At 62.3% G+C, this 54,691-nt stretch carries 56 protein-coding genes and 1 pseudogene; 20 read left to right on the forward strand and 37 right to left on the reverse strand.

Features of this window, described 5'->3' with window-relative positions; all coding sequences use genetic code 11:
* Positions 1-57: 57 nt before the first annotated feature.
* On the reverse strand, positions 58-978 hold the full coding sequence (gene hemH / locus P8X48_01205) for a ferrochelatase (protein MEJ2105931.1): 921 nt from the start codon (positions 976-978) through the stop codon (positions 58-60).
* Positions 979-1,102: 124 nt separating this feature from the next.
* Here hemH and P8X48_01210 point away from each other — a divergent pair, with 124 nt between their 5' ends.
* Positions 1,103-1,267 (forward strand): rubredoxin, encoded by a 165-nt coding sequence (locus P8X48_01210; GenBank protein MEJ2105932.1) that lies wholly within the window; start codon positions 1,103-1,105, stop codon positions 1,265-1,267.
* Positions 1,268-1,279: 12 nt separating this feature from the next.
* Here P8X48_01210 and P8X48_01215 read toward each other — a convergent pair whose 3' ends face one another.
* Positions 1,280-1,501 carry a helix-turn-helix domain-containing protein gene (locus tag P8X48_01215; protein MEJ2105933.1) on the reverse strand — a complete coding sequence of 74 codons (222 nt, stop codon included), beginning with the start codon at positions 1,499-1,501 and terminating at the stop codon, positions 1,280-1,282.
* 52 nt (positions 1,502-1,553) lie between these two features.
* A complete protein-coding gene (locus P8X48_01220; protein MEJ2105934.1) occupies positions 1,554-1,685 on the reverse strand; it encodes a hypothetical protein in 132 nt (43 codons plus the stop codon).
* A gap of 249 nt (positions 1,686-1,934) precedes the next feature.
* Here P8X48_01220 and P8X48_01225 point away from each other — a divergent pair, with 249 nt between their 5' ends.
* The 4 genes from P8X48_01225 to P8X48_01240 are packed head-to-tail and all read left to right on the forward strand — an operon-like array spanning position 1,935 to position 9,454.
* Positions 1,935-4,397, forward strand: a complete 2,463-nt coding sequence (locus P8X48_01225) for an acyl-CoA dehydrogenase (protein ID MEJ2105935.1) — start codon at positions 1,935-1,937, stop codon at positions 4,395-4,397.
* A gap of 11 nt (positions 4,398-4,408) precedes the next feature.
* Positions 4,409-5,698, forward strand: a complete 1,290-nt coding sequence (locus P8X48_01230; protein MEJ2105936.1) for an acetyl-CoA C-acetyltransferase — start codon at positions 4,409-4,411, stop codon at positions 5,696-5,698.
* Positions 5,691-7,751 carry a 3-hydroxyacyl-CoA dehydrogenase NAD-binding domain-containing protein gene (locus P8X48_01235; protein ID MEJ2105937.1) on the forward strand — a complete coding sequence of 687 codons (2,061 nt, stop codon included), beginning with the start codon at positions 5,691-5,693 and terminating at the stop codon, positions 7,749-7,751. The genes P8X48_01230 and P8X48_01235 overlap by 8 nt, the downstream gene beginning before the upstream one ends.
* A gap of 5 nt (positions 7,752-7,756) precedes the next feature.
* Positions 7,757-9,454: a long-chain fatty acid--CoA ligase gene (locus P8X48_01240; GenBank protein MEJ2105938.1), complete on the forward strand. Its 1,698-nt coding sequence runs from the start codon at positions 7,757-7,759 to the stop codon at positions 9,452-9,454.
* On the opposite strand, the gene prmB is transcribed toward P8X48_01240, so the two are convergent.
* The 6 genes from prmB to trxA form a co-directional block, all read right to left on the reverse strand.
* Positions 9,442-10,344, reverse strand: coding sequence for a 50S ribosomal protein L3 N(5)-glutamine methyltransferase (prmB, locus tag P8X48_01245; protein MEJ2105939.1), 903 nt, complete (start codon positions 10,342-10,344; stop codon positions 9,442-9,444). The two genes, P8X48_01240 and prmB, sit on opposite strands and share 13 nt — an antisense overlap.
* Before the next feature lie 8 nt (positions 10,345-10,352).
* Positions 10,353-11,597: a malic enzyme-like NAD(P)-binding protein gene (locus P8X48_01250; GenBank protein ID MEJ2105940.1), complete on the reverse strand. Its 1,245-nt coding sequence runs from the start codon at positions 11,595-11,597 to the stop codon at positions 10,353-10,355.
* Positions 11,598-11,694: 97 nt separating this feature from the next.
* Positions 11,695-12,450 (reverse strand): thermonuclease family protein, encoded by a 756-nt coding sequence (locus P8X48_01255; protein ID MEJ2105941.1) that lies wholly within the window; start codon positions 12,448-12,450, stop codon positions 11,695-11,697.
* A gap of 14 nt (positions 12,451-12,464) precedes the next feature.
* Positions 12,465-12,671 (reverse strand): 50S ribosomal protein L31, encoded by a 207-nt coding sequence (gene rpmE, locus P8X48_01260; GenBank protein ID MEJ2105942.1) that lies wholly within the window; start codon positions 12,669-12,671, stop codon positions 12,465-12,467.
* Positions 12,672-12,774: 103 nt separating this feature from the next.
* A complete protein-coding gene (gene rho, locus P8X48_01265; protein ID MEJ2105943.1) occupies positions 12,775-14,031 on the reverse strand; it encodes a transcription termination factor Rho in 1,257 nt (418 codons plus the stop codon).
* A 215-nt stretch (positions 14,032-14,246) separates the two neighbouring features.
* Positions 14,247-14,573, reverse strand: a complete 327-nt coding sequence (gene trxA, locus P8X48_01270; GenBank protein ID MEJ2105944.1) for a thioredoxin TrxA — start codon at positions 14,571-14,573, stop codon at positions 14,247-14,249.
* 205 nt (positions 14,574-14,778) lie between these two features.
* Between trxA and rhlB the strand changes: the two are divergent.
* Positions 14,779-16,017 (forward strand): annotated as a pseudogene (rhlB, locus tag P8X48_01275) (ATP-dependent RNA helicase RhlB).
* A gap of 194 nt (positions 16,018-16,211) precedes the next feature.
* Here the strand turns inward: rhlB and P8X48_01280 are convergent.
* Together P8X48_01280 and P8X48_01285 are read right to left on the reverse strand one after the other, a co-directional pair.
* Entirely contained in the window at positions 16,212-16,649 is a 438-nt protein-coding gene (locus tag P8X48_01280) for a GNAT family N-acetyltransferase (protein MEJ2105945.1), read from the reverse strand.
* A 10-nt stretch (positions 16,650-16,659) separates the two neighbouring features.
* On the reverse strand, positions 16,660-17,424 hold the full coding sequence (locus tag P8X48_01285; protein ID MEJ2105946.1) for a hypothetical protein: 765 nt from the start codon (positions 17,422-17,424) through the stop codon (positions 16,660-16,662).
* Between the two features lie 129 nt (positions 17,425-17,553).
* On the opposite strand from P8X48_01285, the gene P8X48_01290 reads away from it, so the two are divergent.
* Together P8X48_01290 and P8X48_01295 are read left to right on the forward strand one after the other, a co-directional pair.
* Positions 17,554-18,897 carry a nodulation protein NfeD gene (locus P8X48_01290; GenBank protein ID MEJ2105947.1) on the forward strand — a complete coding sequence of 448 codons (1,344 nt, stop codon included), beginning with the start codon at positions 17,554-17,556 and terminating at the stop codon, positions 18,895-18,897.
* A gap of 1 nt (position 18,898) precedes the next feature.
* A complete protein-coding gene (locus P8X48_01295) occupies positions 18,899-19,651 on the forward strand; it encodes a slipin family protein (GenBank protein MEJ2105948.1) in 753 nt (250 codons plus the stop codon).
* 5 nt (positions 19,652-19,656) lie between these two features.
* Here P8X48_01295 and P8X48_01300 read toward each other — a convergent pair whose 3' ends face one another.
* Positions 19,657-20,214: a hypothetical protein gene (locus P8X48_01300; protein ID MEJ2105949.1), complete on the reverse strand. Its 558-nt coding sequence runs from the start codon at positions 20,212-20,214 to the stop codon at positions 19,657-19,659.
* 97 nt (positions 20,215-20,311) lie between these two features.
* Here P8X48_01300 and P8X48_01305 point away from each other — a divergent pair, with 97 nt between their 5' ends.
* On the forward strand, positions 20,312-20,848 hold the full coding sequence (locus tag P8X48_01305; protein ID MEJ2105950.1) for a TlpA disulfide reductase family protein: 537 nt from the start codon (positions 20,312-20,314) through the stop codon (positions 20,846-20,848).
* 22 nt (positions 20,849-20,870) lie between these two features.
* Entirely contained in the window at positions 20,871-21,278 is a 408-nt protein-coding gene (locus tag P8X48_01310) for a CPCC family cysteine-rich protein (GenBank protein ID MEJ2105951.1), read from the forward strand.
* A gap of 17 nt (positions 21,279-21,295) precedes the next feature.
* Here P8X48_01310 and hemF read toward each other — a convergent pair whose 3' ends face one another.
* From hemF to purE, 4 genes are all read right to left on the reverse strand, one after another.
* Positions 21,296-22,213 carry an oxygen-dependent coproporphyrinogen oxidase gene (gene hemF / locus P8X48_01315; GenBank protein MEJ2105952.1) on the reverse strand — a complete coding sequence of 306 codons (918 nt, stop codon included), beginning with the start codon at positions 22,211-22,213 and terminating at the stop codon, positions 21,296-21,298.
* Between the two features lie 30 nt (positions 22,214-22,243).
* On the reverse strand, positions 22,244-22,798 hold the full coding sequence (locus P8X48_01320; protein MEJ2105953.1) for a Sua5/YciO/YrdC/YwlC family protein: 555 nt from the start codon (positions 22,796-22,798) through the stop codon (positions 22,244-22,246).
* Between the two features lie 105 nt (positions 22,799-22,903).
* Positions 22,904-23,266, reverse strand: a complete 363-nt coding sequence (locus P8X48_01325) for a hypothetical protein (protein ID MEJ2105954.1) — start codon at positions 23,264-23,266, stop codon at positions 22,904-22,906.
* A gap of 80 nt (positions 23,267-23,346) precedes the next feature.
* Positions 23,347-23,853: a 5-(carboxyamino)imidazole ribonucleotide mutase gene (gene purE, locus P8X48_01330; GenBank protein ID MEJ2105955.1), complete on the reverse strand. Its 507-nt coding sequence runs from the start codon at positions 23,851-23,853 to the stop codon at positions 23,347-23,349.
* Between the two features lie 130 nt (positions 23,854-23,983).
* On the opposite strand from purE, the gene P8X48_01335 reads away from it, so the two are divergent.
* Positions 23,984-24,475 carry a DUF302 domain-containing protein gene (locus tag P8X48_01335; protein MEJ2105956.1) on the forward strand — a complete coding sequence of 164 codons (492 nt, stop codon included), beginning with the start codon at positions 23,984-23,986 and terminating at the stop codon, positions 24,473-24,475.
* Here P8X48_01335 and purD read toward each other — a convergent pair whose 3' ends face one another.
* From purD to cutA, 13 genes are all read right to left on the reverse strand, one after another.
* The gene (purD, locus tag P8X48_01340; GenBank protein MEJ2105957.1) at positions 24,476-25,774 is read right to left on the reverse strand and encodes a phosphoribosylamine--glycine ligase; all 1,299 of its coding nucleotides are present in this window, start codon (positions 25,772-25,774) and stop codon (positions 24,476-24,478) included. It lies immediately after the preceding gene.
* Between the two features lie 5 nt (positions 25,775-25,779).
* The gene (locus P8X48_01345) at positions 25,780-26,202 is read right to left on the reverse strand and encodes a GNAT family N-acetyltransferase (protein MEJ2105958.1); all 423 of its coding nucleotides are present in this window, start codon (positions 26,200-26,202) and stop codon (positions 25,780-25,782) included.
* A gap of 13 nt (positions 26,203-26,215) precedes the next feature.
* Positions 26,216-27,799, reverse strand: coding sequence for a bifunctional phosphoribosylaminoimidazolecarboxamide formyltransferase/IMP cyclohydrolase (gene purH / locus P8X48_01350; protein MEJ2105959.1), 1,584 nt, complete (start codon positions 27,797-27,799; stop codon positions 26,216-26,218).
* Positions 27,800-27,876: 77 nt separating this feature from the next.
* Positions 27,877-28,128 (reverse strand): helix-turn-helix domain-containing protein, encoded by a 252-nt coding sequence (locus P8X48_01355; GenBank protein MEJ2105960.1) that lies wholly within the window; start codon positions 28,126-28,128, stop codon positions 27,877-27,879.
* Positions 28,125-29,111 carry a tRNA dihydrouridine synthase DusB gene (gene dusB / locus P8X48_01360; GenBank protein MEJ2105961.1) on the reverse strand — a complete coding sequence of 329 codons (987 nt, stop codon included), beginning with the start codon at positions 29,109-29,111 and terminating at the stop codon, positions 28,125-28,127. The genes P8X48_01355 and dusB overlap by 4 nt, the downstream gene beginning before the upstream one ends.
* 90 nt (positions 29,112-29,201) lie before the next feature.
* The gene (locus P8X48_01365) at positions 29,202-29,996 is read right to left on the reverse strand and encodes a DUF3426 domain-containing protein (protein ID MEJ2105962.1); all 795 of its coding nucleotides are present in this window, start codon (positions 29,994-29,996) and stop codon (positions 29,202-29,204) included.
* Between the two features lie 4 nt (positions 29,997-30,000).
* Positions 30,001-30,897 carry a 50S ribosomal protein L11 methyltransferase gene (gene prmA / locus P8X48_01370; protein ID MEJ2105963.1) on the reverse strand — a complete coding sequence of 299 codons (897 nt, stop codon included), beginning with the start codon at positions 30,895-30,897 and terminating at the stop codon, positions 30,001-30,003.
* A 36-nt stretch (positions 30,898-30,933) separates the two neighbouring features.
* Entirely contained in the window at positions 30,934-32,277 is a 1,344-nt protein-coding gene (accC, locus tag P8X48_01375; protein MEJ2105964.1) for an acetyl-CoA carboxylase biotin carboxylase subunit, read from the reverse strand.
* Positions 32,278-32,301: 24 nt separating this feature from the next.
* Positions 32,302-32,748: an acetyl-CoA carboxylase biotin carboxyl carrier protein gene (gene accB, locus P8X48_01380; GenBank protein ID MEJ2105965.1), complete on the reverse strand. Its 447-nt coding sequence runs from the start codon at positions 32,746-32,748 to the stop codon at positions 32,302-32,304.
* 10 nt (positions 32,749-32,758) lie between these two features.
* Positions 32,759-33,196: a type II 3-dehydroquinate dehydratase gene (aroQ, locus tag P8X48_01385; protein MEJ2105966.1), complete on the reverse strand. Its 438-nt coding sequence runs from the start codon at positions 33,194-33,196 to the stop codon at positions 32,759-32,761.
* 213 nt (positions 33,197-33,409) lie between these two features.
* Complete coding sequence (locus tag P8X48_01390; GenBank protein MEJ2105967.1) at positions 33,410-33,982, reverse strand: TlpA disulfide reductase family protein; 573 nt, start codon at positions 33,980-33,982, stop codon at positions 33,410-33,412.
* Positions 33,983-34,021: 39 nt separating this feature from the next.
* Positions 34,022-36,283, reverse strand: coding sequence for a protein-disulfide reductase DsbD (dsbD, locus tag P8X48_01395; GenBank protein ID MEJ2105968.1), 2,262 nt, complete (start codon positions 36,281-36,283; stop codon positions 34,022-34,024).
* Positions 36,280-36,606 carry a divalent-cation tolerance protein CutA gene (gene cutA, locus P8X48_01400; GenBank protein ID MEJ2105969.1) on the reverse strand — a complete coding sequence of 109 codons (327 nt, stop codon included), beginning with the start codon at positions 36,604-36,606 and terminating at the stop codon, positions 36,280-36,282. Before cutA ends, dsbD begins: the two co-directional genes overlap by 4 nt.
* Positions 36,607-36,764: 158 nt before the next feature.
* Here cutA and P8X48_01405 point away from each other — a divergent pair, with 158 nt between their 5' ends.
* The 7 genes from P8X48_01405 (at position 36,765) to P8X48_01435 (ending at position 46,076) form a co-directional block, all read left to right on the forward strand.
* Positions 36,765-37,214: an FxsA family protein gene (locus P8X48_01405; protein MEJ2105970.1), complete on the forward strand. Its 450-nt coding sequence runs from the start codon at positions 36,765-36,767 to the stop codon at positions 37,212-37,214.
* Positions 37,215-37,379: 165 nt separating this feature from the next.
* Entirely contained in the window at positions 37,380-37,670 is a 291-nt protein-coding gene (groES, locus tag P8X48_01410; GenBank protein MEJ2105971.1) for a co-chaperone GroES, read from the forward strand.
* Positions 37,671-37,700: 30 nt separating this feature from the next.
* Entirely contained in the window at positions 37,701-39,359 is a 1,659-nt protein-coding gene (gene groL / locus P8X48_01415) for a chaperonin GroEL (protein ID MEJ2105972.1), read from the forward strand.
* A gap of 128 nt (positions 39,360-39,487) precedes the next feature.
* On the forward strand, positions 39,488-43,315 hold the full coding sequence (glnE, locus tag P8X48_01420) for a bifunctional [glutamate--ammonia ligase]-adenylyl-L-tyrosine phosphorylase/[glutamate--ammonia-ligase] adenylyltransferase (protein MEJ2105973.1): 3,828 nt from the start codon (positions 39,488-39,490) through the stop codon (positions 43,313-43,315).
* Between the two features lie 16 nt (positions 43,316-43,331).
* Positions 43,332-43,547 carry a zinc-finger domain-containing protein gene (locus P8X48_01425; GenBank protein MEJ2105974.1) on the forward strand — a complete coding sequence of 72 codons (216 nt, stop codon included), beginning with the start codon at positions 43,332-43,334 and terminating at the stop codon, positions 43,545-43,547.
* Between the two features lie 69 nt (positions 43,548-43,616).
* A complete protein-coding gene (locus P8X48_01430) occupies positions 43,617-44,951 on the forward strand; it encodes a UDP-glucose/GDP-mannose dehydrogenase family protein (GenBank protein MEJ2105975.1) in 1,335 nt (444 codons plus the stop codon).
* Between the two features lie 150 nt (positions 44,952-45,101).
* Positions 45,102-46,076 (forward strand): sulfotransferase, encoded by a 975-nt coding sequence (locus P8X48_01435; protein MEJ2105976.1) that lies wholly within the window; start codon positions 45,102-45,104, stop codon positions 46,074-46,076.
* Between the two features lie 11 nt (positions 46,077-46,087).
* On the opposite strand, the gene P8X48_01440 is transcribed toward P8X48_01435, so the two are convergent.
* The 4 genes from P8X48_01440 to P8X48_01455 form a co-directional block, all read right to left on the reverse strand.
* A complete protein-coding gene (locus P8X48_01440) occupies positions 46,088-46,792 on the reverse strand; it encodes a sulfotransferase family 2 domain-containing protein (protein MEJ2105977.1) in 705 nt (234 codons plus the stop codon).
* A 25-nt stretch (positions 46,793-46,817) separates the two neighbouring features.
* Entirely contained in the window at positions 46,818-47,741 is a 924-nt protein-coding gene (locus tag P8X48_01445) for a glycosyltransferase family 2 protein (protein ID MEJ2105978.1), read from the reverse strand.
* A gap of 77 nt (positions 47,742-47,818) precedes the next feature.
* Positions 47,819-48,469: a sulfotransferase family 2 domain-containing protein gene (locus P8X48_01450; GenBank protein MEJ2105979.1), complete on the reverse strand. Its 651-nt coding sequence runs from the start codon at positions 48,467-48,469 to the stop codon at positions 47,819-47,821.
* 73 nt (positions 48,470-48,542) lie between these two features.
* Positions 48,543-49,367 (reverse strand): hypothetical protein, encoded by an 825-nt coding sequence (locus tag P8X48_01455; GenBank protein MEJ2105980.1) that lies wholly within the window; start codon positions 49,365-49,367, stop codon positions 48,543-48,545.
* A 122-nt stretch (positions 49,368-49,489) separates the two neighbouring features.
* Here P8X48_01455 and waaC point away from each other — a divergent pair, with 122 nt between their 5' ends.
* Together waaC and waaA are read left to right on the forward strand one after the other, a co-directional pair.
* Positions 49,490-50,461: a lipopolysaccharide heptosyltransferase I gene (waaC, locus tag P8X48_01460; GenBank protein MEJ2105981.1), complete on the forward strand. Its 972-nt coding sequence runs from the start codon at positions 49,490-49,492 to the stop codon at positions 50,459-50,461.
* Positions 50,462-50,471: 10 nt separating this feature from the next.
* A complete protein-coding gene (gene waaA / locus P8X48_01465; GenBank protein MEJ2105982.1) occupies positions 50,472-51,758 on the forward strand; it encodes a lipid IV(A) 3-deoxy-D-manno-octulosonic acid transferase in 1,287 nt (428 codons plus the stop codon).
* Here the strand turns inward: waaA and P8X48_01470 are convergent.
* The 4 genes from P8X48_01470 to P8X48_01485 are packed head-to-tail and all read right to left on the reverse strand — an operon-like array spanning position 51,745 to position 54,463.
* On the reverse strand, positions 51,745-52,167 hold the full coding sequence (locus tag P8X48_01470; GenBank protein ID MEJ2105983.1) for a nuclear transport factor 2 family protein: 423 nt from the start codon (positions 52,165-52,167) through the stop codon (positions 51,745-51,747). The genes waaA and P8X48_01470 overlap by 14 nt on opposite strands.
* Positions 52,164-53,504 carry a TolC family outer membrane protein gene (locus P8X48_01475; GenBank protein ID MEJ2105984.1) on the reverse strand — a complete coding sequence of 447 codons (1,341 nt, stop codon included), beginning with the start codon at positions 53,502-53,504 and terminating at the stop codon, positions 52,164-52,166. The genes P8X48_01470 and P8X48_01475 overlap by 4 nt, the downstream gene beginning before the upstream one ends.
* The gene (locus P8X48_01480) at positions 53,461-53,784 is read right to left on the reverse strand and encodes a rhodanese-like domain-containing protein (protein ID MEJ2105985.1); all 324 of its coding nucleotides are present in this window, start codon (positions 53,782-53,784) and stop codon (positions 53,461-53,463) included. Before P8X48_01480 ends, P8X48_01475 begins: the two co-directional genes overlap by 44 nt.
* Positions 53,785-53,809: 25 nt before the next feature.
* A complete protein-coding gene (locus P8X48_01485; protein ID MEJ2105986.1) occupies positions 53,810-54,463 on the reverse strand; it encodes a protein-L-isoaspartate O-methyltransferase in 654 nt (217 codons plus the stop codon).
* Positions 54,464-54,691 lie beyond the last annotated feature (228 nt).

Raw genomic sequence — 54,691 nt, forward strand, 5'->3', positions numbered from 1 at the left:
GCCTGTCATGACCGAGCACCAATTGTGTAAGGGCCTGAATCTGTTCCGGGTCGGCGTTCAGTGCTGCACGACGCGGTAGTGTTCCACACCGCACTCGCGGGCAACGACGGCATATTCCCGACCGAGCTCGTAAAGGGTTTCTATGTGATCGGACACAAAAGCGATGGGATAGACGAGGATCTGGTTCGCCCCGGCGCGGCCCTTCTCGCGGATGGTCTCCTCGGTATAGGGCTTGAGCCATGGCAAAGGCCCTACACGACTCTGGTAGCACAGCGTGGTATGCGGCCACTGCAAGATCTTGCGGACGCCTTCCACCGTGGCGCGGATGTGCTGTTCGTAAGGGTCGCCGGCATCGACGATCTTTTGTGGTAAACCATGGGCTGAAAACAGCAGCTCGATATTTGCCGGATCCGGGTCCGGCAGTTTCTGCGCGGCGGAGCGAATCGCTCCCGCGATCGCCTGTTGATACAGCGGGTGTTCGTACCAGCTCTCGATCAGGCTGATGCGCGGTGAGTAGTCAGCGCGGCGGCAGGCACGCATGAAATCGTTGTAGGAGCTGCCGGTGGTGGTGCGGGAGTATTGTGGATACAGCGGCAGGAGAATCACGTTTTCATAGCCCGCTTCCTTCAGCTCGGCCACCACCTGCGGCGCCATTGGATGCCAGTAGCGCATGCAGATATGAACATCGAAGGCGCCGTGTTTGCGCAGGGATTGCTCCAGGGCCAGGGCCTGGTCCCGGGTATGGTCCAGCAGCGGTGATTTTCCGCCCATGGCCTCGTAGCCCATGGAGGCCTCCGGTGCGCGCCGCTTCGACAGCATGCGGGCAAAGGGCTTCTGTGTGAGCCAGGGCAGCGGCAGGCGAAAAATATCCGGATCGGAAAAGAGGTTGAACAGGAACGGTTCCACCGCCGATAGTGAGTCGGGTCCGCCAAGATTGAACAGCACAACCGCGGTCGCTTTGGAAGAATGGTGATTCATGTTTGTTGCGTTGGGGGCAGGCGATCGATTGTAGCGCAAGAGCTTCCGGCGTTTCACTAGCGAGACAAATCTGCGAGAATTCGCGCGTGATATCGTCCGGGCTCGAAGCAGTGGTTCAGTTATGATGAAAAGCTATATGTGCGTGGTTTGTGGGTTCGTCTACGAAGAGGAGCAAGGGCTCCCGGATGAGGGCATCAATCCAGGCACCCGATGGGAAGACGTGCCGGAAAATTTCAAATGCCCGGAATGTGGTGCGAGCAAGGACGAATTTGAGATGATCGAGATCTGACGGCGGCTCTGGTCAGTCATCCAGCTTGCGCCGGTTGCCCGCAAGCCCGTGCCGGACCAACTTGTAGTGCAAGGTATTGGCGCGCAGGCCGAAAAGCCGCGCGTTCCTGGATCTGTTTCCCCCACACTGCTCCAGGGTGCGCCGGATGAGTCCCGCCTCGAAATCCGCGGCACATTCGTCCAGGGACTTGCTGGTTCCGTCCGGTTCCGCATAGGCGGTCCGACCCGCGCTCATCGAGCACTCCTCCCGTTGCTCAAAACACCCTGGGACGTAATCGCGGCGATCATCAGCGAGGCGAGAAGTGCCAGGTAGGTCCGGCTTGTGGATCGTTGCGCCCCTGGTGCCCTGTCTGGAGCGCCAGTCCGTCGGCGGTCACCAGGGTCAACAAAGGGGCCAGCACGAGCGATGAGATTTGCATCGCGTTCGGTTCTTCCCTGCCACCGCGGCACGATCGTTTTCGGGAATGCCCGGGAAAAGTATTGACGATCAATATAAGGGATTATTAATGGAGTAGCGTGCTTTTTCCGGATCCGGACCAACACAGATCAAAGAATCCACCAAAACTTTTGCCGCAAAATGTTTTCTATTATTAAGGTAGGTTCACTGAATCTGACAGGGCCGGTTTGCCGCGGTACGGCGAGCCGGGAACCGTCCCAAGGAGGGTGTCATGGTCGTCCTATACGTGATCGCAGGTCTCGCCCTGATCTGGGCCATGCTGTACTGGCGGGTTCCATTTGTCGTTTGGACCCTGGGCCTGGGAGCGGTCGGCGCGGGCGGTTTGTACACGCTGGGTGCGTCGGCGACCGTTTTCTGGGTGCTCGGGACCCTGTACCTGCTGTTGGCGGCGCCCCTGAATCTGCCCTGGCTTCGTCGACCCCTGATCAGTCGCTATCTGTTCGCTGCCTTTCGCGGCGCACTTCCCTCCATGTCCGCTACCGAGCGCGAGGCCCTGGAGGCGGGCACGGTCTGGTGGGACGCGGAGCTGTTTAGTGGGCGACCGGATTTCCGCAAGCTGCTCGCGGTACCGCCGCCGACGTTGTCGGAGGAGGAGAGACGCTTTCTCGACGGTCCGGTGAACGAGTTGTGCGAAATGCTGGACGATTGGCAGATCATCCATGAGTTGCGCGACCTGCCACCGGAGGCGTGGCGCTTCCTCAAGGAGAAGGGATTCTTCGGCATGATCATTCCCAAGGAGTACGGGGGCCTTGAGTTTTCCGCCCTGGGTCATTCCTCCGTGGTCACCAGGATTTCGACCCGCAGTCTGACGGCAGCGGTCACGGTGATGGTGCCCAATTCCCTGGGGCCGGCAGAGTTGCTGCTGCACTACGGCACCGAGGAGCAGAAGCAGCATTACCTGCCGCGTCTTGCCCGCGGTGAAGAGGTGCCGTGTTTTGCGTTGACCGGTCCCGAGGCCGGCAGTGACGCCGGCGCCATGCCGGACAACGGCGTCGTCTGCCGTGGCGAGTTTGAGGGCAAGAAGGATGTGCTGGGGATCCGCCTGAACTGGAACAAGCGCTACATCACCCTGGCGCCGGTGGCGACGGTACTGGGGCTGGCCTTCAAGCTTTACGATCCGGACAAACTGCTGGGCGACCGCGAGGACCTGGGGATCACCGTCGCATTGATTCCCACAAACACCCCGGGAATCACCATCGGTCGGCGTCACGACCCCCTGGGTGTTCCGTTCCAGAATGGGCCCACCCAGGGCGCGGACGTATTCATTCCCGTGGACTGGATCATCGGCGGGCCGCAACGGGCCGGTCAGGGATGGCGCATGCTGATGGAGAGCCTGGCGGCCGGGCGTTCGATCTCGCTGCCGGCCGTGAGCGCGGCTTCCGGCAAGTTCGCTTCCCGTACCGTTGGTGCCTACAGCCGGATCCGCCGGCAGTTCAACCTGCCTATCGGGCGCTTCGAGGGCATCGAAGAGGTTTTGGCGCGCATCGCCGGCTACACGTACATGATGGACGCCGGGCGCACCCTCACCCTGTCCGGGGTCGATGCCGGGGAAAAGCCGTCGGTAATCTCGGCCATCGTCAAATACCAGCTCACGGAACACATGCGCCGGGTGGTGAACGACGCCATGGACGTGCGTGGCGGGTCGGGCATCTGCATGGGGCCGCGCAACCAGATCGGTCGTGCCTACCAGATGCTGCCGGTCGGCATTACGGTGGAGGGTGCGAACATCCTGACGCGCTCGCTGATCATCTACGGGCAGGGAGCGATCCGGTGCCATCCTTATATATATAAGGAGATCAGCGCCACGCGCGACGAGGACCCGCGCCGGGCATTGCGCGAATTCGATCGCGCCATCTTTGGCCACATCGGCTTCGTGGTCACCAACGCTGCGCGTTCGCTTTTCCTGGCCCTGAGTGGCGGTCGCTTTGCCCGGGTTCCGCTGAACGGTCACGCTCGTCGTTACGCCCAGCACGTGGAACGGCTGAGCGCTGCCTTCGCCATCTGTTCCGATCTCGCCATGCTGACTCTGGCGGGCGACCTGAAGCGCAAGGAAAAAATTTCCGGCCGTTTCGCGGACGCTTTGAGCTATCTGTATCTGACTTCGGCCCTGATCAAACGCTTCGTCGATGACGGCCAGCCGAAGGACGACTTGCCGTTGTTCCAGTGGGCCGGGCGTTATTGCCTCAACAACGTGGAAGAAGCGCTGGATGGAATGATGCAGAACTTCCCGGTGCGGGTGGTGGCCTGGCTGATGCGCCGGCTGGCCCTGCCCCTGGGCCGCTACATCGGCGTCGCCAACGACCACCTCGGGCACAAGGTGGCCGGCATGTTGCTGGAGCCGTCCGCGACGCGGGACCGCCTGACCGCCGATACGTTCATTTCCACGGACCCGGCCGGCCCCCTGCACGTCCTGGAAGATGCCCTGGCCAAAGTCATCGCCGCCGAACCGGCGGAACGCAGGCTGCGCCAGGCCATCAAGGAAGGCCTGGCCACCGGTCGCGACCTGACCATGCAACTGGATTCGGCGCGCGCAGCCGGCGCCATCAACCGGGAGGACATGGAACTGATTCGCGCCGCCGAGGCCGCGCGCCTGGAGGTCATTCAGGTGGATGACTTTTCACTGAGTGAATTTGGCGCCGTAGTCGAGTCGGAGCGGCGCGCCGCGGCCAATTGAGGAGAGTCGCCATGGCGGAGCGAAAGGTATTTGTAGTCGATGGGGCGAGGACGCCGTTTCTGAAGGCCCGGGGAAAGCCTGGACCCTATGCCGCCGCCGATCTCGCTGTCAGCGCGGCCCGGCCGGTACTGGCACGCATGCCCTTCGAGCCGGAGGCAATCGACGAGGTGATCGTGGGCTGCGTGATTCCGGCACCGGACGAGGCCAACATCGCGCGCATCATCGCGCTGCGCCTGGGCTGCGGCAAGGCCGTGCCTGCGTATACCGTTCAACGAAACTGCGCCTCCGGAATGCAGGCCGTGGCCAGCGGCTATGAGCGCATTGCCCTGGGCTATTCGAATCTGGTCCTGGTCGGGGGCACCGAGGCCATGAGCCGTTCGCCCATCCAGTGGAATACCGCCATGGTGGGGTGGCTGGCGCAAGTCATGCGCGCGAAGACCTTTGCGTCCCGCATGGGGGCGATTGCGCGATTGCGCCCGTCCTACCTGAAGCCCGTCTTCACCCTCTTGCTTGGCCTGAGCGATCCGCTGGTGAAACTGTCCATGGGCCAAACGGCGGAAATCGTAGCCAAGAGATTCAGCATCACGCGGGAAGAGCAGGACGCCTACGCCCTGCGCAGCCATGAGCGATTGGCAAAGGCCTTCGACGAAGGGCGTATGCAGGATGAAGTCATACCCCTGTTCAGCCCCGGCGGAGCAGTCGCCAAGGAAGACGATGGCATGCGCCGCGATACGGACATGGAAAAACTGGCGAAGCTCAAACCCGTGTTCGACCGGCATTACGGTCTGGTTACCTCTGGCAACAGTTCCCAGGTCACGGATGGTGCCGCCATGCTTGTATTGGCAAGCGAGGCGGCGGTGCAAGAACATGGCTTGACGGTGTTGGGAGAGCTCATTGACCACGAATGGGCGGGCGTGGATCCACGGCAGATGGGCCTCGGCCCGGTACACGCCGTGGCCGGCCTGTTGAAGCGGCAGGGGCTGAACATGGAAGATCTGGACCTCATGGAGCTGAACGAGGCCTTTGCCGCCCAGGTGCTTGGATGCCAGGCGGCCTGGGACAGCGCCGATTACGCGCGCGACGAACTGGGCATGGACAAGCCCCTCGGTGCCATGGATCCGGAAAAGCTCAATGTCGACGGCGGCGCCGTAAGTTGCGGCCACCCGGTGGGCGCCAGCGGTGCACGCCTGGTCCTGCATTTGTTGCTCGCCCTGCGCGAGCGCGGGGGCGGCCAGGGGGTTGCAACGCTGTGCATCGGCGGCGGACAGGGTGGAGCCATGCTGGTACGGGCCCATGGATAAACCATTCGAAGGAGTGCGCGAACAGATGAAGCACTGGCGACAGGAAGTGCAGGACGACATATTGACTCTGACCCTGGATGTCGCCGGCCGGTCCGCCAACGTACTGTCCGCTGAAGTACCGGCGGAACTGGATACCCTTGTGGGCGAGGTGGAGCATCGTCTCGCCGGTGGAGACGGCCCCCGCGGCGTCGTGTTCCGTTCGGGCAAGCCGAAGGACTTCATACTGGGCGCCGACATAAAGGAGTTTCAGGACCTCGACGCGGCGACAGCGACAGCGATGGCGGCAAGGGTGCACGAACTCTATGGACGCATCGAGGCGTTCCGCGTTCCAACGATTGCCGTGGTGAATGGCAACTGCCTGGGTGGCGGCCTGGAGTTGGCGCTGGCCTGCGATTACCGCATCGCTACCGACGATCCGCGCACCCGGCTGGGTTTGCCGGAGGTTCAGCTGGGCATCGTTCCCGGGTTTGGCGGGACGATCCGGCTGCCGCTCCTGATCGGACCCCTGCCGGCCCTCGATATGATGCTCAGCGGCCGGCCGCTATCGGCACGCGCGGCGAAACACGTGGGTCTGGTCGATGTCGTGGTTCCAGTGCGACATCTCGAGCGTGCCGCCGTGGATCTTGTGCGGCGCAAGCCGCGCCGCGCTCGTCCGCCTCGCCTGCAACGTTGGTTGGCATCGGCGCCGCTGAGGCCGTGGGTAGCACGCCTGGTTGCGCGGCAGCTGCGCAAGCGCGCGCGTCGGGATCAGTATCCCGCGCCGTGGCGGGTGCTGGATCTGTGGCGTCGCCGGGGCGGGACCGACCAGGAGACGCGGGCGCTTGGTGAATTGCTGGCCGGGCCCGTCAGCCGCAACCTGGTGCACCTGTTTCTCGCCAGTGAGGCACTCAAGCGCCAGGGCCGCGAGGCTCCGCACGGCATTCGCCATGTGCATGTGATCGGTGCGGGGGTCATGGGTGGTGACATCGCCAGTTGGGCCGCGTCCAGGGGTTTCACGGTAAGCGTGCACGACCGCAGCGAGGAAAGCATTGCCCGCGCCATCAAGCGGGCCCATGGTCTGTTCCGGAAGAAGCTCAAGGCACCGGGCCCTGTTCAGGAGGCCATGGATCGCCTGATGCCCGATATCCGCGGCGACGGACTGCGCCATGCGGACCTCGTGATCGAGGCCGTGGCGGAAAACCTGGATGTGAAGCGCGCCGTCTTTTCCGAGGCAGAGAAGCACGCGCCGCCGACGGCAATCCTCGCCACCAATACCTCCAGCATCCCCCTGGAGGAGATCGCCACCGCGCTTCGGGAGCCGGCACGCCTGATCGGGCTGCACTTCTTCAACCCGGTAGCGAAGATGCAGTTGGTGGAGGTGGTACGGGGCGAGCACAGTGGCAATGACTTCGTGCGTCGGGGCGCGGCATTCACGGTTGCCCTCGCGCGCCTGCCCTTGCTGGTCAAGAGCAGCCCGGGCTTTCTGGTTAACCGGATTCTCATGCCCTACCTGATGGAGGCCATGGTGCTGGTGGGTGAAGGCGTGCCCCTGGCCGATATCGACCGTGCCGCAACCGACTTCGGCATGCCTATGGGCCCGATCCATCTCGCTGACACCGTCGGACTGGACATCTGCCTGTCCGTGGCGGAAGAACTGGCCGAGCCCCTGGGAATGAGCGTGCCGTCGCGCTTGCGCTCCATGGTGGAAAAGAAACATCTGGGCAAGAAGACCGGTCGAGGATTCTATCGCTATGACAAGAACGGCCAGCCCCGCCGCGCGCGTGGCCGGGTGCGGGAGGATATTCCGCTCACGGATCGCCTGATCCTGCGCCAGTTGAACGAGGCCGCTGCCTGCCTGCGGGAACAGGTCGTCGCTGACGGCGAGGCGGTGGATGTGGGTATGGTCTACGGCACGGGGTTTGCCCCGTTTCGCGGTGGTCCGGTACGCTATGCCCGGGTCGAGGGTATCGATTCCATCGAGCACCGGCTGCACATATTGGTGGAGGCCTTTGGCCCCCGGTTTCAGCCGGACGCGGGTTGGGAGGAGATGGCCGCCAGGCCGGCGCCAGAATAATTACTATGCGAATCCGTACGGACAAAGACAGCACCCTTTCGGATGCGTTTATCGCCCGCGTGCGCGCGAGCAGCGATCGCGTCGCTTACAGGCAGTACCGCGAAGGCGAGTGGGTTGACTACACCTGGAGCCAGGCCGCGGACGAGGTCTCGCGCTGGCAACAGGCCATGGTTGCCGAGGGACTGAAGCCCGGTGACCGGATCTCCGTCTGTATGCGTAACCGGATTGAGTGGGTGTTCTTCGACCAGGCCGCCCTGGGCCTGGGCCTGATTACCGTTCCCCTCTATTTCAACGACCGGCCAGACAACATGGCCTGGTGCATGAATGATGCCGAGGTTCGCCTGTTGGTCCTGGAGGACGACAAGCTGTGGTCGCAGCTTCGTGAGCACGTCAACGACGTCGAGAAGGTGGTTACCCTCGCGTCACCGGCCGTAGCTGATGACAAGGTGATGGCCCTCAACGACTGGCTCCCCGGCTCCCCCGGTGAACTGGCGAAGTCGCCGGCAACAGGACAGGAGATGGCAACGATCGTCTACACCTCCGGTACCACCGGCCGTCCCAAGGGGGTGATGCTGAGTCACTATAATATCCTGTTCGATCTCGAAGGTGGCCTCGATACCGTCGACATCAACGAATCCGATCGCATGGTTTCCTTTCTGCCTTTGTCCCATACGCTGGAGCGCACGGTCGGCTACTACATGGCCGTGGTCAGCGGCGCACAAACCGTCTTTGCCCGCGGCATAACCGAGTTGGCGGAGGATATCCATACCCACCAGCCTACCGTCCTGGTATCTGTACCGCGCATCTTCGAGCGCATCTATGTGCGCATGCAGGAGGGCCTACCGGCCGGATCCTTCAAGCGATTCCTGTTCGAAAAGGCGGTGGACGTAGGTTGGCGCCGTTTCTGCAAGCAGGCCACGCTAATGGACCGCATTCTGTGGCCGCTCCTGAAACTGCTCGTGGCGCGCAAGCTGTACAAGCGTCTCGGTGGGCGCCTGCGTATTGTCCTGGTTGGTGCCGCGGCCCTTTCGCCCACGCTGGCGCGGGTCTTCTGCGGTTTGGGGCTTCCCATCATCCAGGGCTACGGCCTGACTGAAACTTCTCCCATCGCCACGGTGCAGACCCTGGAAGACAACGATCCTGCTTCCGTTGGTTACGCCCTGCCCGACACCGAGGTGAAACTCGCGGAAGACGGCGAGATCCTGATCCGGGGTGACCACATCATGCTGGGCTACTGGGAAAATGAGGCAGCGACGCGGGCTGTGATCGACGACGACGGCTGGTTCCATTCAGGCGACCTGGGCGAGATCCGCGACGGGCGGGTCTATATCACCGGTCGCGCCAAGGAGATGATCGTCATGAGCAATGGCGAGAACGTATCCCCGACCGACGTCGAGCAGGCGATCCTCAGCGATCCGGTCTTCGAGCAGGTCATGGTGGTCGGAGAGGGACGCAGCCGCCTTGCCCTGCTGGTAGTCAGTGGCCTCGAAGATACGCGCGAACTGTGTCAGCGCGCCAACCGGCAACTGGGGAACCTGCCGGGCTGGGTGCGGATTCACTTTCTCAGCCGCGTGCCCGAGCCCTGGACCGTTGAAAACGGTTTTCTGACACCGACCTTGAAACTGAAGCGCGCCGAGGTCGAACAGCAGTTCGCGCAACAGATCGAGGCAATGTATCAGGGACCGGAGCTCTACAGCGGTTGAGCCTCGGCCGCCGCCAGCTCTTCGCGCGTCAGCACGAATACCGTTTCCTCGCCGCTCTCGTGGGCCAGCCAGGTGAACGGGATACGCGGCCAGCGTTGATCCACCGCTTCACGACTTTCCCCGGTCTCCACCATCAGGATGCCGCCCGGTTTCAGGTGGGCGGCCGCCCCGCGCAGGATGCGGGCGATGATCGCCAGGCCCTGTTCGGCGGCGCGCAGGGAGATGTCCGGCTCGTGGCCGTACTCCGCCGGCAGCTGCTCCATGCTCGCGTCGGGAACATAGGGAGGGTTGCTGACGATGACATCGTACTGTTTCCCCGGAATCCCGCTGAACAGGTCAGACTGAATCAGGTGGACGCGATCGACCAGATCGTGTTCCCGTACGTTCCGTTCCGCCACAGACAGCGCATCGGCTGAAATATCCACCGCGTCGACCTGCGCCTCAATGAACGCGTGGGCCACGGCAATGGCGATGCAACCGGAACCGGTACACAGGTCCAGGACGTCCCGCACCCGTTTGCGATCGATCCAGGGTTCAAAATCATCGAGGATGTATTCCCCGATCAGGGAGCGCGGAACAATGACGCGCTCATCGACGTAGAAGCGATGACCGGCGAACCAGGCCTCGTGCAGGAGGTAGGCCAGGGGTTTGCGCGTGCGAACGCGTTCGTCTACCAGGGATTTGATCGCTTCCCGCTGGTCCGGCGTCGGCGTGTCATCCAGCCTCTCGTCCAGGTGCTCCGGTTCAAATCGCAGCGCGGAACTGACCAGCCAGGCGGCCTCGTCCAGGGCGCTGTCGGTTCCGTGGCCGAAGAAAAGCCCCGCTCCTTCGAATTCGTGTTCGGCCCACAGCACGTAGTCGCGTACGGACTTGCAGGCGCTGGCGTCCACGGGCCCGGCTAGCCCTGCTTGTCTTCCGGGAGGGCCTGCCTCGCGACACCGCTGGCGATGGCCGCCCTTGCCACCGCGGGCGCAACGGCATCGATCAGCCGCGGGTCCAGAGGCTTGGGAATGATGTAGTCCGGGCCGAACTCCAGCGTGTCCACGCCATAGGCCTTCAACACATCGGCGGGCACGGGCTCGCGTGCCAGGTCGCGCAAGGCCGTGACCGCGGCCTTGAGCATGGGGACGGTGATGTGCGATGCGTGCACATCCAGGGCACCCCGAAAGATGAACGGAAAACCAAGAACGTTGTTGACCTGGTTCGGATAGTCCGATCGCCCGGTGGCCATGATCACGTCGTCGCGTACCTCGCGCGCGATCTCCGGTCGAATCTCCGGTTCCGGATTGGCGAGGGCAAACACGATCGGTCGCTCAGCCATGGACTTGACCATGTCCTTGGATATCTTCCCGCCCGAGGACACACCGATAAATACGTCGGCATCCCGCATGACTTCTTCCAGGGCGCGGAGTTCGGTCGCGCGCGCAAACTCGCGCTTGTATTCGTTGAGGTCATCCCGCTCAGCCCGGACGACCCCCTTGCTGTCGACCATGAACAGCTTGTCTTCATTGGCACCGAGGTCGCGCAACAGTCGCATGGAGCTGATCCCCGCCGCCCCGGCGCCGAGGCAGACGATGCGCGCATCGTCCAGTTTCTTGTCTGCCAGTTCCAGCGCGTTCAGGAGTCCGGCACAGATGATTACCGCGGTGCCATGCTGGTCGTCATGAAACACCGGGATGTCCAGTTCCTGTTCCAGGCGACGTTCGATCTCGAAGCAGGCCGGTGCGGCGATGTCTTCCAGGTTGATGCCGCCGAAGGTCGGTGCGATGCGGCGTACGGTATCAATGAACTCATCGATGCCGTCGGCATCCACCTCGATATCGAACACGTCGATGTTGGCGAAGCGCTTGAATAACACCGCCTTGCCTTCGAGCACGGGCTTGCTCGCCAGAGGCCCGGTGTTGCCCAGGCCCAATACGGCGGTTCCGTTGCTGATGACCGCCACCAGGTTTCCCTTGTCGGTGTAGCGATAGGCATTCTGCGGATCGCTGACGATGGCACGTACCGGTTCGGCCACGCCCGGCGTGTAGGCCAGTGCCAGCTCCTTCTGGGTCTCGCATGGCTTGGTCGGGGTGACGCTGATCTTCCCGGGAACCGGGTATTCGTGATATTCGAGCGCGTCTTGCTTGAGTTTGTCCGACATGTCGTCCTCGTTCCGGGAATGGGGTCGGTGTCCGCCTGGCCCTCCGGTGTGCGAAGGAGCGCAAAGCATACCGCAGTCGGGCCGCACGCGGCCCGCTTCATGGTTTCGTGGTAACCACCTCGACCATGGATGGGTGTCCGATTTTCATCCCCAGGCGCCCGCGCCCGCGGGGAAAGGCCCAGCCGCGGGCTATCACGGTCCGGCCTACCCAGCTGGATGGCTGGCCGGAGAAAAAGTGCCAATCCCGGCGCGGTACCATCAGCGCGAAGCGGCGGCTGAGATCCAGGTAGATGTACTTGCGGCTGCGGCCGGTGCGGTCGATGCGTCCGCGCACGAAATAGAAGCCGGTCTCGTCCCCATGGAGGTTCGCGGCGGTCCGCGGGCGGAAATAGGGACGGGACCAGATCCCGCGGCCGGCGCGGCGGGCCTCGGCCTCGGCCCGCTCATGCGCCCCCAGGCCCGCCAGGTTGGGCGGTATGGCAATGGCCACGGCCAGGCCTGCCCGCAGCAGTTCGGTCCCGGCGTCGCGGCCGTCCGCCAGGCGCACCCGCGCCAGTAGGCGGCCGTAGTGGTCGTGGGGCTCGCGTCCGGGGCTCAGGGTGATCGGCCGGCTCCCGATCAGCGCGGCGAGCCGTTTCTGTGCCTCGCGCGCCAGGGGCTCTTCCGGCCGGCCCTCGTGGGCCAGTTCCGGCGCGTTGATCCCGAGCAGGCGCACATGGCGGCCGTCGGCCAGCCAGACCGTGTCCCCGTCCACCACCCGGGCGACGGTCGCCGTTTCCCGGGCGACCACGGTTCCGGCCAGCAGCGCCAGAACGAAAAAAGCACCCCATAGGGGTGCTTTTCGTGCATCCAAAGTAAACACTTACCTTACTTCTTCATGCCGTATTTCTTGCGGAATTTCTCCACCCGGCCGGCGGTGTCGACGATCTTCTGCTTGCCGGTATAGAAGGGGTGGCAGGACGAGCACACCTCGACCGTCAGGTCGTGGCCCAGGGTGGAGCTCGTCTCGAAGGTGTTGCCGCAGGCGCAGGTCACCTTGATGGGTGCATATTCAGGATGGATTGCGGTTTTCATCTCATAGCCTCGTTGCTTTCCGTGCCGCGGATTTCCGACCCGCGGACTGCCAAGGGCGGCGTAGTCTAGGCGAATTGGGCTGCCGGGACAAGCCGGGGGCCTGTCAGCGCTTCATGGAACTGAAGAAATCCGCGTTGTTCTTGGTGGCCTTGAGCTTGTCCAGCAGAAATTCGGAGGCTTCCAGCTCGTCCATCTGGTGCAGCAGCTTGCGCAGGATCCATACCTTCTGCAGCTCGTCCGGATCCAGCAGCAGTTCCTCGCGCCGGGTGCTGGAACGGTTGATGTTGATGGCCGGGAATACGCGCTTTTCCGCCAGGCGCCGTTCCAGGTGGATTTCCAGGTTACCGGTGCCCTTGAATTCCTCGTAGATCACCTCGTCCATCTTGGAGCCGGTGTCGATCAGGGCCGTGGCGAGGATGGTCAGGGATCCGCCCTCCTCGATATTGCGCGCGGCGCCGAAGAAGCGCTTCGGCCGCTGCAGGGCATTGGCGTCGACACCACCGGTGAGCACCTTGCCCGAGGCCGGGACCACGGTGTTGTAGGCGCGGGCCAGACGGGTGATGGAATCCAGCAGGATGACCACGTCCTTCTTGTGTTCCACCAGGCGCTTGGCCTTTTCGATCACCATTTCCGCCACCTGTACGTGGCGCGTGGCCGGTTCGTCGAAGGTGGAGGAAATCACCTCGCCCCGGACCGAACGCTGCATCTCCGTAACCTCTTCCGGACGTTCGTCGATGAGCAAGACCATGATCTCGCTTTCCGGGTGGTTCGCGGTGATGGCGTGGGCGATGTTCTGCAACATGACGGTCTTGCCGGCCTTGGGCGGGGAGACGATGAGCCCGCGTTGTCCCTTGCCGATGGGGGCGATCAGGTCGATGATGCGCGCCGTCAGGTTCTCCGTGGATTCGTTTTCCCGTTCCAGCCGTAGCCGTTCCATGGGATGCAGCGGCGTCAGGTTCTCGAACAGGATCTTGTTCTTCGCCTCTTCCGGCGCCTGGCCGTTGATCTTTTCGACCTTGAGCAGGGCGAAGTAGCGTTCGGATTCCTTCGGTGGCCGGATGTTGCCCTTGACCGTATCTCCGGTGCGTAGATTGAAGCGACGGATCTGCGACGGCGAGACATAGATGTCGTCCGGTCCCGCAAGGTAGGAACTGTCGGCCGAACGCAGGAAGCCAAACCCGTCCTGCAGGATTTCAACCACGCCCTCGCCGGTGATGTTTTCACCTTTCTTCGCGTGGGCCTTGAGAATGGCGAAGATCAGGTCCTGGCGGCGCATGCGGCTGCCGCCTTCGAGGTCCAGTTGGGTCGCCATATCCACCAGTTCGGCGGCGGGCTTTTTCTTGAGTTCAGACAGGTTCATAGCCGGTAACATAGCGTGCTAACAGGTCGTGGGTTGGCGAGGAACAAATCCTCGGGAGTGAAAAGGGGAAAAAAGCTTATTCTGGATATTGCGCCAGCCTGTTACAGGTTCGCCCGGGACGCGGGCGGTGAGGACCAGGTGACGTTGGAACAGACATTAGCACCTGCCCCGGGTTTCGTCCATAGAAAAAAACCGGGGCGGCGTGAATGGAAAGCCTAGACGTTCTCCTCGATGAAGGCGGACAACTGCGACTTGGAAAGGGCGCCGACCTTGGTTGCCTCGACGCTGCCGTTCTTGAAAATCATCAGCGTGGGAATGCCGCGGATGCCGTATTTCGGCGGCGTGCCCGGGTTCTCGTCAATGTTCAGCTTGGCGATCTTCACCTTGCCATGATACTCGCCGGCAATCTCTTCCAGAACCGGGGCGATCATCTTGCACGGGCCACACCATTCGGCCCAGTAGTCCACCAGGACCGGGCCATCCGCCTTCAAGACTTCCTGCTCGAAGGTGTCGTCCGTCACGTGCGAGATCCCGTCACTCATGGTTGTTGTTCTCCAGTATGAATTCAGAAAAAAGGGTATGCGGTCGCCGGAATCGGGATTCAACCCCTAGGATGGCCTGCAAACAGGGTGTATATTTGAGCGAATTCGTCATGCCATTGCAAGCACACCGAAACTGCGGCAAAAACCCCTTCTTTAGCAAACCGTCCGGTTTTCCCCTTGCAAGGCAATGGGAAAACTCAGAGCCATGACCGACCATCATCTCAGCGAAAAACGATTTTCCGAACTCGATCTGCCCGAGACCCTGCAGGCCGGGGTCCAGGACGCCGGATTTGAATTCTGTACCCCGATCCAGGCCGAGACCCTGCCCCTGGCGCTGGCCGGCAAGGACGTCACCGGGCAGGCCCAGACCGGGACGGGGAAATCGGCCGCATTCCTGCTGGCCACCCTGAATCACCTGCTGCGCCACCCGGCAGATCCAGAGCGCAAGCCGACCCAGACGCGCGCCCTGATTCTGGCGCCGACGCGGGAACTTGCGATCCAGATCCACAAGGATGCAGCGGTCCTGGGTGCCCACACCGGCCTGCGCATGGTCCTGGTATACGGCGGCACCGGCTACGAGAGCCAGCGGCAGGAGCTGGAGCAGGGCGTCGATATCCTGATCGGCACGCCTGGGCGCGTAATCGACTATTTCAAGCAAGGCGTGTTTGACCTCAAGGCTGCCCAGGTCATGGTGCTGGACGAGGCCGACCGCATGTTCGATCTCGGTTTCATCAAGGACATTCGCTACCTGCTACGCCGCATGCCGCCACCGGATCAGCGCCTCAACATGTTGTTCTCCGCGACTCTCTCGCTGCGTGTGGCCGAGCTCGCGTACGAGCACATGAACAAGCCGACGGCCATCGATGTGATGCCGGAGAACGTTACCGCCGACAAGGTGGCGCAGACGGTCTACTACACCTCGAACGACGAAAAGATACCCCTGCTTATCGGTCTGTTGCGCCACATGGATCCACACCGCAGCCTGGTGTTCACCAATACCAAGCACGTGGCGGAAAAACTGTGTGGCTGGCTGGAGGGCAATGGCTTTCGCGCCGAGGTCCTGTCCGGGGACGTGCCGCAGAACAAGCGTCAGCGCCTGTTGCAGGAATTCAGCGAGGGCAAGCTGCCGGTACTGGTGGCGACGGACGTGGCGGCGCGCGGTCTGCACATCCCCGATGTCAGTCACGTGTTTAATTTTGATCTTCCCCAGGACCCGGAAGACTATGTACACCGCATCGGTCGTACGGCGCGTGCCGGGGCCAGCGGTGACGCCATCAGTTTCGCCTGCGAGGACTACTCCTTTTCCCTGCCCGATATCGAGGAATACATCGAGCACAAGATTCCGTCCCAGCCGGTGACGGCGGATCTGTTGCCGGAACTGGAGAGGCCGGTCCGGCGCGAGCGGCCGGCGCGGGATGATCGGCGTGGGCGCGGGGAAAGGCCAAAGCGCGGGCGCGGGGAAAGGCGCGGGAAACCCTCCGGCGAGAAGCCGGCGCAGCCGGACAAGGTGTATGGCGAGAAGGCCGAACCACAGTTGTCCCAGGTTGCCGAGCCGGCACCGGAGGAACACGAGGCTCCCCGGGAACAGAAGCCGGCACCGAAACGTCGCCGTGGGGCGCGGGAGGTCCCGGCGGTTGGTTAGGTCTTGAGATCGCGCACCATCTTCTGGTGAGGAATCCCGGCGGAGACGAAGGAATTGCCAACCTCGGCGAATCTTGCCTCGCGATAGAAGCCGACGACGCTCAATTGGGCGTGCAGCCACACCTCATCGATTCCGGCCTTGTCTGCTGCCTCGAGAATCGATTCCAGCATGGATTTGCCGATGCCCTTGCTGCGCCAGGGCGGCAGTACGGCCATACGGCCAATCTTGCCGTTGGGCAATAGCCGTCCGGTACCGATGGGCTGCCCGTCGGCATCGCGCGCCACGACGTGAACGCAATCGGAGTCCAATCCGTCCCATTCCAGTTCCGCCGGGATCTGCATCTCGCGAACGAACACGCTGTCGCGAACGAAGCGAATGTCATGCTCGGTTTCGGGCCAGGTTTCAATGCTCACGGTGAAAACGGGTTCGCTCATTTCGTTCAGCTCAGGCCTGCGAATAGATTTCACGAAGTTTGGGTACGGTCAGGTCGGCGGTGTCTGCCAGGGCGAGTGCACGTTCCAGCCGCGCCGGGGCGGAGCGACCCATGCACTTGTGTTCCGGGTCTCCTCCGATCGCCTCTTCCATCCCGGCGAGCAACTGGCCGCGATCGTTTTCCGTTCCGGTCAGCCAGTCCTGTATATCCATTACGTCGTCGGCGACGGCCTGGGCAAGCTTGCGGTGGCGGGACCACAGTTCCCTGACCGTGCCACCACATTCAAGGCCGGCGATATTGGTTGTCAGAATATAGACGTTTTTTCGCACCAGTTCGAACAGCATCTGTTCGCGACCCTTGACCTCGCGGGCGGGGATGTTCACTGCACCCAGCGCGGCGATGATGAGTTCCGCCTGCGCGCCGTGCACGGGCGAGGGCAGAAGGACCTTCGCATCCTGTCCCGGCTTCTTCTCAAACCAGATCGATATCACCGTGGGATCGAGATGGTGGTGTTCCCAGTCCCGCGGAAGCAACTCGTTTTGCAACAGGATCACGCGATCGCGCCACGCCTTCGGCAGGTCGGCCAGCACCGGCTGAAGGTCCGCTTCGGCAACGGCAATGATCACCGCCAGCGGGTCGCTGACCTCGCGGGCCGCATCGACCAGCGGTGTTGCGCGCGTTACCGGGTATACCGGGTGGCCAAGTCGAAGCAGGCCGCGCGCCAACACTCCGCCAATCTCGCCCATGCCAACGATGACCACGGGTTGCAGAATCATCCGCCTATTCTCCCAACTGGTTTCACTTCAGGCTGACTGATAGTATTTGTAATTCGTCCCCGGTCCAAGCCAGTGGATGTCGCTCCCGCAGGGCTTGGGCCGAAATCAGATTCTGTCGGAGTCCCGTCCGTGCGCAAGATCCGGCTCCTCATTTCCCTTTTGCTTCTCTCCGCGTCGGCGTTTCTGTGGGCCAGCGCCAGTACGCCCGGCGAGGTGGTCGTACTGGACGTAAAGGGGCCGATTGGACCGGCGACTGCCGACTATGTGCACCGCGGAATCGCCCGTGCGGTTGAGCACAAGGCAGAATTGATCGTTTTGCAGATGGATACCCCCGGGGGTCTGGACACCTCCATGCGCGAAATGATCCAGGACATGCTTGCGTCGCCCGTGCCGGTGGCCATATTCGTCGCCCCGAGTGGCGCACGTGCGGCAAGCGCGGGCACCTACCTGCTGTATGCCAGCCATATAGCGGCCATGGCGCCAGGCACAAACCTTGGCGCCGCCACGCCGGTGCGAATCGGCGGCTTTCCCGGCGCACCGGAATCGGGCAAGGAAGAGCCCAAGTCCCATGAACCCGAAGACGCCATGGGTCGCAAGATTCTGCACGACTCCATCGCCTATATTCGTTCCCTGGCGCAGATGCGTGGGCGCAATGTGGAATGGGCGGAGAAGGCGGTGCGTGATGCAGCGAGCCTGCCGGCAAAAGAGGCCCTGGAAAAACACGTGATCGACCTGATGGCGGAAGATCTGCCAGACCTGCTGCAAAAAATTGACGGGCGCAAGGTGAAAGTCCTGGGCAAGACCATTGTTCTCCACACACGCGACGCGACCGTGCGCTATGTCCACCCCGACTGGCGAAGCGAGTTGCTTGCGGTCATTACCAATCCCAATGTAATCCCGATTCTTATGATGTTGGGCGTGTTCGGGCTCTTCTACGAACTGCTCAATCCGGGTTTTGTCCTGCCGGGCGTCATTGGCGGAATCTGTCTCCTGCTCGGGCTGTATGCCTCCCATGTGTTGCCGGTGAACTACGCCGGCCTTGCCTTGATCATGCTCGGCATCGTCTTCATGGTGGCCGAGGCCTTTGTTCCGAGCTTTGGCGCGCTTGGCATTGGTGGCGTCATCGCCCTGGTGGCCGGTTCGGTAATGTTGATGGATACCGACGTTGAGGGTTTTCAGGTGTCATGGGTGATTATCAGCCTGACAGCGATCACGGGGGCAGTCGCATTCGGCGCTGTTGGTATTGTGGCAGCGCGTGCCCGGCGACGACGACCGGTCAGCGGGCGGGAAGAAATGATTGGCGGCACGGCAACGGCGCTGGAGGATTTCTCCGGTCGCGGGCGTGTACGTGCCCATAGTGAGGAATGGCAGGCGCGCTGCGCCGAGCCTGTTTCCGCGGGGCAGCAGCTGCGCATCGTGGGGATGGAAGGGTTGGTGTTGATCGTCGAACCACTACGTGAGGAGGGACACTGACATGAACGTAGTCGTATTGTTTTTCTTGGGATTGCTGGTTGTCCTGCTGGCCGTATCCATTCGCGTCCTGCGCGAATACGAGCGCGCCGTGGTGTTCATGCTGGGCAAATTCTGGAGCGTCAAGGGACCCGGCCTGATCATCCTCTGGCCCGTGATCCAGCAGATGGTGCGGGTGGAACTGCGTACGATCGTCATGGATGTCCCCTCACAGGACGTGATCACCAAGGACAACGTGTCGGTAAAGGTGAACGCCGTCGTGTATTTCCGCGTGGTCGATCCGCAGAACGCCATCATCCAGGTGGAAGACTACTACGCCGCGACCAGCCAGTTGGCACAAACGACCCTGCGTTCGGTACTGGGCAAGCATGAACTGGACGACATGTTGTCCGAGCGCGACAAGCTGAACTCGGACATCCAGGGCATTCTGGATGCGCAGACCGATATCTGGGGTATCAAGGTGACAAGTGTGGAAATCAAGCACGTGGATATCGATCCGACCATGGTCATGGCCATCGCCCGCCAGGCCGAGGCCGAGCGCGAGCGACGCGCCAAGATCATTCACGCCGAGGGTGAACTGCAGGCGGCGGAGAAGCTGGTTGCGGCGGCGACACTGATCGCCACGCAACCGGAGGCGCTTCAACTGCGCTATTTGCAGACCCTGACCGAGATCGCCGGAGACAAGAGTCACACCATCGTCTTTCCCGCACCCATCGACATCATTGCCCGGCTGACGGATTTGGCGGGCAAGAAATAGGACGGCTATTTCGTTCCGGTGACGGTCCAGGAATCGATCGTGACCGCTCCCGCGGCAGACTGGAGCGTCAGGTGTGAGTAGTACCCGTCGCCGTTGGGCAGGTCGGTGTTGGTGCGGTACAGGAGCGGTGGCGTGTCGAGCATCTTGTTGAAGGCCTTGAAGGTGTTGCCATACCAGATACCTTCGTTGTCGGAGTCGAGCTGGTACATGGGAATCGATTTCCCGTACCGGTTCCGGTAGTACCTTACGTTGATCGTGCACAGCAGACGACGCTTGGCACCGCGATCGTTGTAGAGCTTGACCTGCAGGGCGCCACGCCGAGGCAGCTGGTAGGGCTTGAGCACGGTTCCGGGCAGCACGAACCATTGCTGGTGTGCCGGCAAGGGTTCTTCCGGGATCACCTCGCCGGCCATCATGCGCACCCGGCGACCCGCGAAATCCGGCGCTGCGTCGGGGTAGCTCAGCACGAACAGGGCCGGCAGTCCGAATCCCTCCTGGTTGTAGCTCGGCTCTTGTGCCCGGACGCCATTGGCGAGGACGAGCGCGAACAGGATGACTACCATTGAAGACCGGAACGGCATCGCGGAACAACAGGTTTAGGCCAGCGGCAAAGATAACCGGCGCCCGGCACACTGTCCACATGGCAATGGAAAACATGAAATGTTCGTACAAATGAGTGAGCTCCGGGTTGCGGGAAAGGCAGCGGCGTTGCTTGCATCGCTTGTATGGTTCACGGCGGGCGCGGGCGAACTGAAGCCCTATGCCGGCGATCCCGTACCACCGCCTTTGCGCCTGCAGGATCTCCGGGGCGCAAGCCACGATCTCGACAGCCTGCGCGGCAAGGTAGTAATCGTGAATTTCTGGGCCAGCTGGTGTGCCCCGTGCCGCCAGGAGATGCCCTCGCTTTGGCGCATGCAGAAGGCACTTCGCAATCCGGCGCTGCTTGTGGTCGCGGTGAACGTCGGCGACCGCGAACCGGTCATCCGCGCCGTCCTGCCCGCCGCCATCCAGCGCGATTTTCTGGTGCTGATGGATCCGTCCCGTGTCGCCTTTCGCGAGTGGCGGATTCGCGCCTTTCCCGCGACCTATGTCATCGACACCCGGGGGCGCATTCGCTATGTGTGGTATGGTGCCAGGCAGTGGGACAACAGGGAGAGCCTGGGGGCAATGCGGCGACTGTTGCTGCACAAGCAGTGATCCGGGGTCTCCGGGAGCGAACATGGAAATCGGGGTTTCGACTTTGCGTGAATTGTTTCCCTGTCCCTGTTGTGGATTTCGCGTCTTTACCTTTCCCCCCGGCTATCACCAGGTGTGCCCGATCTGTTCCTGGGAAGACAACCTGGCACAACTGCGGTTTCCGTTGATGCCGGGAGGCGCCAACCGGGAATCGCTGGAGGTGTCGCAGAAAAATTTTCGCGAGTTTGGTGCCGCCGATCGTTACTCCCTGGACCGTGTGCGCGAACCCGACGAGTCCGATCACCAGGAACGGGACTGGCGACCGCTGGATACGCGCACCGACAATATCGAAGAGCCGCAGCGTGGTGTGAACTACGCAGACTCCTATCCGGAAGACACCACCGTGCTGTACTACTGGCGCAACAGTTACTGGCGGCGCGTGGTCGGATAGCGGGCAAATCCGGGGCTTCAGTTCTCTCCCAGCCAGTCCCGCGGGCGCAGGTAGTTGCGGTACAGCTCCTCTTCCGGCGAACCGGGTTCCGGCTTCCAGTCGTAGCGCCACTTCGCCAGCGGCGGTAGGGACATGAGGATGGATTCGGTGCGCCCGCCGCTCTGCAGACCGAACAGGGTCCCGCGGTCGTAGACCAGATTGAATTCCACGTAGCGCCCGCGGCGATACAGCTGGAAATCTCGCTCCCGCTCTCCCCAAGGCGTGTCCTTGCGCCGCTGGACGATGGGCAGATAGGCCTGCAGGTAGTGATCACCGACGCTGCGCAGGAAAGCAAAGCAGTGTTCAAACCCGCCATCATTCAGGTCATCGAAGAACAGGCCGCCGATACCGCGGGTCTCATTGCGATGCCTGAGATAGAAATATTCGTCGGCCCAGTGTTTGAAGTGTCGGTAGTAGTCGTCACCGAAACCCGCGCAGGCATCACGCGCGGTCTCGTGCCAGAAGATCACGTCTTCCCGGAACGGGTAGTACGGGGTCAGATCGAAGCCACCGCCGAACCACCACACGGGCTCGGCGCCCGGCTTCTCTGCGATGAACAAACGTACATTTGCGTGGGAGGTAGGGACATAGGGATTCACGGGGTGGATCACCAGAGACACACCCAGGGCCTGGAAAGAGCGACCTGCCAGTTCCGGGCGGTGCGACGTGGCGGAAGCCGGTAGTCCCGCCCCGTGCACGCGGGAGAAGTTCACGCCACCCTGTTCGAACACCGCGCCATTGGTCAGTACGCGGGTACGCCCACCGCCACCGCCGGGTCGGTCCCAAGTGTCTTCATGAAAGCGGGCCTTGCCGTCTTCCTGTTCCAGGCCCTGGCAGATGCGGTCCTGCAACTCGCACAGATAGGCGTCCACAGCTTCGATATCGGTTTTACTCATCGCGTTCCCTATTCTCTTGGTTCTGGCGGTTCAGGCGGCCCGTATCACTTCACCGCTGCGCGCGTCCCGGATCTCGGTTACCGGCGCACCACCGGCCTCGCCCGGCAGCACGTAGTCTATCGCGTTGCCGAAGGTTCGGCGTACCTCCAGTGCCGTGCGCGCCGGCCGGTGGCCGCCGACATTGGCGCTGGTGGACACCAGGGCAAAGCCACATTGTCGGCAAAGCGCTGCAGCAAGCGGGTGCGCGGTGACCCGGACGGCGATGGTGTCGTGGGCGCCACGCAGCAGAAATGGAACCTCCGGCCTTGCCGGCAACAGCCAGGTATGCGGCCCGGGCCAGGTGGCGTCGATCCTGTCACGCACGGCTGGATCCAGTTGTTCCACGTAAGGCAGGAGGGCCCGCAGTTCATGGGCGATGAGGATCAGCCCCTTGGCCGGAGAGCGCTGCTTCAGCTCGAGCAGTCGTTCGACGACATCCAGCCGCAGCGGATCGCAACCCAGGCCGAAGACGGATTCCGTTGGATAGGCGACAATGCCGCCGTGGCGGATGATGCGCGCCGCCTGTTTCAGGTGCCAGTGACTCACGGTTGTCGAAGGGATGGGTTTTGCACGCAGTATACGACAGGGGGCGACGTGCGAAAAAAAGGCGGCCCTGGGGGCCGCCTTTTCCGGGATTCATGGAGTCCGGTGCTACAGGTAGCCGAACTCCCCGACCCATTCTCCGCGGCGATAGTCGATGCGTAGCCAATGGGGCACATAGGCCTGAGGGCGCTTGATCGGAAAGTCCGCAACCGGTACCTCGTCGCCATCGTAGTTCACGGGGCAGTTCGCCGTCATGACGGGCCGGAATCGCACCGACAGGCCCTCGCCGACGGCGACCTCGTCATCGTGGCTTCCGACGGGGTGGAAGCGTACTTTCTTTCGAATCAGGCAGCTGAAGTACAGCTCCATCTCGGCAAGGATTCCGGTGCCGGATTCGCGCAGCACGCGGTCGGCGGCGGACGTGGTCTCCACGTCTACGCGACGGCCTTCAATCTCTACAGATGTATGCATTTCCCCTCCGCGGTACCGATTCAACCATACAATATATTAGTCTTTTTTATGGCACCCGGGTTCCCGGGCGCCTGAAGGGCCTATTTTCCCAGACTTTCCTGCAGGGCGCGATCCTTGGCCTGAACCGCTTCGGCGTTGGCGGTCCGTTCCGCCTTCAGGCGACCGGCCAGGGCGGAATCGGCCAGCCCAATCATCTGGGCCGCCAGATAGCCGGCGTTCTTTGCCCCTGCCTTGCCGATGGCCACACAGGCCACGGGGATACCGCCGGGCATCATCACCGTGGACAGCAGCGCATCCATGCCGTCCAGCGGGCCGGCGTCCATGGGAACACCGATGACGGGCTTGAGGGTCAGGCCGGCCACGGTACCGGCAAGATGGGCCGCGAGACCGGCCGCGGCAATGAATACCGCACAACCCCGCTGATCCGCATCCCGTACATAAGTGTGGGTAGCATCGGGTGTGCGATGGGCCGAGGTGATCTTGACCTCATAGGGAACGTCCAGGCTGGCCAGAACATCCAGGGTAGCCTGCATGGTCTTGAGATCGGAATCCGATCCCATCAATACGGCGACGAATGGTGTGCTCATGTCTCAACTCGCGGGGTTTTCGGGCAGGCGCAGAGCATACCTGCTTTGCTTGCGGCGCGGAATCCCGCGGCCGCGCCCGGCACGCCAGAAACCGGTACAATGCGCACGGGAACACATCCAAGGAGTAAAGATGAGATCCGTGCTGATAGCGTTTGTATTCGCGTTCCTGAGCTTTTCCGCCAGCGCCCAGGCGGCACACAAGCCAGTGAAGAATGAATATCGCGCCACCTACTCGGTCAAGGCGGAGTTCGGCGAGGTGCGGGAGCAGATCAAGGCCGCGATCGCGAACAAGGGCCTGAAGATCAACAACATCTCCTACATCGGCAACATGCTCAAGCGTACCGGCAAGGACCTGGGATACAAGAAGGTGGTGTACAAGGACGCACAGGCCTTTGAGTTCTGCAGTGCGACCGTTTCCCGTTTCATGATGGAGGCTGACCCGCATCACATCGTGTTCTGTCCCTACGTGATCAGCGTGTATGAACTGGCGGACAAACCGGGAACGGTGTACGTGTCCTATCGCCGGCCTTCGCTGGTGGGTGATGCAAAATCGCGCAAGACTCTGCAGGACGTCGAGAAGTTGCTCGACAGCATCATCCAGGACGCCCTCAGCTGGTTCTGATCAGGACCGCCCGCTTTCGCGGGCAATCGCGCGATACCCGATATCGCTGCGACACCAGGCCCCGTCCCAACGAATCGCGCCTACGGTCTCGTAGGCGCGCGCCTGCGCGGCGGTGACGGTCTCGCCCAGTGCCGTAACGCACAGCACGCGCCCGCCGCCGGTGACCACCGTATCATCGCGCAAGGCGGTGCCCGCGTGGAATACCTTGCAGTCCTCCGAGTCCGCGTTGGTCAGGCCAGCGATCGCATCGCCCTTGCGGTAACTCCCGGGATAGCCCTCGGCGGCCATTACCACGCCGACGGCTGCTCGCGGATCCCAGTCGGCCTCGACTTTGTCCAGACGTCCGTCCAGGGCAGCGTCAATCAGGGCCACCAGATCGGAGCGCAGGCGCATCATGATGGGTTGGGTCTCGGGATCGCCGAAGCGGCAATTGAATTCCAGGACCTTGATGGAACCGTCTTCGCCGATCATAAGGCCGGCATAAAGGAAACCGGTATACGGATGGCCATCAGCGGCCATGCCGCGTACGGTGGGCAGGATGACTTCATCCATGATGCGTTCATGAATTTCAGGTGTGACCACCGGCGCCGGTGAGTAGGCGCCCATGCCGCCGGTGTTCGGTCCGGTGTCGCCATCATGGGCTGCCTTGTGGTCCTGGGAGCTGGCCATGGGCAGTACGTGCTCATCGTCAGCAATGACGATGAAACTCGCCTCCTCGCCGCGCAGAAACTCCTCGATCACGACCCGGTGGCCGGCCTCGCCGAAGGCATTGCCGGCCAGCATGTCGCGCACGGCAGCTTCGGCTTCGTCCGTGGTCTGGGCCAGGATCACACCCTTGCCCGCGGCCAGGCCGTCGGCCTTGACGACAATTGGTGCACCCTTCTGCCGGATATAGGCCAGCGCTTCGTCGACCCTGCTGAAGCTGCCGTAGGCCGCCGTCGGGATGTTGTGTCGTGCGAGGAAATCCTTGGTGAAGGCCTTGGAGCCTTCCAGTTGCGCGGCCGCCTTGGTCGGTCCGAAGCAGCGCAGGTCTGCGGCCTGAAAGCGATCCACGATGCCCAGCACCAGGGGCGCCTCGGGCCCGACGATGGTGAGGTCGATTCCCTGTTTGCCGGCGAAGGCCAGCAGGGCGTCGATGTCGTCGACGGCAATGGGCACGTTTTCCAGTCCGGGTTCGCGAGCGGTGCCGGCATTCCCCGGTGCGACATACACCGCTTCCACGGTTGCCGACCGCGCCACCTTCCAGGCCAGGGCATGTTCGCGCCCGCCACCCCCTACGATAAGGATCTTGCTGCCCATGTCTGTTATTCGACCATCATGGCGAAGTGGTGCGCGTGGATGGCGAGCCCGCGATTCAGATAGAAGCGATGGGCGTCGAACCGTTGCACACCGGAATCCAGGTGCAACTGGTCACAGCCGTTTTCGCGTGCCTGGTTCAGCAGCCAGTCGAACAGGGCCGCGCCATAACCCCTGGAGCGGGCGACCTCCGCAGTCACGAGATCGTCCACATACAGGGCCTTGCCCCAGGCGAGATATTCCTGAATGCGATAGCCGGCGACGGACCGGATCTCGCCATCGTCCTCGAGAAACGCCAGGCGGTATCCGGCCTCCTGCTGGCGCTGTACCTGTTGCACGAACTGATCCGCATCCAGATGTGGTCGCAGTTCTCCCATGACCGGAAAACAGCGTTCCAGTTCGGCGGGAGTCTGTGCCATTGCGATCTTCATCGGCGGCCTGCTCCTAGTGGCGGAAGTGACGCATGCCGGTAAAGACCATGGCGATGCCGTGTTCATCCGCAGCGGCAATGACCTCTTCGTCACGCATGGAGCCGCCCGGCTGGATCACCGCGGTGATGCCGGCCTCCGCGGCCTGGTCCAAACCGTCGCGAAAGGGGAAAAAGGCATCGGAGGCCATGACGCTGCCCTTGACCTCCAGGCCCTCGTCGGCGGCCTTGATGCCGGCGATGCGCGCGCTGTACACGCGGCTCATCTGACCGGCGCCCACGCCAATGGTCTGGCCGTCGCGGCAATAGACGATGGCATTGGACTTCACGAACTTCACCACCTTCCAGGCGAACAGAAGGTCGTGCAACTCGGTTTCCGTTGGCGTGCGCCTGGTGACCATCTTCAGATCATCAGCCGTGATCACGCCCAGATCCCGGTCCTGTACCAGGAGTCCGCCCACCACACGTTTATAGTCGAGACCGGCGCTGCCGCCGTCCTGCCATTGGCCACAGGCGAGCACACGGACATTCGCCTTCGCGGCGAGGACCGGCTTTGCATCGTCCGCCACCGAGGGTGCGATGATGACCTCCACGAATTGCCGGTCGATGATTTCCCTGGCCGTGGTCGCGTCCAGCGGGCGGTTGAAGGCAATGATGCCGCCGAAGGCAGATGTGGGATCGGTTTGAAAGGCGCGATCGTAGGCAGTGCTGATATTCTCGCCGACCGCCACGCCGCAGGGGTTGGCGTGCTTGACGATGACGCAGGCCGGTTCGTCGAAAGACTTGACGCATTCCAGTGCGGCGTCTGTGTCGGCGATGTTGTTGTACGACAGTTCCTTGCCCTGCAGTTGCACGGCCGCCGAGATGGAGCCGGCCGGGGGATTGGTTTCGGCGTAGAAGGCGGCCCGTTGATGCGGGTTCTCACCGTAGCGCATGTCCTGGCGCTTGGTGAAGCTGGCGGAATAGTTGTTGCCAAAATCGTAGCGTACGGCGTTCTGGTGTTCGTCCAGTTGCCAGCTGCCAAGATAGTTGGCGATGGCGCCGTCGTAGCGCGCGGTGTGGGCGAAGACCTTGGATGCGAGACGAAAGCGCGTGGCATTGCCGACGGCACCCTGGTTTGCCTTCATTTCGTCCAGCACCGCGTCGTAGTCTGCCGCGTCCACCACCACGGTAACCGCGGCGTGGTTTTTCGCCGCCGCCCGCAGCATGGTTGGTCCACCGATGTCGATATTCTCGATGGCCAGTTCCAGGGTGCAGTCATCCCGGGCCACTGTCTGTTCGAAGGGATAGAGATTGACTACGACGAGGTCGATGGGCGGGATGTCGTGCTCGGCCATGGCTCGCACGTGGCTTTCCAGGTCGCGTCGCCCCAGCAGTCCACCGTGGATCTTCGGGTGCAAGGTCTTCAGGCGCCCGTCCAGCATCTCCGGAAAGCCGGTGTAGTCCGAAACCTCAGTGACCGGGATTGTGTTGTCTGCCAGGAGCTTCGCGGTCCCGCCGGTGGAAAGGATTTCCACGCCCGCTTCGTGCAGGGCGCGGGCGAAGTCGACGATTCCGGTTTTGTCGGAAACGCTGATCAGGGCTCGTTGGATAACGGTCATGATGCCTCACACCGGAGGGTTTCTGAAAAATGATTCAGTGACCGGACCTGACGATCCGGCAGCACTTCTTGTTCTTGTCAGCGATCGAGCTTGTGCAGTTTCAGTTTCTTGCGGAGCGTGTTGCGGTTGATTCCAAGAATCTCCGCTGCACGGCACTGGTTGAAACCGGCCTGCTTCATCACCGACTCCAGCAGGGGCTTTTCCACTTCGTTGACGACCATTGAATAGAGGTTTGCCGCCTTGTGACCGTTCAGGTCCTTGAAATAGCGTTCGACGGAACGCTTCACGCACTTGGCCAGTGCTCCCTGGTCGACCTCTTTCGTGCTCATGCCGCCATCTCCGCAAGCTCGAACTGCCGGTCGAAGAATTCCGCGATCATGCGCATCTGGTCGATGGCATTGTCGGCCCGGTTCACGGCATCGCGGAACAGGGCTCCTCCGCGCAGGCCCTTGCTGTACCAGGAGATGTGTTTGCGCGCGACGCGCACGCCGGTGTGTTCGCCGTAGAAGTCGTACAGGTTCGCCACATGCGCGACCAGGGTATCGCGCACTTCCGTCAGGGAGGGATCCGGGAGATGCGTACCGGTGGCCAGGTAATGGCTGATTTCACGAAAGATCCACGGCCGCCCCTGGGCCGCGCGGCCAATCATCAGGCCGTCGGCGCCGGTGTGTTCCAGCACGAGGCGCGCCTTTTCCGGTGTCGTGATGTCGCCGTTGGCAATCACGGGAATCGATACAGTCGATTTGATGGCGGCGATAGTGTCGTACTCGGCCTCGCCCTGGTATGCGCACGCGCGGGTGCGGCCGTGCACGGCTAAGGCCTGAATCCCGCTGTCTTCGGCGATGCGGGCGATGGTCGATCCGTTGCGGTGCTCGCGATCCCAGCCGGTACGGATCTTGAGCGTAACCGGGACATCGACGGCGCCCACCACCGACTCCAGGATCTTCGCAACCAGTGGCTCGTCCTGCAGCAGGGCCGAGCCGGCGGCGACCTTGCAGATCTTTTTCGCCGGGCATCCCATATTGATGTCGATGATCTGTGCGCCGCGATCCACGTTCACGCGCGCGGCTTCAGCCATCATGTGCGGATCGGCGCCGACGATCTGGACGGAGCGGGGCTCGGGTTCGCCGGCATGGTCGGCGCGACGCAGGGTCTTCTCGCTGCCCCACAGCAGGGAATTGCTGGAAACCATCTCCGAGATGGCCATGCCGGCGCCAAGTCTGCGACACAGCTGCCGAAACGGCCGGTCGGTGACACCGGCCATGGGCGCGAGAAACAGACTGTTGCGCAATTTATATGGCCCGATTTGCATGCTCGGTTTTTTTCGGTGGGCTCGGAGAAAAAGGGGGAGCGATAATACAGTAAAATCTCCGAATCGAAAACGAGCACTTTCGTTAAATGATTACCGGCCGTCCGTTGTCTTGTTCTTTTTTCGTTTGTCCGCCAGCAGACGAATCTCGTAGCCGTCGGCGCGTGCCCCCGGGCGCGTGAATTCCAGTTTCGCGCGCACAATCAGGTTGGGAATCATTGTCGTCGGCAGTTCGGACTCACCTGCGAGGTAGGCCTCGGGGCCGAAAACGCGGCGACCGATGGTCTGGCCGCGGTGATTGCTGATCGTCACTTCCATCAGCGGATAGGGCTGGGCGAAATTCGCGCGGTTGATCATGGTCGTGCGCAGAAGAAGTGCATTTGAATACTTGGGATGGGGCGCTACGCTGGAGGCCGTAATCTCGATCAATCCTACATCGACGCGCGGATGCAGATTGCAGCGCAGGATTTCACACGCCGGTTCCAGGTAGGGGCGGATTGCCGGCTGCCAGCTCACAAGGTTATTGCCATAAAAGTGCAGGATCTGCGCCAATAGCACCAGGATCATTACAGCATTTCCCGCGACCCAGACGGCCAGCGGTGTGCGCGTACGCGTACGACCAGTCAACAGTTCCTCGATCGTGGGGAGCCGGCGTTCGGTCGTCGGAGCGCGGCTGCCCGCACCTGCCGCAGCCACGGCCGCCTGCGGTTTTCGCCCGCGTTTGCGGCCGGATGGCGGGCGTGGTGTCGGCGGGTGCGTGCGAATCCGGTGGTGATCGGCCCGGAAGACCTGACCGCAGTGACCGCAGCGCACGACACCGCCGCGCGCCTGCAGCTGACTGTCGGAGACGGCGAATGTGGTACGACACTTTGGGCAGCGGGTGTTCATTTGCTTATGGTTTCAGTGCACCTTGTTTTCGCGGACCGGACAGGCACGCCCACCCGTCCCGCGATTCCACTTCGAGTGTAAACGCTGTGTCATAACTTTTCCGCACGACGTCCACCTGGTGTTCAAGAATTCCGGACAGTGCGATTTGCCCGTCGTGGGCGGTCAGTCGGGTCAGTTCCGTGGCCAGCTCTACAAGAGGCTCGGCCAGAATGTTGGCCACGGTGATGTTGGCCACGGTGCCAGTCGGCAGCGCTTCCGGCAGGAATGCGGAGAACCGGTCCGCCACGCCGTTGATGCGGGCGTTATCCAGGGCTACCTGCACGGCCGTCGGGTCATTGTCCACGCCCCAGGCCTGGCGCGCGCCCAGCTTGAGGGCCGCAATGGCGAGAATCCCGCTGCCACAACCATAGTCGAGGACCGTACACCCGGACAGATCCAGACCGGCCAGCCATTGTAGACACAGCAGGGTCGTGGGATGGGTGCCGGTGCCAAAGGCAAGGCCGGGATCGATAAATACGGTGATGGCGTCGGCGTCCGGCGGATTCATATTATGGGGGCTGATCCAGAGCCTTCCGGCCACGTGGACGGGGCGGAACCGCTCCAGCCACACGCGCTCCCACTGCTGGTCGGACAATCGTTCGGAATGCCAGGGCGGCAAGGCCGTGGGTGCCAGGTGTTTGCCGAGCGCGTCCATGACGGCGCTCAGGTCCGTGCCGTCCTCGAACAGGGCGACCACCGTGGTTCGCGACCACAAGGGTTTTTCCGCCTCCGCCTGGTCGAACAGGGGTTCGTCGCCGCTGTCCTGCAGCGACACCGAAATGGCACCCTGTTCGGCGAGCCAGTCATCCAGTTCCTGCGCGAGGTCACGCTCGGTGTCGATGATCAGGCGTTGCCAGGGCATAGGGCGAGGAGACCGCGCAGCTCCCGTGGGGGAGCTCTACTTCAGCGCCAGCTTCTTTTCCAGATAGTGGATGTTGACTCCGCCTTCGGCGAAGGCCTGGTCCGACATGATCTGCTGGTGCAGGGGAATATTGGTGCGAATCCCGTCGATCACCATTTCGCTCAGGGCGATCTTCATGCGTGCCATGGCGATCTCGCGAGTGTCGCCGTGGGCAATGAGCTTGGCGATCATGGAATCGTAGTAAGGCGGCACGATGTAGTTGTTGTAGATGTGTGAATCCACGCGAATGCCGGGCCCGCCGGGCTGGTGATATTGGGTGATGCGTCCCGGGGATGGCATGAAGGTATCCGGGTCCTCGGCGTTGATGCGGCACTCCATGGCGTGTCCACGGAGCTGGATATCCCTTTGCCGGTACGAGAGCTTCTCTCCGGACGCGATCAACAGCTGTTCCTTGACGATATCGACGCCGGTGATGAGTTCGGTGACCGGATGCTCCACCTGCACGCGCGTGTTCATCTCGATAAAATAGAATTCGCCGTCCTGATACAGGAACTCGAAGGTTCCGGCGCCGCGGTACCCGATCTTGCGGCAGGCCTCGGCGCAGCGTTCCCCGATCCGCGTACGCAGCTTCTCGGTGATACCGGGTGCCGGGGCTTCCTCAACCACCTTCTGGTGGCGGCGCTGCATGGAGCAGTCGCGCTCGCCGAGATGGATTGCATTTCCGTGTTCGTCGGCAAGGACCTGGAACTCCACGTGGCGTGGATTCTCCAGGAATTTTTCCATGTAAACGGTGCTGTTTCCGAAGGCGGCACCGGCCTCGGCGCGGGTGAGGGAGATGGCGTTGAGCAGTGCCGCCTCGGTGTGAACCACGCGCATACCCTTGCCACCGCCCCCACCGGCGGCCTTGATGATCACCGGGTAACCGATCTCATGGGCCAGGCGGAGCGTGCGCGTATCGTCCTCGTCCAGCGGACCGTCGGAGCCGGGTACGCAGGGTACGCCGGATTGTTTCATGGCCTCGATGGCGGAGATCTTGTCGCCCATAAGGCGGATGGTTTCCGGTCGCGGGCCGATGAAGATGAATCCGCTCTGTTCCACCCGCTCGGCGAAATCCGAGTTCTCCGACAGGAAGCCATAGCCTGGATGAATCGCGATGGCATCCGTGACCTCGGCGGCGCTGATCACGGCCGGGACATTGAGATAACTCTGGGCGGCCGCGGCAGGGCCGATACAGACGGACTCGTCCGCAAGCTTGACGTATTTCGCTTCGCGGTCGGCCTCCGAATGGATGGCCACGGTCTTGATGTCCAGGGCGCGGCAGGCGCGCTGGATGCGCAACGCGATCTCGCCGCGGTTCGCTATCAGCACTTTCTCGATCATGGGAGGACTTTCTGGCGCCTGGCGCTATTCGATGATGAAGAGGGGCTCGCCGTATTCCACCGGTTGCCCGTTCTCCTTGAGGACGGCCTTGACCACACCCGACTTGTCGGCCTCGATCTCGTTCAGCATCTTCATGGCCTCGATGATGCACAGGGTGTCGCCGGCCGAAACCGTCTGCCCAACCTCGACGAATGGGGTCGCACCCGGCGAGGGCGCGCGGTAGAAGGTGCCAACCATGGGTGAAGTGACGGCATGTCCACTGGGAATCGCGCTCTCCTCTTCGGCTGCCGGCGCGGCCGTCGGTGCCGGCGCGGCAGGCATGGCAACCGGGGCATAACTCACCGGTGCCTGCGGGGTGACCGAACTCGCGCGGCTGATGCGGATGGATTCCTCGCCTTCGTTGATCTCGATTTCAGCGAGGCTTGATTCCTCCAGCATCTCAATCAGTTTCTTTACCTTGCGGATGTCCATAGACGCTACCTTATGAAAGTCGTTGCAGTGCCGCACGCAAGGCCAGTTCGTACCCCTGGGCGCCCAGGCCGCTGACCACGCCTACGGCGATATCGGAAAAATAGGAACGATGGCGAAAGCTCTCGCGCGCATAGATATTGGAAAGGTGAATCTCGATAAACGGAATCCGGCTGGCCGCCAGGGCATCGCGCAGCGCCACGCTGGTATGGGTGAAGGCCGCCGGATTGATGAGCACGAAGCGCGTCCCTTCCTGCATGGCCTGTTGTACCCGGTCCACCAGTTCGTGCTCGGCATTACTTTGAAAGAAATCGATACTGCGGCCGGCTTCCGCCGCCAGCTTGCCCAGATCCGCGTTGATGGCGTCCAGGCCCGCGTCACCGTAGTACTCCGGCTCCCGCTCTCCGAGCAGGTTCAGGTTCGGGCCGTTAATGACGAGGATGTCTGCCATGCAATTAGTTGATTTTCCCGGGAATCGGTAGGCTCGGCTTGCGAACTGCAAAAATCGTTCGGCCAATTCCGCCGTACGTGCAGCGAACTGCATCGAACGTGTAAGTGCGGCCGATTGTGCAGGGACTGGCGGCCGTTGTCCAGTTTTTTCGTTTTTCGGTCGGAATTTCGCGATTTTTCGCGACGATCGGTGCAAAAAACCGATTCGGTGGCCTCAGGCCCCGGGAGGAAGCAGGGTATCGAGCAAGGCGCTCAGTTCTGCCTGGTGGTAGGCCCCCACCTTGCGTCCCAGCACATGCCCCTTGGCGTCGATGATCACGCTATAGGGCAGGGATGCAATGCGGTTTCCGTACTCGGCCATGATGTCCATGACATTTTGCTGGCCGGTGAGGATGGGGTAGTTGATGAAGCTGAAATCGCGGAAGTTTTTCACTGCTTCGGTCTTGTCCACGGCCACACCGATGATCTGCAGGCCGCGGTCACCGTATTTCTGCTGCATGTCGATGAACAGGGGGATCTCCTTGCGGCAGGGCGGGCACCAGGTGGCCCAGAAATTCACGATCAACAGTTTCCCTTTCCACGAAGAGAGATGGCGCGGTTTGCCATCAAGATCCGGCAGGGTGAAATCGATCATCTCCGACGGCAGGGCACCGCTGCGAAGGGTCTTGGCGACGGCGCCACCACGGCCCGAGGTCTTGACCATCTGCTGCGCCAAAAGGAAGCCACCGGCGACGGCCAGTATGGCCGCCGCGGAGATGACGAGGATGCGGGTGTTCTTCGCGGTCATGGGTTGAGTTTTCCTGGCTGGTCCCCCGGGGCGTCTGGATCAAACGCGGTTGAGGATATCGATGAAATCGCTGGCCGACTTGTAACCGTAGAAGTTCAGGTCCTTGCGTTCCTTGCCGTTGCCATCGAGGAACAGCAGCGCTGGCGGACCGAACACGCCAAAGCGCTTCTTGATGGCCTTGGTATCGGGGTTGTTGGGATCGGATACGTCGACCTGGATTGCGGAAAAGCGCTGACTCAGCAGCGATACCACCTTCGGGTCAGCAAAGGTCGTGCGCTCAAGGATGACGCAGTCGGTACACCAGGTGGCGAAGAAATCGAGCACCACCGGTTTCCCGGCTGTGCGCGCATCGGCCAGGGCCGAGTCCAGTTCGGCCTGCGTGGTTACGCGCTGGAACACATGGGCCTGCGCGGTGGTGCCGGCTGATTCGGCGCCGCCACCGGAGAGCGACGGAATAGCGCTGAAGGAAACCGGTCGCGTGATGTCGCGATTGCCGGAGAAGGCCCCGACGAGAGCGAGGAACCCCCAGATCAGCAGGACGACGCCGACGCCCTTGAACAGATAGCGCCAGCCGCTGCTGCCGGCAGGTACCGGTTCCAGGGCCCCGAGATAGATCGAGGTGATGATGAACAGTGCTGCCCACAGGTACAGCACGGGAATTTGTGGCATCAAACTGAGGAGATAGATTGCCACACCCAGCAGCAGTACCCCGAAGAAGTATTTCACCCGGTCCATCCACGCGCCGGCCCTGGGAAGGATCGTGCCCGCGCCCAGGCCCAGCGCCACGAGCACGATGCCCATGCCGATGGACATGGAGAACATGATCAGGGCGCCAAGGAGCGCATCCTTGCTGGCGATGGCAACGCCAAGCGCCGAGATCAGCAGCGGAGACACGCATGCGCCGACGATCAGCGCCGAGATCGCGCCCATGATGAATACGCCAATGAAGGAACCGCCCTTGATCTTCGATGAACGCTCCTGCAGCCGTGACTGGACGAAGGACGGCATCTGGATTTCATAGAAGCCGAACATGGACAGGGCGAGGAGGACGAGCAGCGCGCTGAAGATGCCGATGGCCCAGACGTTCTGGAAATAGGCCTGCAGTTGTTCACCCGTGGCCCCGGCCACGGCGCCGGCGATGGTGTAGGTGAACGAGGTGCCCAGCACATAGGTCAGCGCCAGGGTCCCGCCCCGCAGCTTCGTGATCTTTTCGCCTCCCTGGCCAACGATGATGCTGGACAGGATGGGGATCATGGGCAAGACGCAGGGCGTGAAGGTCAGGAGCAGGCCGGTGCCGAAGGCCAGCAGGATCGCCCACAGGTACTGGCTGGTCGATACGCTCTTGGCCGGCGCGGAGACGGGTCCGCCCTGCGCGCTTGCCGGACCTTCGCCACCCGCTATGGCCAGTTGGCCACCACCCGCGGTCAGCTGAATCTGTTTGTCCACCGGCGGGTAGCAGATGCCCTTGTCCGCGCAGCCCTGGTAGTGCACCTGCAGGATCGCCGGCATCGCCGTGGCTCCCGCCTGGACCGGTAGCACCACCTCAAAGGGGTGGTGGTAGACCACCGTCGGGCCAAAGGTGGGATCGTCCTTGGTTTCCCCCTTGGGCAGATCGATCTTGCCCAGTCCCAGTCCCGCAACGGTGTTGCCATCGGCGCCGACCAGGTTGAATTTCAGCTTGTCGCGATACAGGTAGTATCCCTTGGCGACGCGGAAGCTGGCGCGCAGACTGTCCTTGCCGGCGGCGCTGACACTGACCCCAAATGCCTGGTCCGGTGGCAGGAATTCATCCTGTCCGGACGAGGACTGGACCAGTTCCTTGAGCGAATCCAGGGACTTGACCTTGGCCGCCGTTGCGGCCGGCAGATTGAAGCTGACTTCCTTGGTGATGGGCGGGTAGCACACGCCCACGGGCTCATTGCAGCCCTGCCCGGTAATGCGCAGCTTCACGGTTTCGGCCGCTGAGCCTTCGCGTTTCAGTGGCAGCTGCACCGCCACGGAGTCGTGATAGACCTCGACCTTGCCGAAGCCGGGGTCGTCCTTGATGATGCCCTTCGGGTATTTCGGGTCCAGCAGCTGCGCCTTGCCGCTCAGCACCTGGAATTTGAACTTGTCGCGGTACATGTAGTACCCGTCGGCGATCTTCCACTTCGCCTCCAGGGTGTCGGGATTGACCACCCGGGTGCTCAGGCTGAACGCCTGATCCGGCTCCAGAAGCTCCTCCGTGCCACCCAGGGGCGATGCAGCCCAGGCCTGGGCGCTGGCCAAAACCAGGCCGACAATTAGCAAATATTTTTTCATGATTTCCTTTCCGGATTTTCCAGCCACGCGAGATAGGGCGCGAGGCCATTTGTAATTGGGACCGTTACAATTTCGGGAAGTTCGTAGGGGTGCAGGGCGATGATCCGTTGTTCCAGGTCGTGATAACGGCTCGCCGTGGTTTTGATCAACACCAGCACCTCGTCCGCACGCTCTGTCTTGCCCTTCCAGCGATAGATCGAGCGCAGTCCGGGCAGGATGTTCGCACAGGCAGCCAGGCCCTCCTCCACCAGGGACTGCGCCAGGGTCTCCGCCACGGTCGCGTCCGGGCAGGTAGTAAATACGAATTGATGAGCGGTTTCCATATATAGAGGTGAACAGCGGGCGCGAGGGGGCCTAGTGTAGCCAATCGGGCGATTTCCACCTACCGCCTCGGCAAGAGGGCCTGAAATCGGGCCCCGGGCAGCTTGAATTCAGGGCCCGCGGCCCCATGGTTAGGGCAGAACACCGGTTTCCGGAAAAAATGAACCTATTCACCCTGCTATTTGCGCTGTTTTTGATCGTTCCGATGGCCGAGATCTGGGTCATGCTCCAGGTTGGCCACGTGATCGGCGCCGGCTGGACCATTCTCCTGGTCCTTGCCACGGCGGTGGCGGGCTCGGCCCTGGTACGGGCCCAGGGCCTGTCCGTAATGACCAAGGTACGGTCCGAGCTCGATCGCGGCGTGGTCCCGGCGACGGAAATGGTGCGGGGCATGCTGCTGCTGGTCGCCGGCGCCCTGCTGCTGACCCCGGGCTTCATTACCGACACCATCGGCCTGGTGCTGCTGTTGCCGCCGGCCCAGTATTTCCTGATCAAGGCCTTTCTTCGCCGCGCCGTGGTATCGGCCCAGGCCGCGCCCGCGGGCGGGGCTCCCGGTCACGGCGGCCACGTCATTGACGGCAGTTTCCGCCGCGAATCCGACCGCGATTAGGGCCCGTCATGGTTGACAACATCCACGCTCACATTATGATTGGCACTCCTCCGGGTAGAGTGCCAATGATCTGCCGGACTGAAGCCGCCGGAAACGGCACCTCGGCCGGACGCCATACCCGAAAACGTTTTTGGTAATCCCAGTAGAACTTAAGGAGTACGAGCGATGAAAGTTCGCCCATTGCATGACCGTGTTGTAGTGCGTCGCCTCGAGCAGGAGCAGGTATCTGCCGGCGGGATCGTCATTCCGGATTCCGCCAAGGAAAAGCCGATCCAGGGCGAAGTAATCGCCGTGGGCAACGGCAAGATCCTGGAGAACGGCAATACCCAGCCCCTGGACGTGAAGGTGGGCGACAAGGTGTTGTTCGGTAAATACGCCGGCACCGAGGTGAAGGTCGGTGACGAAGAGGTGCTCGTGATGCGCGAAGAAGACATCATGGGCGTGATCGAAGCTTAATTCGACGGAACAGATCGAGAGGAAGTAGTTATGGCAGCGAAAGAAGTCCTATTTTCCGGTACCGCCCGCCAGCGCATGCTGGACGGCGTGAATACCCTGGCCAACGCGGTCAAGGTGACCCTGGGCCCCAAAGGCCGCAACGTCGTGCTGGACAAGTCCTTCGGCGCCCCGACCGTGACCAAGGACGGCGTGTCCGTGGCCAAGGAGATCGAGCTCGAAGACAAATTCATGAACATGGGTGCGCAGCTGGTGAAGGAGGTTTCGAGCAAGACTTCCGACATCGCCGGTGACGGCACCACGACTGCGACCGTGCTGGCCCAGGCCATGGTCCGTGAGGGCCTGAAGTCGGTGGCCGCCGGAATGAACCCCATGGATCTCAAGCGTGGCATCGACAAGGCCGTGACCTCAGCGGTGGAAGAGCTGAAGAAGCTGTCCAAGCCGTGCTCCGACCACAAGGAGATCGCCCAGGTGGGCACCATCTCCGCCAACTCCGACGAGTCCATCGGCAGCGTCATCGCCGAGGCCATGGAGAAGGTTGGCAAGGAAGGCGTCATTACCGTGGAAGAGGGCTCGGGCCTGGAGAACGAGCTGGAAGTGGTCGAAGGCATGCAGTTTGACCGCGGCTACCTGTCCCCCTACTTCGTCAACAATCAGGACACCATGAGTGCGGATCTCGAGAATCCGTACATCCTGATTCACGACAAGAAGATCTCCAACATCCGCGACCTGCTTCCGGTATTGGAAGCCGTCGCCAAGACCAGCCGTCCGCTGCTGCTGATCGCCGAGGACATCGAGGGCGAGGCCCTGGCGACCCTGGTGGTCAACACCATTCGCGGCATCCTCAAGGTATGTGCAGTCAAGGCGCCAGGCTTCGGCGATCGCCGCAAGGCCATGTTGCAGGACATTGCCATCCTGACCGGTGGCCAGGTGATCTCGGAAGAGGTCGGTATGAGCCTGGAGGCCACGACCCTGGAGCACCTGGGTGAAGCCAAGAAGATCCAGATCACCAAGGAGAACACCACGGTGATCGACGGCTCCGGTGCCAAGCAGGACATCGAGGGGCGCGTGAAGCAGATCCGCACCCAGATCGAGGAAGCGACCTCCGACTACGACAAGGAGAAGATGCAGGAACGCGTCGCCAAGCTCGCCGGCGGTGTGGCCGTGATCAAGGTCGGGGCCGCCACCGAAGTCGAGATGAAGGAAAAGAAGGCGCGCGTGGAAGATGCGCTGCATGCGACCCGTGCCGCGGTGGAAGAAGGCGTGGTGCCCGGCGGCGGTGTCGCCCTGGTGCGTGCGCTGATGGCCATTAAGGGCATGACCGGCGCCAACCATGAGCAGGACGTCGGCATCAGCATCGCCTGCCGTGCCATGGAAGAACCCCTGCGCCAGATCGTGTCCAATGCCGGTGGCGAGCCGTCGGTCGTGTTCAAGGCCGTGGCCGACAACAAGGGCAGCTACGGCTACAACGCGGGCAGCGATGAATACGGCGACATGCTGAAGATGGGCATCCTGGATCCGACCAAGGTGACCCGTACCGCATTGCAGAACGCCGCGTCCATCGCCGGACTCATGATCACCACCGAGTGCATGGTGGCCGACGCGCCGCAGGAAGAAGCGGCCGGTGGCGCCCCGGGCATGGGTGACATGGGTGGAATGGGCGGTATGGGTGGAATGGGCGGTATGATGTAAGCCGTTCGCTTCATCCAAGCTGTACGCGAAAGCCCCGCTTCGGCGGGGCTTTCTTTTTTGTTGTATCCTGCGAAAGCGCACGGAGCTCTCCGTTCCTGCCCTTGTCCGCGAACTGCTACCATATTTGGATGGATTCGCCCGATTCCGTATTTATCCAGGCCCTGGGAGACGTACCCGCTCCCCTGCGTGAGAGGGTCGAGCGGGAGTGGCAGCAGTTTCTTTCTGCCGACGTCCTTCCCATGACCTTGCCGACCCAGAACAAGGGCGGTCCCGGATGCCTGAGCACCCTTCCTCGTGTGTGGGCCTGCAGCGAATTCGTCGCCCAAACCACCGTCCGCCATCCCGACCTGTTCGCGGAGATCGTCAACAGTGGCGATCTGCAAAGGCGCTACGAAGAGGGGGAGATGGCCGCGCGCGCCAAGGAAATCATTGGCGATTGCGCGGACAAGGCCGAGCTGAAGCGACGACTGCGCCAGTTCCGGCGTGGGGAGATGCTGCGCATTGCGTTTCGGGACCTGGCCGGGTGGGCCACCCTGGCCGAGGTCATGGACACCATGTCCGACTTGGCCGATTGCTGCATGCAAGAGGCCTTGGCCTGGCTGCACCGGGAGGCGGTGGCGCGCCATGGAAAACCCGTCGGCGCGGACAGCGGACAGCCGCAGCAACTGGTAGCAATCGGTATGGGCAAGCTCGGTGGACACGAGCTCAACTTTTCCTCGGACATCGATCTGGTGTTTGCCTATCCGGAGGATGGCGAGACCCGGCCGAAGCAGGGAGAGCCGATCGGTAACCACGAGTTCTTTACCCGGCTGGGCCGCGGGCTCATCGACGTCATCGGCGACAAGACGGAAGACGGTTTCGTGTTCCGCGTGGACATGAGACTTCGTCCCAATGGTGACAGCGGACCCCTGGTCCTGAGTTTCGCGGCCATGGAACACTACTTCCAGGCCCACGGGCGTGAATGGGAACGCTACGCGTGGATCAAGGCCCGGCCGGTCGCCGGCGACCTCAACGCAGGCGAGGAACTGCTAAACATGTTGCGGCCATTCATCTATCGGCGTTACCTGGATTTCGGCGCGATCGAGTCCATACGCGACATGAAGGAAATGATCGAGCTGGAACTTCAGCGTAAGGGGATCGAAAACAACGTCAAGCTGGGCCCCGGCGGCATTCGCGAGATCGAATTCACGGGACAGGCGTTCCAGTTGATTCGCGGGGGACGCGAGCGGGAATTGCAACAGCGTGGCATTCTGGAAGTATTGAAAACCATCGCCCGGCACGGCTGGATTACATCCCAGGCGCTGACCGACCTCACGCTCGCCTACGATTTCCTGCGCCGCACGGAACACCGGCTGCAGATGCGTGCCGATCGCCAGACCCATGTGTTGCCCGAGACTGACACCGAACGCCAGCGACTTGCGTATTCCATGGGCTTTGACACCTGGGACGAGTTCAGCAAGGCGCTGCGCAAACACATGGCCAAGGTCCATGGTCATTTCGAGCTGGTATTCGCGGCGCCGCAGCGCGCCGATGGCGAGCACGAGGAAAAGGGACTGCTGGCACTGTGGCGTGGCGCGCTGGACGAGGAAACCGCGCGTGAGCGGCTGGAAGAAGCGGGTTACGAGGATCCCGACCGGGTGTTGGGCTTGTTGCGGGGCCTGCGCGAAGGTGGCGCCTATACCGGGTTCTCCGCCGAAGGGCGCGAACGCATGGACCGGCTGGTTCCGCTGCTGCTGGCCGCTGCGGGTCTGGCGCTGACTCCCACGGAAACCCTGGCGCGACTGATTCGTTTGCTCGAGGCCGTTGGCCGCCGTTCCGCCTATCTCGCATTGCTGGTGGAAAATCCCCTGGCCTTGTCGCAACTGGTGAAGCTTTGTTCCGCCAGTCCCTGGATCGCGAACTGGATCGGCCGGCATCCGGTGGTGCTTGACGATTTGTTGCGTCCCCGGCTGGGCACGGGTGAGTCGGTGCGGGAGGATATGGATCGCGAACTTGCGCTTCGGCTGGCACGATTGGCGCCCGATGATCTGGAACAGCAGATGGAGGTGTTGCGGGAATTCCGCAACGGGCACATGTTGCGCATCGCCGCCGCCGATGTGAGTGGAAATGTTTCCTCGGAAGATGTGAGCGCCGCGTTGTGCGCCCTCGCCGAGGCCCTTCTGTCCCACTGCCTGAAGCTCGCGAGTGAGCAGATGATTGCCCGCCATGGGAGGCCGGACTGTGGTGCCGGGGGGGCGGAGCCGGAATTCGCGGTCATCGCCTATGGCAAGCTGGGAGGCGGCGAGCTGGGTTATACATCGGACCTGGATATTGTTTTCCTCTATGGCGATTGCGACCCGGCCGGGATTACGGACGGACCGCGGTCGGTGCAGAACGAAACCTTTTTTGCCCGCCTCGGCCAGCGCCTGATTCATCTGCTCACGACCCGCACACCGGCCGGCATCCTGTTCGAGGTCGATATGCGCCTGCGGCCCAGTGGACAGTCCGGTCCGCTGGTGACCTCGGTCGAGTCCTTCCGGCGGTACCAGCGGGAAAGCGCCTGGGTGTGGGAGCACCAGGCCCTGGTGCGCGCCCGCTGTGTCGCCGGGCCGGCGGATCTGTGCGAGCGGTTCGAGGCGGTGAGAACCGAGGCGCTGTGCCGCCAGCGGGACGACTACGCCCTGCGGAAAGAGGTAACGGACATGCGCCGGCGCATGCTCGAGGGCCGCAAGACCCACGAGCCGGGCCTGTTCGACATCAAGCAGGATCCCGGCGGTATATCCTGGCCTGGCCACAACTACGGGCAACCTCCGGCTGTTGCAGCTTCTGGAAGAAGCCCGTCTCCTGGAAGCAGAACGTGCACGCACGCTCACCGACGCTTTTCGTCACTATCAGTCCATGGAGCATCGCCTGAAGCTCCTGGACCGCGGTCCGCTGTTGGACCCGGCGGAGCTCAAGGGGTATCCCGAGGCGGTGCGTTCCATCTGGGACGAGCTATTTGCGCACGACAATGCGCGCTGATCGGCAACAATACGAACGAGGAACTGATTATGTCGATGGCTGACCGAGACGGGGTCATCTGGTACGACGGCAAGCTGGTGCCGTGGCGCGAGGCCACGACCCATGTGCTGACCCACACCCTGCATTACGGGATGGGCGTGTTCGAGGGCGAGCGCGCATACAAAGCCGACAAGGGTACGGCGATCTTCCGCCTGCAGGAACACACCGATCGCTTTTTCCGCTCGGCCCACGTTCTGAACATCAAGATCCCCTTTGACCGGGACACGATCAACGAGGCGACGCGTCAGACGGTGCGGGAAAACGGCCTTGAGACTGCATACATCCGTCCCATGTGTTTCTACGGATCCGAAGGAATGGGCCTGCGCGCCGACAACCTGAATGCACACGTCATCATCGCCGCCTGGGACTGGGGAACCTACCTGGGTGAAGCCGCGCTGGAACACGGTATCCGCGTGAAGACGTCATCGTACAATCGTCATCACGTCAACGTGGCCATGTGCAAGGCCAAGGCCAACGGCTATTACATCAATTCGATGCTCGCATTGCAGGAGGCACAGTCCAGCGGTTGTGATGAGGCATTGCTCCTCGACACCGAGGGTTTTGTTGCCGAGGGCTCGGGCGAGAACATCTTCATCGTGCGCAATGGCATGTTATATACGCCGGACCTGACGGCGGCGCTGGAAGGCATCACGCGGGACACGATTATCCGCCTGGCGAAACACGAGGGCCTGGAGGTACACGAAAAGCGCATCACGCGCGACGAGGTGTACATCGCCGATGAGGCCTTCTTCACCGGCTCCGCCGCCGAGGTCGCACCGATCCGCGAACTGGACGGCCGCATGATTGGCGCCGGCAAGCGCGGTCCGATCACGGAGAAACTGCAGTCCCTGTACTTCGATCAGGTGCACGGGCGCCGTAGCCAGTATGCCGAGTGGCTGGCCTACGTAAACGAATGAACGGGAGGACGAACAGGTGAACCAGGTACATACCCACAAGCCCGGAACCGGCGACAAGCCGTCCAACGCGCAACAGCGCTACGTGGTCACGCGCAAGGACCTGCCGCTGCACTGTCCCATGGACGGCATGACCCTGTGGAACTCGCACCCGCGCGTATTCCTGCCCATCGAGGACAGCGGCGAAGAACGCTGCCCCTACTGCGGCGCGATATACGTGCTGAAAGACGACTGATCTCTTCCGGGTTCGCCCCGGTCCCGTCCCATCGCCCGCCACCTGGCACTCCGCACCAGGAGATAGACAGTGAACGTTACGGTATTCGGAATCGGCTACGTAGGTCTGGTTACCGGGGCCTGCCTGGCCGAGACCGGAAACGACGTCGTATGCGTCGATATCGATCCGGCCCGGGTCAAGCGCCTGGAGGCGGGCCATCTCCCGATCTACGAGCCGGGGCTCGAGGACATCGTACGGAAAAACATTGCTGCCGGGCGATTGCATTTCACCACGGACGAGCGCGTTGGCGTCGATCACGGCCTGTACCAGTTCATTGCCGTCAACACACCACCCGCCGAGGATGGTTCCGCCGACTTGCGCAATGTCCTGACGGTCGCCGGGCAGATCGGCACCCACATGAATGCTTATCGTGTCGTGATCAACAAATCCACGGTGCCGGTCGGAACCGCGGAAAAAGTGGAACAAAAGATTCGCGAGATCCTTTCATCCAGGAACAAGGAAGTCTCCTTCGACGTCGTGTCCAATCCGGAGTTTCTGAAGGAGGGAGCCGCAGTCGCGGACTTCATGCGCCCCAATCGCATCGTCGTCGGCGCCAGCGATCATCAGGCCTTCGAGCACATGCGTAGGCTCTACCGGCCATTCAACTGGAATCATGAGAAACTGATCGAGATGGATCCGCCATCGGCGGAACTGACCAAGTACGCCGCCAACGCAATGCTCGCGACCAAGATCAGCTTCATGAACGAGATGGCCAACATCGCCAGTCGCCTGGGTGCGGATATCGAGCAGGTCCGCCTCGGAATCGGCGCGGATCCCCGCATCGGGTTCCATTTTATCTACCCGGGATGCGGCTATGGCGGATCGTGTTTTCCCAAGGACATCCGGGCACTGAGCAAGACCGCCCAGGGTGCGGGCTATGACGCCACGCTGTTGGCCGCCGTGGAAGAAGTGAACGCCGCGCAGAAGAAGATTCTGGCGGAGAAGATCCTCAGGCATTTCGGTGGCGACATCGCGGGCCGGCAGTTCGCCCTGTGGGGCCTGGCCTTCAAACCCAACACCGATGATATGCGCGAGGCACCCAGCCGAACGGTGATCGACGCGTTGACGGAACGCGGGGCGACCGTTGTTGCCTATGATCCGGTTGCCAGGGAGGACGCGCAGCGACTATACGGCGACAACAGCAGCTTCCGCATCGTCGATGCCCGGGATGACGTGCTGGCGGGTAGCGATGCCCTGATCATCGTTACGGAGTGGAAGGAATTCCGCAGCCCCGACTACGGCGCCATCAAGAATAAGCTGAAATCCCCGGTCATTTTTGATGGACGAAATATCTTCGATCCACGGGAGATGGAAACCCTCGGAATCCGATATTATGCTATCGGGCGTGGTCTGAGTCAGAGCTAGTGCTGGCGGGCCAGCTGGAACCGGGCAAAAAGACCCGTAGTACAGCCCATTTGACGTAGTGCCCGGATAGCTGGTTGATTCGGTGGACCCATGGTCTGCCCGTGCCGGCGTTTGTTTTGTGCTACAGCCCAAACCGGATAGCCAAAGACAATGACCGAAGCGATATTTCTGCTTTCCCTGCCGAGATCCGGATCGACCCTGTTGCAGAGGATTCTGTCCAGTTCCCGCTATGTGGAAACGGCGCCGGAACCCTGGATTCTCCTTCCCCTGTTGACCGCGGATACCGACGAATACTCGTTTTCCATCTACGGCGAGACCATCAAGAAGAACGCCATCAACGATGTGAAGGAAAAAATCGGACCGGACACCTACCGGGAATCCATCAGCCTGTCGGCACACAAGATCTACTCCGCGCTGGCCAACGGGAACCGGTACTTTCTCGACAAGACGCCGCGCTATCACTTTCTGGCAAAGAAGTTGTACCGGTACTTTCCCGACGCGAAGTACATCGTGCTCTGGCGCAATCCGCTCGCCGTCGCCAGTTCCATCGTCAACACCTGGGGGAAGGGAAAGTGGAAGCTGCACGGTCGCGAGGTGGACCTGTATCTGGGGCTTGAGTCCCTGATTGAATTCACCGAGGAATACGGGGACCGGGAAAATGTCCATACGATTCGATACGAGGACCTGGTAACGAATCCGCACGGCTGTGTCCAGGAGCTCACCCGCTTTCTGGGGATCGAAGACGAGAATATCGACGAGATGCTCAAGATGGGGGACACGGGCTACGCGGGTGGAATGGGCGACAAGGAAGGCGTGAAGAAATTCGGTGACCGGATCGCGCGCAATACCGATGCATGGAAGGAGTGTTTCAACAACCCGGTACGGAGGATGTGGGCCAGACGATATCTAGGCTATCTCGGTCCCCGCAGACTGGGGCTCATGGGCTACGATATGGATGAGCTGCTTTCCGGGCTTCGCAAAGGCCCCCATCGCTGGATAAACGTCCTGCCGGATCTGTTTCGCATCGGTCGGGGAATGATCTGGCGGTTCACCGAACCCGCGATCCGCAAGGACAAGATCAGAAAGCTGATGGGGCACGGCAAGGGCCCGTATATCCACCGCTAGGGCAGCGGCGGTCAGTCCGGGCCCGGAAAGGTGTAGCCGTGCAGCGCGATCTCGGTCGCGAACACCCGCGCCACGAAACCCCGTTGTTCAGTGGAGTAGAAATCCTGGCAGGGCCTGCGGTCGCGCCGCCAGCCACCCTTCGCGCGCACGCCCAGTGAACCGGAAAAAGGGATTCCGAGCCGGTCGAAGACCTCCCCCAGGCCCTCCGTCAGGTTCTCGTAGCGCACCACGGTATCGACAAGAAGCCGCGGTTCCTCGGTTCCGCTGGTGTAGATCGGGTAGTTCAGCGGGAATTTCCCCCGGGCCAGGTATTCCTCGAACGTGAGGCCGCCTTCGTTCCGCGCCGCCCGGTCGTAGTAGTGCGATACGATCTTGTCCCACGGATTCCGTTCGACGGTGAACTTGTAGTAGTTGTCCCAGATGTCGGCGGGAATGCGGCTTCGCAGGACCTCGCCGCGCATGTGGTTGTAGAACCGCTTGCGCTTGAGGAGCCGACGGGTGGTGGCCATGTATTCACCGGCACCGAGGATCCGGTATTCCGGCAAAGGATTGAAATATCCGCGCCAGTTCCGCGCCTTGTGCGGGGCAACGTAGGGACGGATGGGAGTGACGATGTCCTCGGGACCGCAGTGCTGCGACAGGAAGACCTCGATGCTGGTGCCGGCGGTCTTGAACGTCTTCAGGAAGATGAACTTGTACTTGTGCGAAACAATCATGTGATTCCGTGCGCGGGCGGTCCGGCTAGCGGCCGAGGATGCGGGCAATGGTGTCCCGGCCAAAGGTGTCTTCCTCCAGGATCCCGTATTTCTTCAGGAACGCGATGTCCTCGTCCGGCAGCAGAAACTTGTTGAATTCGTTTTCCAGGGTTCCGTTTTCCAGCATCTCGACCCACTTGTAGTTGCGCGGGCGCAGCACCCGTTTCAGTCCGGGCGTTTGCAGCACCGCGCGCCGGTCCTCGACCTTCTTCAGGAAGCGGTCGTAGCTTCGCAGCGGGTAATGATACACGACCACGTTTTCCGACCATCTGCGGTTGATCGGCCGCATGATGTGAAGCGCCGAGTGGTTCCCGCTCAGCACCCGGATCAGCCCGTGGGGATTGACCATCACATTGCGCGCGACCTTGCGAATGTAGAGCGACATCGTGTCTTCAAACTCGTTCAGGTCCTTCCCCCAGGCGATGGGGTTTCGCACCTTCAGGATGCTGTCGTAGAACGGATGGCCCGACTCGACCAGGCTCTTGCTGAGCAACATGTTCTGCCGCGGGCACCGGATCACCGAGCCTTTGCGGTCCAGGCCGGTCTTGAGGCTCCCGCTGCGCGGGACCCAGAACTCGTCGGCATCATTGCTTGCGACCCAGTCCGCGCCGAGCTTCGTTCGCGCGATTTTGGCCAGCTTCGTCACCCATTGACGTTGCTGGTACATATTGGAGGGCTCGTGCAGGACAATCATCTCAAACTCCTTCGCGAGTTCGTCGACGATCTCCGGCGTGCGGTCATCGGATGCATTGTCCATGATGACGAAGGCGTCCACGCCCATCCTGGCATGAAACCGGATGTTGTCCTCGATGATGTCCTCTTCGTTCCGTACCAGAAGAGTCATGACCAGGCGCAGGTCGGACTTGTTGAAAAGGAGGTTCTTCGTATATTGGTACAGGGGTCCTGGCATGTTTTGCTACCGTCGGGTGTTTCTCTTCGAGCCTTGTTTGATCTGATTCGTGCCTTGCGTTTGCCTGCTTGCCGGAACTACTCGAAGCGGTAGCCAAAGGCTTCGATATCGCGATTGTAGTGTTGCGCGACAAGATCTACCAGATCGCTGGAATAGTACTCGCGGTAGTCCTTGCGCGTTTTATCCATGCGTCGGCGCGGCAGATCAATCGAGATGCCGATCTTGTCCGCGATGTGCTGATAGTCTTCCGCCAGGTTCTCGAACCGCCCGATGAAGTCCGCCAGGATGGTCCCGTCCAGGTCGATCAGGTAATCGATCTGCGGCTGGCTGAGACCGTCGATGTAGTAGTTCCATGGTCGCTCCGGATCGAGTCGGTACTTCAGGTACTCGGCGAAGCCGTCGCGCCCCGCCAGCAGCTGCGGGTGGTCGCGCAGCAGGTGGTGATACGCGCTGACCTGCACGTCCCACGGGTTGCGCACGAAGGCGAATTTGAACAGTTTCGCGAACACGTCATGGGGAAGCATCTCCTTGGCGGCGATGATCCGGGCATGGCGCGGAAACTTCGTGCCCAGGCGGTGCCCGGTCATGTGGCTGAAGCGGCTGCAGATGAACTGGAACGGGTACAGCGGGTCACGCCAGCGAATCCGGTTCAGGGCCGAGCGCATGCTGCTGCCACCGGTCTTGGCGATATGGACGAAAAGAAAGTTGTACCGGTTGGAGAGGATCATCTTTGTTCAGTGTGTTCCCGTTCGGGCCGTGGGCTCCGGGGTGCCCCTATTGTAACCGGCTTGCGGCCATCGCCTACTTTTTCAGGACCTCGATGGGGATTCCGCCGATTTCCGACGCAGTTTCGCCGAAGGTGCTCCAGTACGAGCCGTAGATCTTGCCGGTGGCGGACAGGGTATACAGGTCGACCAGTGCATCCTGGATCCCGCCCGGATCGTTGCGGCTCAGGCGCTTGTGCTCGTGGACCACGATCCGGTCGCCGAAGATCTTGCGCAGCTTCGCCTCCTCCTCCGGCGAATCGGTTGCCAGGAACACCTTGCGCCCTTCGTTGGCGTCGAGTTCCCGGGTGATGGCCTCGACAAACAATTCCGTCGGGCTGTTGGCGATCGACAGCCTGTGATCCGTCCGGCGGATGTGGACGCCGATGGAATCGTCACCGAGCTGTTTGCGAAGATCCGCGATGCGTTTCTGCAGGTCGGCGACCGGCGTCAGTTCGCGATAGGGTTTTTCCGGAAAGTACAGGCGCGCGCCGGCAGTGATCTTGACGGTATCGTTCTGTGCGACAATCTGTTCGAAGTCGATCTGTTCGATGTCGATCCCCCGCCGCTGCCGAACCTTTACCCTGAGATCGAGAACGGCGTCGTAGCGATAGCGGTCGAGCCGCAGGTTCAGCCTGCGCACCATCTCCCCGCCAAAGCGGAAGTAATTGGGCTGCTTGAGAGTGGTAACCCGATCGGGAAGGGCGAACAGGCTTTCGAACGGGCAGTTGAACTTCTTGATGATGGGCCAGATCAGGATCAGGGGCTTGTCGAATTTCTCGGCCAGGCCGAATGCCGAATCCAGGGCGCGCATCCGGTTCGCCAGACCCGCAAGGGTCTCAATTGTCAGGGTACCGCTCATCGTGGATTCTCTTTCGCCGCGGTCAGGGAGACACTCCGCGCAATCCATAATACACTCTCGCGAAAGCTGAGTCTTTCACCCCTGCCCGGGCATACCCCATTCCGCGACCGCAAAGAGACTCGATGTCGAAAGAAATTCTTCTGGTAAAAACCTCGTCGCTTGGCGATGTGATTCACTTCCTGCCTGCGGTCAGCGACATCAAGGCATTCGTTCCCGACTCCGACATCGACTGGCTGGTCGAGGAACCGTTCGCCGGGATCCCGCGGCTTCACCCCGGCATACGCGACGTCATTCCGGTCTCGCTTCGACGCTGGCGCAGGGGCCTGTTCAAAAAACAGGCACGGATGGAAGTCGGTCAATTCATCCGCGGTCTGCGCCAGTTGCGCCATGACTACGTGATCGACTCCCAGGGTCTGATGAAGAGTGCCTTGCTCGCGGTGCTCGCGCGCGGACCGGTCTACGGCGCCGATCGCGTGTCCGCGCGCGAGCCGCTGGCGTCCGCATTCTATAAATACAGGTATCCCGTGCCGCGGGAGCGGCATGCCGTCGAGCGTGGCCGCATTCTCGCCGCCGGCATCTTCGGATACGGGATCGAACAGATGCCGCTGAACTACGGCATTGCCTGCGATGAACCCAGGGCCGAGTGGTTGCCGCCCGGGCGCTACGTGGCCTGCCTGCACGGAACCAGCCGCGCTTCCAAGTTTTGGGCCGAGGACCGCTGGATCGGCTTGCTGCGCGAGCTGATCGCGGCCGGGGTCGCGCCGGTGCTCCCCTGGGGCAATGCCGCCGAGCGCGAACGTTCGGATCGCCTTGCGAAAGAGGTCGCCGGGGCGGTCGTTGCTCCGCACCAGACCCTGGCCCAGCTGGCGGCCATGCTGGCGCAGGCGGACGCGGTGGTCGGCGTCGACACCGGACCGGTACATCTCGCCGTCGCCCTGGGTCGGCCCACCGTTGCCCTGTACACCGATACCGATCCCGCGCAGACCGGTGTCTACCCCATGCCGGGAAAGACTGGTATTAATCTCGGAGGGATCGGCGCATCGCCCGCGGTGGCGGACGTTGCTGACGCGCTGAAGGACATCGGCCTGTTCTGAGTATTCACCTATGTATACGATCTACAACCTGGTGCTGGCCCTGTTCTTCCCCGTGATCATTTTTCATCTTGTGATTCGGGGGTTCCGCAATCGCGACTACTGGAAGCGCTGGCGCGAGCGCTTCGGATTCATCAACCGCGTATCAGCGGAAAAGCGCATCTGGATTCACGCCGTGTCCGTGGGCGAGACCCGGGCCGCGGCCTTGCTCGTGCCCCGTTTGCAGGAGACGTACCCGGACTATCGCCTGTTGATCACCACCATGACCCCCACGGGTTCCGCCCAGGTCCATTCCCTGTTCGGCGGCGACGTGGACCATTGCTATCTCCCCTACGACTATCCGGGCGCGGTCACCCGTTTCCTCGATCGCAGCCGGCCGAGCCTGGGCATCGTCATGGAGACCGAGCTGTGGCCCAACCTGTTCCGCGCCTGCGGCCGGCGCGAGATCCCGTTGCTGGTTTCCAATGTGCGCATGTCCGAGAAATCCATGAACGGCTACCTGCGCTTCGCCCGCCTCGCCCGCAGCACCCTGGAGTGCGTGCAGAGTTTCGCCGTGCAGACACCCGCCGACGGCGAGCGCATGATGAAGCTGGGCGCGCCCGCATCACGCGTGCATGTCAGCGGCAGCATCAAGTTCGAACTTGCCATCCCCGCCAGCCTGACCGAATCGGCCGAGGTCCTGCGCCGCAGCTGGGGCAACAATCGCGCGGTGTGGATCGCCGCCAGCACCCACGAGGGCGAAGACGAATCCATGCTCATCGCCTATCGGCAGCTCAAGCTCGAGCATCCCGAACTGCTGCTGGTGCTGGTCCCGCGCCATCCCGAACGCGCCGCGGCCATCGCCCGCCTGGTACGCCGCCGCGGCCTGTCCCATGTCCTGCGCAGCGAGCACCCGGGCGACATCACCTCCGAGACCGACGTGCTTGTCGGCGATACCCTGGGCGAGCTGCTGCTGTTCTTCGGTGCCTCGGACGTGGTGTTCCTCGGCGGCAGTCTGGTGCCCACGGGCGGACACAACCTGCTGGAGCCCGCGGCCCTGGGCAAGCCGGTCATCGTCGGACCGCACACCTTCAACTTCCTCGACATCACGGCCATGGCCGTGTCCCGCGGTGCCGCCACCCGCATCCGCAGCAGCGACAGCCTGGCGCCCGCGGTGGACGAACTGCTGCGCGATGCGGAGCTGCGTTTCCGCATGGGCGAGGCCGGCCGGAAGATGGTGGAGGAAAACCGCGGCGCCCTGGAGCGCAACCTGGAACTGATCGGGGAACTGCTGCCGCCGACCGCGGCTAGTGCAGGGTGACTTCGGGCGTGGATTGTTCGCCGCTGGGTCCGGGCGAGGCATGGTGCAGGACCATGTGCCAGCCATCTTCGCCGCGGCGGTAGACATTGGTTGCCACCATTGCGGCGACCTTGGGTTTCTCCCGGCCCATGGTGATCTCCTCGCGAACCACGTGCACGGCGACGTCATCGGACTCGTCGTACTGCAGTTCCACGATATTGAAGCGCAGTTGCTGGCCCGAGCGGCAGATGGCCTGCCAGCTGTCGCGCACCGCGGCGCGACCGTTGAGCGGCGCCCCCATGGGATGCACACACACGATGCTTTCGTCCGGGGCCCAGGCCTGCATCAGGGCCTCGATGTCATTGCTCTCGAGGGCGTCGTAGAAGGCACGCTCCGCGTCCCGCGGCGAGTCGAAGCGGCGGGCGCTCATTGCAGCCAGCCGTTGATCTGCTTCAGATCGCTTTCCGCCAGGGTGCCGGCCGCCTGTTTCAGGCGCAGCAGGCTGAACACAAAGTTGTAGCGCGACTGCGCGTAGTCGCGTCGTGCCTGGTACAGGTCGCGCTGCGCGTCCAGCACTTCCAGGTTGGTGTTGATGCCGGCCTCGAAGCCCGTCTGCTTGGCCTCCAGTGCGCTCTGGCTTGCAATCACCGCCTGCTTCAGGGCGTTCACGCGGCTGGCGCCGCTGGTGATTCCGAGAAAGGCGTCCCGCGTCTGCCGTTCCACCTGGCGCCGCGCAAGTATCAGGTTCTGCCTGGCGGCGTTGTAGCGGTACGCCGCTTCCTTGGACAGCTTGTGGGTCAGTCCGCCCTGAAAGATAGGCATGCTCAGTTGCAGGCCGACGGAGGTACCCCGGGTGTTGAAGGCCGTGCCGGTGAAGCCGGAATAGGAATCGGAGTAGTTGTAGCTGCCGACGATGTCCAGGCTCGGGTAGTAGCCGGCATGCTGCTTGCTGATTTCGCGCTTGGCGATGGTGTTGGCTTCGCGCGCGGCGATCACCTGGTAGTTCTGGTCCAGTGCGCGCGTCACCCATTCGCCGATCACCGGCGGGTCCGGCTGCGGCAGCGGCATGTCTTCCCTCAGGCTGAGGACTTCCTTGGGCACAGTGCCGGCGACCTCGCGCAGGGCCTGGCGTGCATCTTCCAGCCCGTTCTGCGCCTCCAGCACCTGGGCCGCGGCCAGCTGGTAGCGTGCCTCGGCGTCGTGCACCTCGGTAATGGTGCCAAGGCCGACCTTCAAACGCCCCTGGGCCACCTCGCGCTGCTGGGCGATGGCGGCCTGTTGGGATTTCGCCAGCCCCAGGTTGTCCTGCGCCAGCAGCAGGCCGAAGTAGGCCTCCGCCACCCGCCGCATCAGATCCTCGCGCGCGGCGTTGAAGTTGGCGGCGGCGGCACGCACGCTCGCATGGGCCTGGGCCAGGGCGGCGAAGGCGCCGAAGTTGAACACCGGCTGGGACAGGCTCACCGAGTAGCCGTTACTGTTGTAGGTCTTCTGCCCGGAAAGGTTGTTGGTGCTGTCGTTCCAGGTAGCGTTGGCGCTGGCGTTGATGTTGGGCAACAGTACCGCGCGCGCCTCTCCGGTCTTCTGCTGCTCGGCCATATAGTTCGCCCGGGCGGCGAGGAAGGTCGGGTCGTTCTTCAGCGCCTGCTGGTAGGTGTCCAGCAGGTTGGCGGCCAGCCCGGCACGGGGGATCAGGGCGAACGCAAGGCTCGCGAGAATGAATGTACTAGTATGTCGCCATTTGTTGGTCAATTTCTTTGGCCCAGGCATCGATCCCACCGCGCAAATTGTACACGTTCTCCAGCCCGGCATGCTGCAGAAAAAACGCCACCTGCTGGCTGCGGATACCATGATGACAGAAGACCACCACCTTTTGTTCCGTATCCACTTCAGCAATGCGGCTGGGGACCTGGCCCATGGGCACCAGCACGGCGTTGGGCAGGGTGCAGACCTCGGCCTCCCAGGGCTCGCGCACGTCCAGCAGGACGAAGTCCGTTCGATTTTCGTCAAGCCACTGCTTGAGTTCGCTGACGTTCAGCTGCGGAATCATGGGCGTGCGCCGGCCGGCGCGCCGGTCAGAATTCGAAGCGGCGCGGTGCCTCGGCGCCCGGCAGGGGGGCGAGGTCGGTTTCGAACAGGACGACGTCGCTGATGCTGCGATCGCCCACGCGCTGGAACAGCTTGGCCTCCATCACCGGGGACTTGCCGATCACCGCCACCATGCGACCGCCGATGGACAGGTTCTTGAGCAGCGCATCGGGCAGGACCGGGACCGAGCCGTTGAGCACGATCACGTCGTAGGGGCCGTGCTGGCCCCAGCCGTCCAGGGCGTTGCCGGTTTCCAGGGTGACGTTGTCGATACCGTGGCGCGACAGGTTATCCGCCGCCAGGGCAGTGAAGGCCGGATCGGTGTCCACGCTGTAGACATGGGCGCCCAGGGCCGCCAGCAGCGAGCTCAGGTAGCCGCAGCCGGTGCCGATCTCCAGGATCTTGTCCGAGGACTGGACCTCCAGGGCCTGCAGCAGCCGCGCCTCGACCTTGGGCGGCATGATCTCCCGCTCCTTGCTCAGCGGGATGTGCATGTCGGCAAAAGCGAGGTTTTTGTAGGCCCGCGGGACGTATTCGTGCCGGGGAGAGCTCCCCATCAGGTCCAGCACCTGCTTGTCGAACACCTCCCACGGCCGAATCTGCTGCTCGACCATGTTGAAGCGCGCTTGTTCGAAATTCATGTTCGGTTCCTGCTAACCAGCGACCGGAAGACCCGGTACAAACGAGGAAGGGTAAGTCTTCCCGGCCGCTGCATCAAGCGAAAGGGTGCTCGTTCCTGACGCAGGCATTAAGTGCCATTAGTCACGCCGCAACGCCAGATGCGGTTACACTCTTGACGCCGGCAATGCGCTTTCCAGATGCACTTGCGCCAGCTGTTGCCGTCACGCTATGTTCTGAGCGCCGCTGGC

It is taken from the genome of Acidiferrobacteraceae bacterium, assembly GCA_037388825.1.
GTDB lineage: Bacteria > Pseudomonadota > Gammaproteobacteria > Acidiferrobacterales > JAJDNE01 > JARRJV01.

Coding starts and splice junctions, on each gene's coding strand:
- waaA (MEJ2105982.1), top strand. CDS start 50,472: ATGTATACGATCTACAACCTGGTGCTGGCCCTGTTCTTCCCCGTGATC.
- P8X48_01475 (MEJ2105984.1), bottom strand. CDS start 53,504: ATGCCTGGGCCAAAGAAATTGACCAACAAATGGCGACATACTAGTACA.
- glnE (MEJ2105973.1), top strand. CDS start 39,488: ATGGATTCGCCCGATTCCGTATTTATCCAGGCCCTGGGAGACGTACCC.
- rho (MEJ2105943.1), bottom strand. CDS start 14,031: ATGAACCTGTCTGAACTCAAGAAAAAGCCCGCCGCCGAACTGGTGGAT.
- P8X48_01225 (MEJ2105935.1), top strand. CDS start 1,935: ATGGTCGTCCTATACGTGATCGCAGGTCTCGCCCTGATCTGGGCCATG.
- P8X48_01285 (MEJ2105946.1), bottom strand. CDS start 17,424: ATGATTCTGCAACCCGTGGTCATCGTTGGCATGGGCGAGATTGGCGGA.
- hemF (MEJ2105952.1), bottom strand. CDS start 22,213: ATGAGTAAAACCGATATCGAAGCTGTGGACGCCTATCTGTGCGAGTTG.
- P8X48_01215 (MEJ2105933.1), bottom strand. CDS start 1,501: ATGAGCGCGGGTCGGACCGCCTATGCGGAACCGGACGGAACCAGCAAG.
- P8X48_01300 (MEJ2105949.1), bottom strand. CDS start 20,214: ATGGTAGTCATCCTGTTCGCGCTCGTCCTCGCCAATGGCGTCCGGGCA.
- dsbD (MEJ2105968.1), bottom strand. CDS start 36,283: ATGAAAAAATATTTGCTAATTGTCGGCCTGGTTTTGGCCAGCGCCCAG.
- P8X48_01295 (MEJ2105948.1), top strand. CDS start 18,899: ATGAACGTAGTCGTATTGTTTTTCTTGGGATTGCTGGTTGTCCTGCTG.
- rpmE (MEJ2105942.1), bottom strand. CDS start 12,671: ATGAAAACCGCAATCCATCCTGAATATGCACCCATCAAGGTGACCTGC.
- purH (MEJ2105959.1), bottom strand. CDS start 27,799: ATGACCGTTATCCAACGAGCCCTGATCAGCGTTTCCGACAAAACCGGA.
- P8X48_01240 (MEJ2105938.1), top strand. CDS start 7,757: ATGCGAATCCGTACGGACAAAGACAGCACCCTTTCGGATGCGTTTATC.
- groES (MEJ2105971.1), top strand. CDS start 37,380: ATGAAAGTTCGCCCATTGCATGACCGTGTTGTAGTGCGTCGCCTCGAG.
- cutA (MEJ2105969.1), bottom strand. CDS start 36,606: ATGGAAACCGCTCATCAATTCGTATTTACTACCTGCCCGGACGCGACC.
- P8X48_01305 (MEJ2105950.1), top strand. CDS start 20,312: ATGTTCGTACAAATGAGTGAGCTCCGGGTTGCGGGAAAGGCAGCGGCG.
- purD (MEJ2105957.1), bottom strand. CDS start 25,774: ATGGGCAGCAAGATCCTTATCGTAGGGGGTGGCGGGCGCGAACATGCC.
- P8X48_01310 (MEJ2105951.1), top strand. CDS start 20,871: ATGGAAATCGGGGTTTCGACTTTGCGTGAATTGTTTCCCTGTCCCTGT.
- P8X48_01445 (MEJ2105978.1), bottom strand. CDS start 47,741: ATGCCAGGACCCCTGTACCAATATACGAAGAACCTCCTTTTCAACAAG.
- trxA (MEJ2105944.1), bottom strand. CDS start 14,573: ATGAGTGACGGGATCTCGCACGTGACGGACGACACCTTCGAGCAGGAA.
- P8X48_01325 (MEJ2105954.1), bottom strand. CDS start 23,266: ATGCATACATCTGTAGAGATTGAAGGCCGTCGCGTAGACGTGGAGACC.
- P8X48_01485 (MEJ2105986.1), bottom strand. CDS start 54,463: ATGAATTTCGAACAAGCGCGCTTCAACATGGTCGAGCAGCAGATTCGG.
- dusB (MEJ2105961.1), bottom strand. CDS start 29,111: ATGCAAATCGGGCCATATAAATTGCGCAACAGTCTGTTTCTCGCGCCC.
- P8X48_01440 (MEJ2105977.1), bottom strand. CDS start 46,792: ATGATTGTTTCGCACAAGTACAAGTTCATCTTCCTGAAGACGTTCAAG.
- P8X48_01250 (MEJ2105940.1), bottom strand. CDS start 11,597: ATGTCGGACAAACTCAAGCAAGACGCGCTCGAATATCACGAATACCCG.
- prmA (MEJ2105963.1), bottom strand. CDS start 30,897: ATGCCCTGGCAACGCCTGATCATCGACACCGAGCGTGACCTCGCGCAG.
- P8X48_01355 (MEJ2105960.1), bottom strand. CDS start 28,128: ATGAGCACGAAAGAGGTCGACCAGGGAGCACTGGCCAAGTGCGTGAAG.
- P8X48_01280 (MEJ2105945.1), bottom strand. CDS start 16,649: ATGAGCGAACCCGTTTTCACCGTGAGCATTGAAACCTGGCCCGAAACC.
- accC (MEJ2105964.1), bottom strand. CDS start 32,277: ATGATCGAGAAAGTGCTGATAGCGAACCGCGGCGAGATCGCGTTGCGC.
- P8X48_01450 (MEJ2105979.1), bottom strand. CDS start 48,469: ATGATCCTCTCCAACCGGTACAACTTTCTTTTCGTCCATATCGCCAAG.
- hemH (MEJ2105931.1), bottom strand. CDS start 978: ATGAATCACCATTCTTCCAAAGCGACCGCGGTTGTGCTGTTCAATCTT.
- P8X48_01405 (MEJ2105970.1), top strand. CDS start 36,765: ATGAACCTATTCACCCTGCTATTTGCGCTGTTTTTGATCGTTCCGATG.
- purE (MEJ2105955.1), bottom strand. CDS start 23,853: ATGAGCACACCATTCGTCGCCGTATTGATGGGATCGGATTCCGATCTC.
- P8X48_01235 (MEJ2105937.1), top strand. CDS start 5,691: ATGGATAAACCATTCGAAGGAGTGCGCGAACAGATGAAGCACTGGCGA.
- P8X48_01220 (MEJ2105934.1), bottom strand. CDS start 1,685: ATGCAAATCTCATCGCTCGTGCTGGCCCCTTTGTTGACCCTGGTGACC.
- P8X48_01230 (MEJ2105936.1), top strand. CDS start 4,409: ATGGCGGAGCGAAAGGTATTTGTAGTCGATGGGGCGAGGACGCCGTTT.
- P8X48_01365 (MEJ2105962.1), bottom strand. CDS start 29,996: ATGAACACCCGCTGCCCAAAGTGTCGTACCACATTCGCCGTCTCCGAC.
- P8X48_01435 (MEJ2105976.1), top strand. CDS start 45,102: ATGACCGAAGCGATATTTCTGCTTTCCCTGCCGAGATCCGGATCGACC.
- groL (MEJ2105972.1), top strand. CDS start 37,701: ATGGCAGCGAAAGAAGTCCTATTTTCCGGTACCGCCCGCCAGCGCATG.
- P8X48_01335 (MEJ2105956.1), top strand. CDS start 23,984: ATGAGATCCGTGCTGATAGCGTTTGTATTCGCGTTCCTGAGCTTTTCC.
- P8X48_01210 (MEJ2105932.1), top strand. CDS start 1,103: ATGAAAAGCTATATGTGCGTGGTTTGTGGGTTCGTCTACGAAGAGGAG.
- accB (MEJ2105965.1), bottom strand. CDS start 32,748: ATGGACATCCGCAAGGTAAAGAAACTGATTGAGATGCTGGAGGAATCA.
- aroQ (MEJ2105966.1), bottom strand. CDS start 33,196: ATGGCAGACATCCTCGTCATTAACGGCCCGAACCTGAACCTGCTCGGA.
- waaC (MEJ2105981.1), top strand. CDS start 49,490: ATGTCGAAAGAAATTCTTCTGGTAAAAACCTCGTCGCTTGGCGATGTG.
- P8X48_01390 (MEJ2105967.1), bottom strand. CDS start 33,982: ATGACCGCGAAGAACACCCGCATCCTCGTCATCTCCGCGGCGGCCATA.
- P8X48_01345 (MEJ2105958.1), bottom strand. CDS start 26,202: ATGAAGATCGCAATGGCACAGACTCCCGCCGAACTGGAACGCTGTTTT.
- P8X48_01470 (MEJ2105983.1), bottom strand. CDS start 52,167: ATGAGCGCCCGCCGCTTCGACTCGCCGCGGGACGCGGAGCGTGCCTTC.
- P8X48_01480 (MEJ2105985.1), bottom strand. CDS start 53,784: ATGATTCCGCAGCTGAACGTCAGCGAACTCAAGCAGTGGCTTGACGAA.
- P8X48_01455 (MEJ2105980.1), bottom strand. CDS start 49,367: ATGAGCGGTACCCTGACAATTGAGACCCTTGCGGGTCTGGCGAACCGG.